The following is a 56,855-nucleotide window of genomic DNA, read 5'->3' as shown; positions in this document are numbered from 1 at the left end:
CTCCAGTGGGCCGAAGCAGTATTCGCACACGTGGATTGGCAGTTTTTCGTAATTCTTACCGCACTCTTTACAACGTAAACCTTTGACGTATCCCATAGAGAACTTTTGACTAGAAGTATTGATAAAAACTGAAATAGCGTTCGCCCGTATCGGGAAGAATGACCACCACGTTCTTGCCCGGTCCCAGATCTTCCGCCACCTGGTACGCCGCGCACAACGCCGCGCCGGAGGAGATGCCGGTCAGCAGGCCTTCTTCCTTGGCCAGCCGCTGAACATAGCGGAACGCATCGTCGTCCGAGATGGGGCGGATGTCGTCCAGAATGTCGAGGTTCAGCACCTTCGGCTTGAAGCCCGCGCCGATGCCCTGAATCTTGTGTGGACCCGCCGCTCTGCCGGAAAGCACCGCGCTCGTGGCCGGCTCGACGCCAATGACCTTGGTGTCGCCGTAATGCGCTTTCAGCGCTTCGCCTGCGCCGGTGATGGTGCCGCCGGTACCGATGCCCGCGATGAAGGCATCCACTTTATCCCCTTCCATGGCGGAGATGATCTCCGGTCCGGTCGTTTGCCGGTGGATCTCCGGGTTGGCCGGGTTGTTGAACTGTTGCGGCATGAAGTAATCCGGATGCTCCGCCACCAGTTCTTCCGCGCGCTCGATGGTGCCCTGCATGCCGAACTCGGCGCGGCTGAGTTCCAGCGTCGCGCCGAAGCTTTCCAGCAACAGCCGCCGCTCGGTGCTCATGTTCTCGGACATGACCAGCATGACGTTGTAGCCTTTGAACGCGCCGACCAGAGACAGGCCGATGCCGGTGTTGCCGCTGGTGGGTTCGACGATCGTCGCGCCGGGCTGGATGAGCCCTTTCTTTTCGGCGTCTTCGATCATCGCCAGCGCAATGCGGTCCTTCACACTGCCGCCGGGGTTGTTCGACTCCACCTTGGCCCAGATGGCCGCGCCGTTGGCGGGCACCACGCGGTTGAGCTTAACGAGGGGCGTGCCGCCTATCAAATCCAGCGTATTTTCTGACCTGATCTTGAATTTTTCCAGCATGCTGGGGGATGGTCACCTAAAAAATAAGAAAATAAGCAAAAGGGAAATTATAGGCTATCCGGCCGCGAAGTCAACCACTCGAAAGCGTCCTTAAACCGTCTCCTTACAATAACTTTTGGGTGATGAAACCTGCACGATTATAACACGCCGCCCGCCCCCTTCCACCAAGTATCCATAAAATTGTGAGAATATTATGCGGGCCGGGTGATCCGCCCCCCAAAGCTGTGCTAAAATTCCCTGAACGGGCGTCGATGCCCAACCTCCACCCTTTTGATTTATAAGAGGCTATGAGCGCGCAGAGTCTTTTGACCGAAATCAAGAAACACCTGCCTCTTAGGGCCTACGGCAACGGTCCTGTCCTGGAGCTGATGCGGGCGATGGGCCTGCACGCCACCAAGAAGACGCCGCTCGTCCTCTCCGGCGTGTACCGCGACAGCGAGTCGGGCGAGATTGTCTGCGAGGTGTCGGTGGAGGGAAGCGAAAAATTCAGCGCCGCCCTCGCCAACCTGAAGCTCGACATCACCCACCCCCTCTACCGCAAGGTGAAGAACTACCGCGACGAAGTCGCCAACGCTCTCGCCGAACAGGACACCCCCAACGTCAACAGCCAGTCCTTCTCCATGCGCAACCTGTACGGCAAAAAATAGCCGGGCGTGGCCCGGTCCAAACGGGCTAATGCGTTGCAGGGCGGACGATGATCGGCGGACGCAAGGCGACGGGCACCCCCTTTGTGAAGGGGGCTGGGGGGCTTCTTCCTTAGCCTGCTCCTGAGCGCTAGCGAAGGTTTTGATACGTCTTTTCTTTTTACTCGCCTACCGCGACCGCGATACCCTTCAAGAAGCCATCACCCAGTTCGAAAAACTGTTAAAGCAAAAGCCGTCTGCCGAGGAGGCGAAGGAGGGTTTAAAGTTGGCGGAAAACTTGTTGGATACGGAAAAATAAAATATTATATATTTTCAATATATCTAATTTTTTGGGTTTGATGTGAGCGAAGAATCTAAAAATTTAACCTTCTCTAGTGATAGGCCATTAAGCGACCCAGAACAAGATAAGTTGGGTTATAAGCACTTTGCTAAATACGTGGCAAAAAGTATTTGCCATATGGTCCCACTAGAAGGAGTGGTTTATGGGATCAACGGAGAATGGGGGGCTGGTAAATCCACTCTCGCTAATTTCATAATCAGTTATCTTCAAGATAAAGAGTTCTTAAAAGAAGAAGGAGTCGTTTTAAACGCTCCCATCATAATGGAGTTTAACCCTTGGTTGTTTTATGGGAAGGGAGTATTGGCAAGTCAATTTTTGAAAGAACTACAATGGGTATTAGTTAATGAAGGAATATTAAAAGGATACAAAGTTTTTGGGTATGATTACTTAATAAAAATACAAGATTTGCTTAGCAAAACAAAAATTTCATTCTGGACTCAGCTTTTATGGTTGTTGCCCTGCTTTAAACATAAGAACATTAAAGACCTTAAGGGTGAAATAGGGGATATTTTAAAAAAGAAGAACAGGAAGGTTTTAGTTGTTATTGATGATATAGATAGATTGGCTATAGATGAAATAATTGAGCTTTTTAAATTAATTAAAATTATTGCAGATTTTCCGAATATTATTTACTTGCTTTGTTTTGAAAAAAAGGTGGTTGTTAATGCACTAAAAGAATTCCAAAAGCTACCTGGAGATTCCTATTTAGAAAAAATAGTTCAGAATCCATTGGATTTGCCGAATCCGGATGAAACTCAATTAAAAGAAATTATTTCTAAAAGATTCGGTGAAGTATTGGGTTCCAAGAGTGAAGAGTTTTGGGGTGATTCGCGTACGGCGGATATGTATTATGAAGTGATCGTTCCATTATTTAATACGCCTAGGCATATAAATCGCTTTATAAATTCTCTTCATATTACGTATCCCGCCATAAAAGATCAGGTTAACCTCGTTGATTTTATTTGTATTGAATTAATGAGAGTTTTCATTCCTGATGCTTATGAGATTGTAAGAAATAATAAGTCCTATTTTGTTGCTCGATCCGGATTTGACTCGGTTTCGTCTGATAAGAAAAAAGAAAAGATAGAGCCTTTTCATAAAGAATGGTTCGATAGGTTTGGGCAAGCGAAATCCCACAAAATATGCGGGGTAACTAAAAAAGCATTAATGCTACTTTTTCCTTTATTAGAACAAATATGGGGTGGATTTACTTTAGGCTCAGATTCAGAAAGAGAATGGGCCAATGATCGACGTATGTGTAGCGAGGAATATTTTGAAATTTATTTTAGGCTTTCGTTGTCTGTGGGCGATTTTTCGGTTGAAGAGATTTCTTCGATTGTTGATTTAGCAGATGACCCGAAGGTTTTGGCTAATAAGTTAAATGAGCTTGGTCGGGAAAAACTTCCCGCTGGAGGGTCTCGTTTGGGAAGACTTTTGGATGTCTTAGAGCATTGGACTGATGAAAGAATTGAAGTCAGTAAAATTCATGGGATTATTAAGGCATTTTATTTATTGGGAGATAAGGCCGACCTCGATGAAGACAAGCAAGGAATATTTGGTCTTGGTAATTTTCCCAATATTTCAAGGAAAATTCATCAGCTTTTTAGACGAATTAATTTGGATCAAAAGTATCAAATAATAGCTGATTGTTTTGGTGAGGCACCGATTTCAAGTTTTATGTTAAATCAATTTCAAGGTTATGCCATTCAACATGGACGTTGGAAATATACTGATAGAAAGTCGCCAACCCCTCCTTTTAGAGAAGAGGACTTTGATGAACTTGAAAGAAAAATAAAAAAGAAAATCCTCGATGCAAAAAATAGCAATCGTTTGGTGGACCTGGGTAATCTTCATTTGGCTTTATTGGTTTGGGAGAATTTGGAGGGTTGTGAAGAAGAATGTTATGAGTGGGCAAGGCAAATGACTGCGGAAGAGGATGGTTTGGTTAAGTTGTTAGAGGGATTTTTATCCAGTGTTATAAGGGATGGAGAAAAGTTTTACCAACTTAAACCAGATTCCTTAAAACCATTTTTAGAACCAAGTGAAATTTATCCAAGAGCGAAACAAATTTTAGAAAATAATGGTGGTTTAGCCGAGATGCAAAAAATTGCGCTTGAGACATTTATCAGGGATTATGAAGCTCAAGCTGAAGAAAGTTCTGAGTGATTATTTGTATTGAGTGATAGCATTTCCCTGACAACGGCTCCTCAGAATGACGGCGCAACCGTTGAGGGGTCATTCCGAGCGTAGCGAGGAATCTATGTTTTCATTTTCCCCATTCCAGATTTCTCGACGCGGGGCGCGTCTCGGAATGATCCATTAAGGAAAAAGCCCCCCAGCCAAATCCTGCTCAAGAAGGCGAAAAAGAAAGTCATTTGAAAGTTTCTTCGTCGCCTGTGGCTTCTCAGAAAAGCACAGAAGGAAAAACCCCCCCTAGCCCCCCTTACAAAGGGGGAATAAAGGCTCCCTCTCTTATCTGTTATCTGTGTGAATCGGTGTTCATCTGTGGTTCAGAGGAAGAACCCCCCTAGCCCCCCTTACAAGGGGGAACGGGGCAGTGGCTCGCGGGTTTTTGGCTGGCCGAGCGCCTAGCTCTTCTCGGAGTTGATGAACTTTTTGAGGAAGGGGAACATGGCGCCGCGTTTTTCGATCATTTCCTCACGCGACTTCTTCACGACGTGTTCGTCGATCAAGGCGACGCCGCGTTCGGCGGCGAACTTCTCGATGCCCTGCACCACCATGCCGCGCGCGAACGAGGGGATGCGCTCCAGCCTCTGCTTCGCCTCCGGCGTCCACTTCTGACGGTACTCGACTTCCAGGCCCAGCGTGTCTTCGACTTTGAGCTCGATGGCTTTGCCGCCGTGCTGACCCGGTTCGTAATCGCAGGACGGGTCTTCCGCCATGTAGTTGCCGGTCTCGGCGAACGCCCGCGCCCGGCAGCCGGAACACATCGCCGAAAACTCGCACGAACCGCATTTGCCGTCGAGGCCCTTGCGGTCGCGGAGCTGGTTCATCAGCGGTGCGTTGTACCACAGGTTCTGGAAGGTGTCGGTTTTCAGGTTGCCCACGGATTCGGCGATGAACGGGCAGGGGGTGAGGTCGCCTTCCGGGCTGATGCGGCTGTAATGCGTGCCCGCCGGGCACCCGCCCGCATACGTGCGCTGATAGACGGAATCCGGATCGTTCTCGTACACCACGCGCTTGTACTGCGGCGCGCATTTGGAGTTGATCATCAGGCGGCCCTTGTACTTCATCTGTTCCTGGTACAGGATCTTGAGCGCTTCCTCGTAGGCGGCGTTGCTGATGTCGGTGTTGCCCTGGCCGCGTCCGGTGCAGACAAGGAAGTAGAGGTTGAAGGCCACCGCGCCGATCTTCTCGGCGTAGGCGATGACGTCCGGGATCTCCTTGTAGTTCATGTCGGAGACCGACATCTGGATGAGGAAATCGACGCCGACGTCGTTCAGGATGTCGAATGCCTCCATCGACTTTTCCCATGCTTTCGACACGCCGCGGAACTGGTCATGCTTGACCGCGTCCATGGAATCGATGCTGATGCCGACGCCGTGTGCTCCGGATTCTTTGATCTTCTTCGCGTTCTCGCGGGTGATGATGGTGCCGTTGGTGCCGAGCACGACCATGAACTTGCGGTCGGCGGCGTAACGGGTGATGTCATAGATGTCGGGACGCAACAGCGGTTCGCCGCCGGTGAGGATCAGGAACGCGTTGGGGTTGACCTCGGCGATCTGGTCGATCACGTTGAAGCACTGCTGGGTGGTCAATTCGTCCACGCGGAAACCGCCACGGAAGTCGGCGTCCAGGTAACAGTGTTCGCAATTGAGGTTGCACCGTTTGGTGATGTTCCAGGATATGGAGTAAGCCCGGTAGGGGCTGTTGTTCGGCGTTGGTGAAAAATCGATCTGAGAGGATTCCATGATATAGTCGCGAAACGTGTGGTAAAAGGCTGTTTAACCGGGCCGTTGCGGCGGATTGGCCGGGAGCGGACCGGGGGCAAACTGAAATGTTAACACATTATTCCTGAAATGGAAGGGATACGCAAACCCCATGCGTCATTTCCGCCAAATTCTTTTAATACTGGTCGTTAGCGTGCTTCCCCTGTTCGGTCTGGCCTGTGGAAAAACGTCCCCGGCGGGCGGCGCGGGGTCGGTGGGCGGTGCTGTGAAGAACGACCTCGCGGCGATGGGGTCGCGCTGGATGGCGAGCGCCTATTTCGACCGGGCGATGGATTACTCCGGCTCGCGTTTCCGCGTGGTGTCGATGACGCGGTTGATCGAGCGGTTTGGCGACGCGGGCACCGATGCGGTTCTGCTCGATTGTTTCGATGACTACCAGGGGCTGCTTCCGGTGGCCGACATCCGCGAGCACGACCTGCACCTGGCGCTGGAGTTGGACATCGATCCAAAATACTCACGGCCCGGCTGGCTGGCGCCGATGCTGGTGATTGTGCCCGACGGACAGGACGCGCCGAAGCAGGAGCGGTTCATGACGGCGAACATCCGTGCCCTCCGGTTTGTGAAGCTCAGCGACTACTACGCGCCGATCGCCAGGAAACTCCCGCAGGATGAAAACGTGCAGGCGGGGTTTTCGTTTTTCACCGACAACTGCCTGTTCTGCCACGGGCTGGAAGGGGTGGGCGGCAACAAGGGCGCACGCCTGCTCGACGCATTCGACTATCAGAAAAAATCCGACCGCGCCCGGTTCGAGGCCGCGTTCAAGGCGTTTCATTCTCCGGACAATCCGGACAAGCAGAACATGGAGCAGTTCGTCAGCGGCGGCGCGCTGGAAAAGGTCTCGGCGTTCCTCGCCGCGTTGCAGTGAGACGCCCTGCGCCGTGAGACGGCCTGCGCCGTGAGACGGTCGTGCCGTTGTTTTGCCTTTTTACCGGGCTTGTACTAGAATGAGCGCACAGTTTGGCCGTGCCATGGCCGTTTATAATAATGAAGCGCAACAATAGCCGACCCCCCGCGTTGGTATCTTGTTCCCCGGAGTTTTTATCGTGAGCTTTCCCGTCACTATCGTCATTCTGCTTTTTACCTCCGTCGTCGAGGTGTTTTCGCTGACCTGGCTCGCCGGGATGATCAGCACCATCAATACCATCTCCTGGATCATGTTCACGCTTTTGCTGGGCGTGGTGATCGGCCGCGGTTACGGCGAAGAGTGGTGGGACAAGATGCAGTGGAACCTGAAGTCGCGCGAGATGCCCGCCGAGGAAGTGATCAACGGCGCGGTGATGCGTTTCGGCAGTTATCTTCTTTTGATGCCCGGCGCGGTGACGGATTTCTTCGGCCTGCTCATCATCATTCCCCAGACCCGCTTCATCGCCCGCGCTGTGGCGATGCGCCTGTTCAAGAGCAAACTGGCGAAAGGTGAGAAGTGGTTTTTCTTTAAGGGAGCCGAAGCCGGGTAGGCCGGTTTCGTTTGCCCCTCATGTTCGCCCCGCCCCGCAACCTTCGCGATGAACTCCTGGACCTCGACCAGGCTCCGTTCGAGGAAGTCAAAGACAGTTTGAACGATGTGCGTCGGGTGAACCGCTATCTCAGCGGTTACAAGGTGCTCCTGCACCACATGCGGCCGTTTCTCGAATCGCAACCCGAAGGCGTGCCGTTGACCGTGCTCGACGTGGCGACGGGGTCGGCGGATCAACCCATCGAGCTCGTCCGCATGGCGCGGCGCATGAAGCGTCCCATCCGTGTGGTGGCGTTGGATGTCAACGCCAAGATGTTGCGTTACGCACGGGAAGAGACGCGGCGCTATCCCGAAATCCGTTTTGTGCAGGGCGACGCGAAGCACATGCCGTTCGCTGACGGTGCGTTCGATGTGGTCATCAACAACCTGGCGCTTCATCATTTCAGCGAGGAGAACGCGGTGATCCTGCTCGGGCAGTTCACGCGTCTGGCCAGGAAGGGTGTGGTGGTCAACGATCTGCACCGGAGCTACGTGGCGTGGGTGTCAATCTACATCCTCACGCGCCTGCTCACCAATAACCGGCTGACGCGCTACGACGCTCCAGTGTCGGTGATGAATGCGTTCACGCCGGAGGAGATCGCCGGCCTCGCACGCAAGGCGGGGTGGCGCGATTTCAAAGTGTACCGGCATTTTCCGTATCGCATCGCGCTGGTGGAGACCAAGCGTGCATGATGGGTCGCGGAATTGAATATAAGGAAACAGGATGTCGAAAACGTATGATGTGATCGTGATCGGAGCGGGACCCGCCGGCGCCGCCACGGCCCTGCTGTTGCAGGCCAGGGGGTATGAGGTGTGCGTGGTCGAGCGCGCGCGTTTTCCCCGGGACAAGGTGTGCGGCGAGTTCATCAGTCCCGCCGCCGATCCCATCCTCGAAAAACTCGGTGTGTTGTCAGCGATCGAAGCGACAAACCCGCTCCGACTGCGCGGCGTTGCCATCTCCGCATACGAAGGCGAGGAGCTTGCCATCGACTACCCGCCGCATGCAGGCCGCGCCATGACGAGCCTGTCTCTTTCACGGTTGTCATTCGATCACATTTTGTTTTCAAAAATGCAGGAACGCGGCATCACGGTTTTGCAGGAGCATCAGGTGGACGACCTGGTGTTCGACGCGGGGATGGTCACGGGCATCACCGGGCGTGATCCCGGCAACCAGCCGTTCACCTTGCATGCGCGTGTGGTGGTGGATGCGGGCGGCAGGAACGCCGTATCGATCCGCCGCATGGGATTGCGGCGCAGACCCAAACTGCGCCGCGGCAAGGTAGCCTTGGCGGCACACTGGAAAAACGCGGAGCTTCCCGCCGACTACTGTTACATGCACATCAGCCGTCCCGGCTACACCGGCATGGCGCCGGTCGGTGACGGCACGGTGAACGTGGTGCTGGTGGTCGATGCTGATCGCGTGAAGGGCGAGGACATTGATGATTTTTACCGCCGCGTGGTGCTGGGCAATGCACGGCGGCGTGAGATGTTGAAAGACGCCGAGCCTGCCGAGCGCGTGCGCACGGTCGATTCGCTGGCGTTCGAGGTCGATCCGCTTCCCTGCGGCGGGCTGGTGCTGGTGGGCGATGCGATGGGCTTCATCGATCCGTTCACCGGCGAAGGCATTTACCTGGGATTGCGCAGTGCGGAACTGGCGGCCGCGACGCTGGACGTGGCGTTACAGAAAGGGGATGTATCGCGCTGGATGCTGGAACGGTATGCCCTGCGGAGAAAGCAGGAGTTCCACAAAAAATTTGTGCTGAGCCGGATTTTGCAGAGACTGATTTACCGCCCCGGCCCGTGCCGAAGCGTGGTGCGCCTGCTCGCCGAATACCCGTCGCTGGCGGCGACGCTGGTCGGCGTGATCGGCGACTACCTGCCCGCCGGGCGGGTGGTGTCGATGTCCTTCCTGTTAAGAGTGGTGATGGCCTGGGTACGAACGCCTGCGGCCACGCGGTCCCTCAAACCTTCTCCTTCATCGGCGCTCGACAACCGTCCCCTCCCGGAGGAGGGGTGACCGTCGTTTTTCTTTAACTGGCTTCAGGTTCGAGCGATTCCAGCATGCGTTCCAGTTGGTCCTTGCAGTTCAGTTTTTGTTTCTGAAAATTTTTCCTCTCCAGTTCCTCTTCCGGTGTCAGGTAAGCACGTTTGTTGAGTTCCTCGACCTGGTGTTTCAGGCGGGTGTGTTCATCAAACAGGCGTTTGAATTCCGGGATTTCGCTTTTGGCTTTTTCGAGGGTTTGCGGATCGATGTCCATGAGTGGATCTCCTTCCTCATTTATATGGTGGATCAACCTTTGAAGTTGAGTTCGGCCTCGGATTTGCGGATGTAATGAATTTTGAGTGTATTGAGGTCGTAGGAGTGCTCGCGTTCGAATCGCGGAGCCGCCCACAGGGCCGCACCGCTCGCGACACTCCGGATCTGTGCCGTTTCGTCCGTAAGAAAAAGGTCGCCGAGTTTTTCGCGGAATACCTCCCGATAAGCGGTGACGCCGGAGCCGACGAACAGGGTGGGTCGCTCGATGAGACCGCACAGCGCTTCCGGGGCCAGAACCCGGTCCTCCATGTCTCGCGTCCATTGGTTTCTCCCGCGGGAAAAGCGGGCGGCGTACACTTCCTTTTTGCGGGCATCCAGCACCGGGCAGAGGGCGTGCGGGTCCGTATCCGTATCCACGGCGGCCGCCCAGGCATCGAAGGTGCCAACGCCGATGAACGGTTTTTCCGTGGCCAGCACGAATCCCTTGATGAGGCTGATGCCGACACGCAGGCCGGTGAACGAACCCGGTCCCGTGGTCACCGCAAAACCGTCCACCTCATCAAGACGGACTTTCGTTTCGGTCAATATGCGATTCACCAGTTCCAGAAGACGATTGGAAAACGCGGGCTGGCCCTGCGACGTCAGTTCTTGGAGGATGGCTTGGTCTTGAAGGAGGGCAACACTGCATTGCGGGGTCGATGAGTCGATGGCCAGAATTCTCATCGCGCTCCCTCGTCAATGGGGTTGTGTTGAATCCTTTTCATGGCTCTGTCCGCCCATAAAAGGTATTCCGTATCATCCTCAACTTAGGCCATTCTCAGGTAAAAGTCAACGCTCCTGGAAACGGCCCGAAACCGCATAAAACAGGGGGTTTGCGCCTTGAGGGGCGGACAAGTGATTGATTCCATACCGGAAAAAATATGGCCTCAGAAAGGCCGCCCAGGGCGGCGATCCCTCCCTCTTTTCCATTTCCGAACTGCTGAAACCCGCGCAGGCATAGGTTCGGTATCAGGAATTATCACCTTAATTATTGATTTTATTAGGTTTATTTTCTTGACAAAAAATAGGCTTACGGTTAATTTACAGGGCAGACTGGGAATTTAGTTATAAACGTCTGATTTTATTATTTTTACATGATTAGTTTTGAGTGCAGTGAGGGGATGGGGAACCACCATTTCATTCAAGGGGGAGGACAGTCATGTTCTACCAAGTCAAGATTCTGGACGCCCAGGGTAAAGTCAAGAAGGTGATATCTTCCAACAAACTGAGCCACAATCACTGGAAACAGAACGACCAGGCGCAGGACCACAAACTGACCGTGGAATTCGACGAACTGGAAGAGGAATCGCTCAACACGCAGACCGTGGGGGGTAAGGTGTCGCTGTTCAAGCTGGACGAATCGGTGGATTGAAAAGCAAGAGTTGAATGGCACTCTCCGTTTGCCGCCGTTATAATACCCTCGTTTCACGCCATTGATGCTTCGTTGCTAATGTAACCGGACGACACGGAGCCGGAGTTTCCGGGCTGGCAAGGCCAGAGTTGACAGGGCCGCCTGGATAGAAATTTGAGATGCCATGTATGTGACCACCGAAAGCGGGTTGGCCGACCTGATCGCACAGCTTCAGGATTGTGACCAGCTTGCCATCGACACGGAATTTGTCCGCGAAAAAACCTATTTCCACCGCCTGGGCCTGGTGCAGTTGGCGTGCAACGGAATTTGCGCCGCCATCGATCCCATCGCCATTCCCAGCCTCGATCCGCTGATCGACCTGCTGAAGCGAAAAGACATTCTGAAAGTATTTCACGCGGGCAAGCAGGACTTGGAAATTTTGTACCGGCTGGCGGGGGAGGTCATCGAACCCGTGTTCGACACGCAGGTGGCGGCGGCGATGATCGGCTGGGGCGCGCAGATTTCGTTTGCCAAGCTCGTCAAACGCGCTACCGGCAAACGCCTGCACAAAAACGAAACTTACAGCGACTGGTGCCGCCGTCCCTTAAGCGAGAACCAGATCGAGTATGCCCTCGACGATGTGCGTTTTCTTGTTCCTGTTTACGAGAAGATCGTCGCCCAGCTCAAAAAACTGAACCGGCTCGAATGGGTGCAGGAGGAGTTGAAGCCGCTCACCGATCCCGAACAGTTCGCCCTGCCCGATCCCCACACCCAGTTCATGCGCGTCAAAAACATGCGCACGCTCAAACCGAAACAGATGGCGGTCCTGCGCGAGGTCGCGGCATGGCGGGAGAAGGAAGCGCGCCGGCGCAACTGCCTCGCCAAATTCATCATCCGCGACGAAACGCTCCTGCAGATGGCCCGGCAGTGTCCGGAGACCGCTCAGCAACTGCACGACCTGCGCGGCATGAACGGCAAGGAAATCCAGAACCACGGCGATACGTTGTTGAAACTGATCCAGAAGGGCCGCTCGGTTCCCGAAGACCAGTATCCCGAATTGCCGGAAGGCACGAGTTATGCCACCACCCGCGGCGTCGAGGAACTGCTTGCGGCGTACGTGCAGATCCGTTCCGAGGAGTTGCGCATCGAGCCGCACATCCTGGCCGACCGCAAACAGATCCATTCCTTCGTGCGCTATCATGAACAGGAAGAAAACCTCGACGAGCACCCGTTGTTCCAGGGCTGGCGCAAGCACCTCATCGGCCGCGACCTGCATATGATTCTGGAAGGCGAGCAGGGGCTCATCATCAACAAGAAAGGCCGTGTGAGCCTCATCAATCCATCACCCAACCCCAATCCGTCCTGACCGCTTTCATCTCAACGGCCCCACCGCGGAACTCAACCCAACGTATTCAGCCACATCTTAAACGCATCGGTCTGGCGCAGGGACGCGAGGTCGGGGTCCTGCCGGATGGCGTCGAATTGTTTGTAACCGAGTTGCACGGATTGCTTTAATGCGGTGAGGGCTTCGTCCGTCTGGTTTTGCAGAGCGTGGTAGCAGGCGAGATTGTAATACAGGTGCGGGCTGTCCGGTTCCATCTCCTTCAACGTGTTGAGCGTCTCCAGCGCGGCGTCGAACTGCTGTCCCTTGAGGTACGCACTGCTCAGGTTGATGTACACCGGGTGCAGGTGTTTGTCGTGGCGGAGCGCCATTTTGTAGTTGCGCACCGCTTCCTGCCAGTCGCCGCGGCTCAAGAAACCGTTGCCCTCGTTGTAATGATGGATGGCCATGCGGGTCTCGTCGCTGGCCTGATTTTTCGAACCTTCGGAAAAACCGCTGGGTTGGGCACCGCCCGGGGTTTTGGTGGCGGAGCCTTCGCGCGCGGTGTTTTCGGTGGGGGAGGGGTCGTTGAACGGAGCCTGATCGCTCCACAGGGCGAGCCCCATGAACACCACCACCAGCACGGGCAGGTAGCGCTGGACGATGTGAGGTGGAATCTTCATACCCTTAGAATACCTGAGTCGCCGGGGGAATTGCATCCCCAAGAACGCTCGGTTTAACCCCTTCCCCGCGGGGGTTGCAATCGGCCACGATTGGTTTAAAATCCGAAAAGCTATCCGCTCCCAAGGCGGCCTTCGCCGCCGTGCTTCATCCCCGCCAACCGGGACCCTGTACCATGACCATCCAGATACTGCCAGACAGCCTCGCCAACCAGATCGCCGCCGGTGAGGTGGTCGAACGACCTGCCTCCGTCGTCAAGGAACTGGTGGAGAATGCCATCGACGCCGGGGCGACGCGCATCGCCGTCGAGATCGAAGGCGCGGGCAAGGAGTCGATCATCGTCCGCGACAACGGATGCGGCATGGACCCGCATGATGCGAAACTGGCTTTGGCGCGGCACGCCACGAGCAAGATCTCCCAGCCGGGCGACCTGGTGTCGATCCGCACCCTGGGGTTTCGTGGCGAGGCGCTCCCCAGCATTGCGTCGGTGGCCAAAGTGCGCCTCACCACCTGCCACGCCGAAGGGCAGGCGGGCACGGAAGTGACCGTGGAAGGCGGGCAAAGCGCCGTCGTCAAAGAAACCGCGTGTCCCAAGGGCACCACGGTGGAGGTGCGGCAGTTGTTCTACAACACCCCCGCGCGGCATAAATTCCTGCGGCGCGACAACACCGAGGCGGGGTACATCACGCAGGTGGTTCAGCAACAGGCACTGGCGCACCCGGGTATTCAGTTTTCGCTGTCGCACAACGGACGCACGGTGGTCAACACCCTGCCGACAGACCAGGTGCTGTACCGCATCGCCGAGTTGTTCGGACCGGAACTCACCCGCGAACTGTTGCGCGTGGAAAAGGAGGAAGGGCGTTACCGGATTGAGGGCTACGTCTCGAGCCCCATCCTCACCCGGTCGAAACGCGACGATCAGTTCAGCTTCATCAACCACCGCCACATCCGCGACAAAGTCCTGCTGTCGGCGACGCAGAAGGGATACAGCCACCTTCTGCCGCGCGGCCAGCACCCGGTGCTGTTTCTGTATTTTTCGATGGACCCGGACCTGCTCGACGTCAACGTGCATCCGGCGAAGGCCGAGGTGCGGTTCGCGTACCAGAGCGAGGTGTACCGGTTCGTGATGGAGGCCATCCAGGAAGCACTCGCCGGAAACGAGAAGTCCGGCCTGCCGGAGCAGACAACGTTTGCGCCTTCCAGATCGGCAGAAGGGACCGCCGTTCCTCATGTGGCCAACGGGGCGGGGTCGGAAACTTACACCAGCGTGCCGCGGCCGCATCTGGAGCGGCCGCCCGCAGGACCGCCGCTGCGTTACCAGCAGACACATTCGTTTCAGGACATGGGACAGGCACTGCAATCGTTTTATGGGAAGGGTGCAGGCACCGCGTCCGTGCATCCCGGCAGTCTGCCGCCGGGGATCGATTTGTTCCGCACCAGGCCGCGCGCGGTGTCGGACATGATTTACTCCGAGTTCGAGCCTTTGGGTCAGCTCAACAATTCGTTCATCATCATGCAGGGACGACGCGGCGTTTTGGTGGTGGACCAGCACATCGCGCACGAACGCGTGCTGTACGAACGGTTCAAGAAGGCGGCGCTGGAACGCAAGGTGGAGATCCAGAACCTGCTGTTCCCGCTGGCCATCGAGTTCGCTCCCGCGGAGGCGCAGGCGCTGGAGCCGGAACTGCCGGAGCTGGCCAAGCTGGGGCTGGAGATGGAACCGTTCGGCACCAACGGGTTTTTACTGCGGTCGGTGCCCGCCATCCTCAAGGCGCACGATCACGAAGCCGTGGTGCGGGAGATCGCCGCGGCGCTGGCCCGCGACGAAGCCCAGCACAGCCTGCAGGACAAGTACGACGACATCATCATCATGATGTCATGCCGGAACGCGATCAAGGTCAACCACCCCATGGAACTGGACCAGATCAAAAAACTCCTGCATGATCTGGAGATGACCGAGATGCCTTACACATGCCCGCACGGTCGTCCCATCGCACTCCTCTTTGACATCGAAGACATCCTCAAACAGTTCCACCGCAAATAAAAAAGGCGTCTCCCCTTTTCAGGAGACGCCCCGTAATCCTCCCGGATGAGCCCGGCGGTCACTTGACCGTGATCTTCTTGATGGACTTGACCATCTTTTTGAGTTTCTGCGTGTTTTTGGCTTTCAGCACTTTTCTGGGAGTCTGCGCGCCATTGCCTGCACGTTTGCGGCTGAGCGCCCAGTCCTGGATTTCCTTCAGGCATTTTTCCTTCGAGCGCGGCGTCAGCTTGCGGTAATGGCCGAGGAGTCTTTTCTCATTCGATGAGGCGGTGATATAGAAGTCTTCCTTGATGCCCTTGAACATCAGCCGCCCTTCGTTGAGCGATCCACCGACCACTTCGATGTTGTCGGCCTTGACCGGCGGCAGTTCGCTGTCTGGCCGGGTCAACTCCTGCATGCTGACGCGGGTGGTCAGCAGGCGGTCGAGGGAGATGTCCGCCAGCCGGGCAAGTTTGATGAGCACCGCCACCGGGGCGTCGCGTTCCCCCGATTCATAACGCACATAGGTTCGAAAACCGATGTCCATGATCTGCGCGAAAGCCATTTGCGTGCATTTCAGGCTTTTCCGGATCGTTCGCATGTTCTCAGATAAAACCGTCATAGTACCTCTTTGGAAAAAATTCCCGGATCAATAAACGGTTCCCAGCAATACGTTGATCCTGTTTTCAGTATAAGAAAAGGAAGGGGGGATTTTCAAAAAAACATTCCCGATCTGGCCTTAAAAATGGGGAGCAAACCCGTCCAAAAGCGGGCGCGGGAACGTGCGGGGAGTTGCGGGGAATTGCGGTGAGGGGCGGCTCAGGCCAGTTCGATGCCGTTTTTACGCAGAAATTTATAGGCTTCGTCGATCCAGCGGCGTTCTTTTTCCAGCTTGTAGTCCGGCAGGTCCTTCGAGGAGCCAATGATGCTTTTCATGTAATCGATGGCTTCCTGCTTCTTGCCGCGCTTGTCGAGCAGTTTGGCGTAGTGGTAGTACGCCTTGAAGAAGTGGTAGGAATTGATCACGGCCTCGTAGGTTTCGAGCGCCTTGTCTTCCTGCCCGGAGAGGCGGTAGCACTCGGCCAGCCCGAAAATGGCATTGCCATAGTCGTATTTTTTGTCGATCTCCACCAACTCTTCGAGCACCTCGGCGGCCTCGGAGAAGCGGCCCTGACCGTAGTAGCACTTGGCCAGTCCGTAGCGCGCCTCGTTCATTTCCGGATCGCGCTTGACCGCTTCCTGAAACGGCTCGATAGCCAGGTCGTATTTTTTCTGTTCAAGGTAAATCTGGCCGAGCTTCTCGTAGTGATAGGCCTTGTCGTACTTGCCGATCAACTCCTTGAGTTGCAGGGTCTCTTCCGTGTCCAACTCCTTGCGCGGTGCGCTGGGCTGGAAGAAGGACGACCGGCCCGCGCTCTGCTGTCCGCCGCCATTGCCGGACGACGGTGCGGACACGCGGTTTTTGACAGCAAAGAAGTAGGCGATGGCGCCCACCGGCATCAGCACGATCATCACAATGATCCAGACGAAGTGCTCCTTGCGGTTGATGCAGTCGATGCACATGTATGTGGTGAAGATCAGCGAGGCGATCCAGAACAATTCCGTCATGAAAAAGCTTTTTCAGAAAATGCCAAGGCCCCCTGTCTTTCAACGACCTGATTGGATTCGTTCAGCAGGAGGACTTTGGGTTTGTAATCATTACTTTTATTTGCGCTCATCATACCATAAGCGGCAATTATAATGCGATCATTTCTCTCCACCATCCGGGCGGCGGCGCCATTGACGGAAATACGGCCCGAATTGCGCGGTCCGGGGATGACGTAGGTCAAAAATCGGTTGCCGTTGTTGATATTGTAAATATGCACCTGCTCGTAGGCCAGGATGTCCACCTCATCCATCAAGTTCTCGTCGATCTCAATGCTTCCTTCGTACTCGATGTCGCGGTCGGTGACCGTCGCCCGGTGAAGCTTCGCGGTCAGCATGGTTCTTTGCATGGCACTCTCTCAATCAAACAGTTATCGATCAATCTGGCTTTCCCGACAAACACCGCCAGGGCCACCAGGGCCTTGTCATGAATGACTTCCAACTCCTCAAACGTGTCCGCATCGCAGACCGATACGTAATCGATGCGCGCATCGGGGTGCGGCGCGAACACGAATTCAATTTCCCGGCGCAGAAGCGTGGCGTCGGTTTCACACGCCGCAATGCGCTCCCTCGCCATCTCCAGCGCGCGGCTCAATGACAGCGCGGTTTCGCGCTGTTCCGCGTTCAGGTACTGGTTGCGCGAACTCTTGGCCAGTCCGTCGGCATCGCGCACGATGGGACAGCCCACGATCTTCACGTCCAGGTTCAGGTCCTCCACCATTCTGCGGATGACGTGCAACTGCTGGCGGTCCTTTTCGCCGAAATAAGCCATGTGCGGCTGGACGATATGAAACAGTTTCAACACCACCGTGGTCACCCCCTGGAAGAATCCGGGGCGGCTTTTGCCGCACAAGTGGCCGGTGAGGCCCTCAACCGTCACCACCGTCTGGAACTCTCCCGGATACATCATGTCCCGCGTGGGCAGAAACACCGCATCCACGCCCAGAGGCTCCAGCAGGCTGCGGTCGGCCTCCCAGTTGGCCGGGTAGGTGTCGAGATCCTCGCCGGGACCGAATTGCTTCGGGTTGACGAAGATGCTGACCACCGTCTGGTCCGACTCGGCGAGCGACCGTTTCACCAGGCTGAGATGCCCTTCGTGGAGCGCTCCCATGGTGGGGACCAGACCCACGACCCGGCCCGCGCTCCGGGCCTTTTGGGACCATGCTTTCATGTCCGCGATGGTGCGAAGGATTTCCATGACGCTGTCGTCCGGGGATCAGGAGGAACCCTGATTGCCCGCCTCCCTGAGAGGTTTGCGTTTCAGGTTGTAGGTGTGCTCGGCGGTGGGGAAGGTTCCGGTCTGCACCTCGTCCACATAACTGCGGAGCGCGCTCTGCACCGCCTCGCCCAACTCGGCGAAGCGTTTGACGAATTTGGGCGTGAAGTCCTGGTTGAGGCCCAACAGGTCGTTGAGCACCAGAATCTGCCCGTCGCAGTCACGGCCCGCACCGATGCCGATGGTGGGGATGTCGATCTCGCTGGTGATCTCCGCCGCCAGCTCTGCCGGGATGGCTTCCAGCACGATGGCGAATACCCCGGCCTTCTGCAACGCCAGCGCGTCCTTTTTGATCTGGCGGGAGTCGTAATAATTCTTGCCCTGCACGCGGTAACCGCCGAACTGGTGGATCGACTGTGGCGTGAGGCCGATGTGGCCCATCACCGAAATGCCCGCATCCACCACGGCGCGGACGCGGTCGGCGAATTTCACCCCGCCTTCCAGTTTCACCGCCTCGGCGCCGCCTTCCTGGATGAAGCGGCCCGCGTTGCGGATCGTCTCTTCATCCGAGACGTGGTACGACATGAACGGCATGTCGCCGACGACCAGCGCGCGGCCGACGCCCCGGCGCACGGCGCGGGTGTGGTGGATCATCTCGTCCATCGTCACCGGAAGCGTGGTGTCGTAACCGAGCGACACCATGCCGACGGAGTCGCCCACCAGCACGAGGTCGATGTCCACGCCGTCCAGCAGGCGCGCCATGGAGTAATCGTAAGCGGTGACGGCGGTGATTTTGCGTCCGGTCTTTTTGCGTTCCATCAAAACCGGCAGGGTCATGCGTTGGGTGTTCATGGAAATCCACTTTGAAAAAGCCGGGATTCCGGGGACCGTGCAGGTCCCAAAGACAGGGAAGGGGGGCGTACCCGTCACACCGCCCCAAACGAAAAAGCCCCAGGTCTTTGAATGACCGTGGGGACGATGAGGGCGCTGAGGGTTTAAAAGGTTGCAACGCTTACTGGTTTGAAGCCCCTCTGATAAGGGGTCTCCGACCGCGTCTGGCCTCTTGTTACTCGGTGTCGCTCCGTCCCGGTCTTGTCAGGATCCAAGCGGATTGTAATATTCTCGTCCTATTTTATGATTATTGATTTTGTGAATCAACTCTTTCAGGTCAATTTTTTTGTCCACGATGTCGATCTTGTTGGTGTTCACCACCAGCAGGGGCGTTTCGGTGTAATAAAAGAAAAAGTTATTGAACGCCCGGTTGACAGAATCGAGGTATTCGTAGTCGATCAACTGCTCGTAGTCCCTGCCGCGCTTTTCCACGCGGGTGAACAGGACATCGGTGTCTGCCTGCAGGAAAATGACCAGATCCGGCTTCGGAATTTTGATGCGCACGAGGTTGTAAATCTGCTGGTAGAGCGTGTACTCGTGGTCCTTGAGGTTGAGTTGGGCGAAGATGTGGTCGCGCTGGAACAGGTAGTCGGTGACCGCGATACTGCTGAACAGGTCGCGCTGGGCGAGTTCCCGGTACTGGTTGAAGCGGCTCAGTAAAAAAAAAACCTGGGTCTGGAAGGCGTTGGCTTCGCGGTCCTGATAGAATTTGCCGATGAAGGGGTTGTCCTCGTCCACCTCAAGCACCAGTTTGGCGTCGTACTCCTGCGCCAGCCGCCTGGCGAGCGTGGTTTTGCCAGCGCCGATGCCGCCTTCGATTGCGATGAACCTGGGTTCGTTCATGAGAATGGGATTCGAGAGCTGGTTCCGGCGAAGCGGTGCGGGGGGTGCCCGCCGGGCTTAGGAACCGTAACTGAGCACTTCCTTGATGGTCAACTTGAGTTCCCGCAAATCGGCCGACTTCACCACATATGCCTCCGACGCCCACACCTGGAAATCCTGCTTGTATGTTCCGTACGCCGAGCACAGGATGATGGGAATGTTTTTGTTCTGCTCTTTGAGCAGGCGCAGGAAGTCGATGCCGTTCATGCCGGGCATCTTGATGTCCAGCGTGATGAGATCGGGCTCCTGTCCCTCGATCACCTTCAGCGCTTCCTCGGCGCTCCGGGCGCACTCCACCTCGTAGCCTTCATCCTGCAGTTCTTCCTTGTAAAGGAGGCGGATGTTGTCTTCGTCGTCCACGACGAGAATTTTCTTTTTGGACATGAATTGCGCTGGTTGCGGAATGCGGGGAGCCCAGTCTGGCCCGCCTTTCCGGGTTCTGGATCATTCAGGTTTTATTATAATTACCGATTTTTTGCAACGGTAAATACACATACACGGTAACCCCCTTGTTGATGTTGTTGTTGACGTGCAGGGTGCCGCCGTGTTCCTCGATGATGCGCCGGGAAATGGACAACCCCAACCCGGTGCCGGTCTCTTTGGTGGTGAAAAAGGGATTGAAGATATTCTCGAACAAATCCGGAGGAATGCCGCCGCCGGTGTCTTCGATGCATAGCGTCAGGGACTCCTTACCGCTTTCCGTCTGGCCCGCGCGGTGGCCACGGTAGGTGGATACCGTCAGGAGCCCGTCGTGCGGCATGGACTCGATGGCGTTGAACAGCAGGTTCATGATGACCTGCTTGATCTTTTTCTTGTCCAGGTAGAGTTCCACATCCGGTTCCATGAAGCTCTTTTTGAGGTCGATGTTGCGTTCCTCGATGCCAACCTCAAAAAAGTCGATCACCTCGCACACCAGTTCGTTGAAGCGGCACAGCTCGACTTCCAACTCCTCCGCCTTCGAGTACAGCAGGATATCCTGCAACAGGCGCTCCAGCCGTTCGGTCTCGTTGACGATGATGCTTGCATAACGGTACAGGCCGCGCAGATCGGAAAGGGGAGGCGGCGCGCCATTCTCTCTTTCCTTTAAGTCACCGATACGGTCGCGGAGCCGCCTTGCGAACCCGCCAACTGAGACCAGCGGATTTTTGATTTCGTGCGCGACCTCCGCCGACAATTCGCCCAGCGCCGCCAGTTTTTCGGATTGGATCAACTGTTCCTTGGTGCTCAGCAATTCGCGGTTGGATTCCAACAGCTTGTTGACCAGCCGCGAGTTTTCGATGACCCAGCCGAGGTGTGTGGCCAGCCGCCCGACCAGTTGCAGGTTGGACTCGGTGATGGGTGCGTTGTTGTACAGGTTGTCCACCAGAAGGACACCGAGGACTTCCCGGTGCGGCATCAGGGGTACCGTGGCGAAGCTGGGCGCACCCAGCGCATCGGCAAAATCCCTTGGCACCAGTTCGTCGTTCATCGCGTCGCTTACGATGTGGGGCTTTTTATTGAGCGCCGTTTCTGCAACGACGTTTCCAGGTGAAAGCGGAATTTTGAGCGAACGCGCGTACTGGTTGAAGCGGGTGTCGCGGAATTGCTCCCAGAGCGGGTTTTCCAGCAGGCGCGTGAGGGAAAACTCGCCGTCCCCGGACAGCTCGTGCCAGATGCGTCCGGCTTCTTCCGCCGAGTCGGGTCCCAGTCCCATGTATCCCAGCAGGTGGCCCGATTTTTCGTCGAGCAGAAACAGGATGGCGCGGTTGAATCCTCCGGCTCCACCGAAGGTGATGCCCGTCATCAGAATCCAGATACGGTGATCGAGCTTCGGTGTTTCCTGCACGGCGGTATTGATGGTATAGAGCAGGGTCTGTTCGCGGAGCAGGGCCTGACTTTTCTGGTATTCGAGCGCGTTGCGGATGCACCCGGTGATCTGTGCGGAGATGGTTTCCAGAATGGAAATCTCCGTCGCCGTAAACTGTCTGCGGTCGAGAGTGTGCACGTTGATGACGCCGATGCACTGATCGTGGTCGATCAGCGGTACCGACAGCATCGACGGGAATTTTTCTTCTTCGATTTCGGGGAAGTACACGAAGCGAGGGTCCTGCATGGCCTCGCTCAAGGCCAGCGCCGTCTTGTTCTGCGCCACCCAGCCGGTCACTCCGCGGCCGGGTTCCAGATAAATGCGCGTGGCGGCGGAGGGGGGCAGGCCGCTGGTGGCTTTCAACTTCAACCGCAGATCGCCAAAGTACGACTGCTCCATGAGGTAAATGGAACAGGCGTCGATACGCATCTTGTTCTTGATGACCTCGATGGTCTGCGCGAGGATTTCGTCGAGGTTGAGCGGCGAGGTGGAAATGTGGGCGATCTCGCGGAGAACTTCCAATCCTATGATGCTGTCATCCACCATATGTGTGTCCCCAAGATCGTGGTTGTCAGGGTTCTCGGAGTGCTTTCCGGTAGAGCCGGATGTATTCCGTGGCGGCGCGTTCCCAGCTCAGGTTCTGTGACATGCCATTTCGAATCAGGCGGCGCCATGGCGTCCGGTTGGCAAACAGCCCGGACGCTGTGCGGAGGGATTGCAGGAGATATTTTAATTCAAAGCGGCGGAAATTGAAACCGGTACCGCGGCCGGTGTCGGGATTGAAATTCTTCACCGTGTCCGCCAATCCCCCCACCGACCGGGCCACGGGCACGGTGCCGTAACGGAGGGCGTACATCTGCGTCAGCCCGCAGGGTTCGTACACCGACGGCATGAGCAGGATGTCGCTCCCGGCGATGATGCGGTGGGCCAGCCCTTCGTCGAACGCCAGTTTGCAGGCGAAACGTCCGGCGTACCGCTTTTCCTGTTTGGCGAAGAACGCCTCGTACGCCGGATCGCCCACGCCGAGAAGCACCAGCCCGATGTTTTCTTTCATGATTTGAGCGAACCCGTCCCGCACGAGGTCGATGCCCTTCTGCCACGAGAGGCGCGTCACCATGGACACCACCGGCTTTTTCTGCGGCACGGTGAGGTTCATTTCCTCCAGCAGGGTTTTTCGGCAGACGGCCTTGCCATTCAGGTGGTCGCGGTCGAACGGCGCGGCGATCCACGGGTCGCTCGCCGGGTCCCACTCCTCGTAATCGACGCCGTTGAGCACGCCATACAGGTTGTCCTTGCGGGTCTGGAGCACGCCTTCCATGTGGAAGCCGTTTTCGGCCAGCAGGATTTCCTGCCTGTAGCGTTTGCTGACCGTGGTCAACAGGTCCGAATAGACCAGCCCCGCTTTCAGAAAACTGAAGCGGCCGTGGAACTCGAGCCCCTGCGTGTGGAAGGCTTGGGCGGGCAGGTGGGCGAGGGCGAGGGTGGAAACATCGAAGTTTCCCTGGTAACCGAGGTTGTGGATGGTGAACAGGGTGCGCGTGTTTTTGAAAAACGGGTCGTGCTGGTAAACGAGTTTCAGATAGGCGGGCACCAGCCCCGCCTGCCAGTCATGGCAATGAATGATGTCGGGTTGGAACCCAATCGCCTTGCACCACTCCAACGCGGCGCGGCAGAAAAAAACGAAGCGCGATGCGTTGTCCGGGTAATCGGTTCCTCCCTCACCGTACAATCCCTTGCGTCCGAAATAAAAGTCGTTGCCGATGAGGTAAAGCGGCACCTTGTTTTGCAGGTGGGTCAGATGAATGGCGGCCTGCGGGTTGGAGATGCCGACGGGAATGGATAGGGTGCGCCCGGTATTTTGAATCGTGGCTTTGCCATGAGTGGAAACGGAGGCGTAATGCGGAAGCACGCAACGCACGTCGTGTCCCAGCCGGTGGTGCGCCAGGGGCAGAGCGCCGCAGACATCGCCCAATCCCCCGGTTTTGGCGAAGGGGTGGGCTTCGGCGGCGACGGACAGGATTTTTAGCGGACGGGCCATGTCACGGGTGAACGGTGCAGGACCTCAGGATTTCTGCGGCCTCCTCCGGACTCACAGGATTGATATGGAACCCGGTGCCGGCCTCGAACCCGGCCAGCTTGGTCAGCTTCGGCATGATTTCGATGTGCCAGTGGTAATACGTGCTGTGTTTGCCGTTGACGGTGGAGTTGTGCAGGACGAAATTGTAAGGCGGCTGGTTGCAGACCATACGCAGTTTCAACAGCACATCCTTCAATATGTTCGCCGCCCCGGCCAGCGCCTCGGCCGAATCGTGCTCGAAATGCGCCTGGTGGTATTTGGGGAGAATCCAGGTTTCGAAGGGAAAACGCGGCGCGTACGGACAGATGGCGATGAAGTCGCGGTTCTCCATCACCACCCGGCGGCCGTCGCCCCGCTCCTGCGCGATGATGTCGCAGTAAATGCAACGCTCCTTGTATTCGTAATGCCGCTTCGCTCCATCCAGTTCCTCCAGCACCAGCTCGGGCACGATAGGAAGCGCCACCAGCTGGCTGTGCGTGTGCTCGAGCGTCGCGCCCGCCGCCTCGCCGTGGTTTTTGAACACGAGGATGTAGCGGAACCGGTTGTCGCGTTTCAAGTCGATGATGCGTTGCTGGAATGCCCACAGCGTGTCCTGCACGGCGCGCTCCGGCAACTCTTCCAGCGCCTGCTCGTGACACGGGCCCTCGATGATGACCTCGTGCGCGCCGATGCCGTTCATCTTGTCGTACAGGCCTTCGCCGACGCGGTCGATACCGCCCTCGATGGTGAGGGCCGGGTACTTGTTGGGCACCACGCGCAGAGACCAGCCGGATGCGTTGGGCACCGACCCGTTCGGCCTGAGGGCGAGGATCTCGGGCGGCGTCTTGCCCTCGTTTCCGAGGCAGAAAGGACAAAATCCCGCCTGCGCGTTCACGGTGGGGCTGGCAAAATCCGCAGGACGCTTGCCGCGCTCCTGGGCGATGATGACCCATCGATCGACGATGGGGTCCTTTCTCAATTCGGGCATTTTCGGTTCCGTTCTTTCCGGGCAATCCAGCAATGGTAATGGTCTGAATACTAAGCAAAGGCCTGTGAAAAGTCAATTTAAGCGGCGAGCACCCCGGAGTGCGGTTGGGTTTCCCTAAAATAATTGAATGACAATGGGTTGCAAACTATAATCGATGCATATCCGATCACTCAGGAAAGCAGGGCAGGGCGTGGACATGAGTTCTCCCATGACAGGCAAAAAAATCGTGCTGGGCGTCTCCGGCGGCATCGCCGCCTACAAGGCGGTGGAACTGTTGCGCCTGCTCGTCAAGGCCGGGGCCGAGGTGTACGTGGTGATGACGGAGAATGCCAAGCAGTTCATCACCCCGCTCACCTTCGAAGCGTTGTCCGGCCACCCGGTGTATCACAGGATTTTCGACTCGGAGCGTTCGGCGTCGATGGAGCACATCCGCGCCGCGGAAGACGCCGAATTGATGGTCGTCGCCCCGTCCACCGCCAACACCATCGGCAAGATGGCCAACGGCCTGGCGGACGACCCGCTTTCCACTTTATATGCGGCATTCGCCGGGACGGTGATCGTCGCCCCCGCCATGAACGATCAGATGTGGGCGAATGAGGCGGTGCAGGACAACCTGCGCAAACTGAAAATGCGCGGCGTTGGGGTGGTGGAACCGGAATCGGGCGAGCTGGCCTGCGGGGTCATCGGGCAGGGACGGCTGGCCGAGCCACAGATCATCTTTGAGGCAGTGCAGAAACGGCTGGTGCAGAAGCAGGACTGGGCGGGACGCCGCGTGCTGGTCACTGCCGGGCCCACGCGCGAGCCCATCGACCCGGTGCGCTTCATCACCAACCACTCCTCCGGCAAGATGGGCTACGCCATCGCCGAAGAAGCGCGCAAGCGGGGTGCTGTGGTGACGCTCATCAGCGGCCCGACGTCGCTGGACGCGCCCGCCGGGGTGGAGGTGATTCCCTGCCAGCGTGCCTCCGAGATGCGCGACCTCGTGCTGGAACACTTTACGAATTGCGATGTGCTGGTGATGACGGCGGCGGTGGGGGACTTCGCGCCCGCCGACATTCAAAAGGAAAAGATCAAAAAGTCCGGCGGCCAGCCACTGGTGCTCAACCTGCAACCGACGCCGGATATCCTGAAGGAAGTGGCCGCCCGGAAAACGCACCAGACGGTGGTGGGCTTCGCCGCCGAAAGTGAAAACGTGGTGCAGAGCGCGCTCGGCAAACTCCAGCGCAAACAACTCGACCTCATCGTCGCCAACGACATCAGCGCACCGGGCATCGGGTTTCAATCCGACTTCAACCAGGTGCAATTGATCCGCGGGGCGAACAGCATCGAGACCCTGCCGCGTCTCCCCAAGCGCGAGATCGCGGGCATCCTGCTCGACCGCATCCGCGACCTCCCCAAATAAATCCGCACGGTTCCCGCCGCGACGTTCTCTGGCCCTACTTGTCTGTTGTGCCTTCCTCCGTTTTGGATGCGCCGTTGCTCTCTACGTCCTTCGCGCAACGAAAGCCCACGGTGTCCTGCCGGAGTGTCGGCACGGTGGCGTTTCTGTAACTGAGGCGCACGTCCTCGCCGTTGTTGTGCCAGTGCCCTCCGCGAATCACCTTGTACATGCCGCGGTCGGGGCCCTGCGGGTCCTTCTTCGGTGAGAATAAATAGTATTCCGCATAGTGCCAGTCCTGCACCCATTCGGCAACGTTGCCGGCGAGATCGTGTACGCCGTAAACGGATTTGCCTGCGTCATACGAACCCACCGGCGTGGTTTTTCCAACATGGTTGTCGAAGTTCAGTTTTTCGGGAGTCGGTTCGGAGTCACCCCACGGATACTTGATGGTGCGCGTGCCCTTGGAGGCCTTTTCCCACTCCGCTTCGGTGGGCAGGCGTTTGCCCCGCCAATGACAATAGGCCTGTGCCTCTTTCCACGTGACGCCGACCACCGGTTGTTGCGGCTGGTTGAATTCATGGTCGTTCCAGAAACGCGGCGTCTTTTCGCGTTCCGTGGCTTTCATGAACTCGTAATACTGTTCGTTGGTCACTTCATGGATGTCGATGAAGTAGGTGCTGAGATAGACATTGTGCGCCGGGTCTTCCGGTCCCAGCATATGGCGATCACTCTGGAAAAGGGCGGTGGGGTCGAGCTCTCTCAGGGAACGCATGCTTCCCATGACGAACTCTCCTTCCGGAATCAGCACCATGCCTTCCGGCGGAGAGGGAGCTTTGGTTTCGGCGTAAACGGGGATGGCGGCGAGTGCCAGGATCCCAAGCAGGAATGGAATGCATTTTTTCAATACGGGGGTTTTGATGAATTTCATAAGTCCGGGGTATTCGATTAGAGTTTGCGGGGTGACACGCCGATGCACGCAGCCGGCCCGTCCATCATGATTGACACGTATATTTAAAGGGTATAGAATCGCCTCACATCATTATAAACAAAGTTGCTTCCGGTGCCGAGAGGCTTTTCGGGCGGCAGGCGGAATGCGGGGAACCGGTGTGGACAAGCCCAAGAAAGAACCCATTGCACTGCACAACCGCCAGGATTACCGGTTGTGCCTCAATTGCGGATTCCCCAACCGCCAATCCGACACCGTCTGCATGTATTGCAGTGCCAGCCTGGTCGAAGACACCGGTTTTTTCTCCTGGTTGAAGCAGAGCTATTACATTCTGCGCTGGCGCTACCAACTCCGCCAGAAACGGGAAAACCTGAAACGCGGCGGGCGCGGCATGGGCTGGGCCAGGGGCCTCGGTTATTTCAGCCTCGGCATTTTCCTGAGCTTCACCGGCGTCTATTTCTTTTCCCACTCCATCACGGAAAACTCCTTTTCCAATGGGCTCATCGCCCTGCTGCTTCTGGGATACGGCGTGTTCACCCTGCGCGGCCTTTTTCGCAATAAACGATAACTCCCGGGCCCTTTACGGAATTTCCGCCACGATGCGGAGCGGCGCGCCGCTTCCGTCGCCGATCTTCATCGGAAGCGCGATCACGCGGAATCCGCGCGCGGGCAGGGTGCCCAGCCGCGCCAGGTTTTCGAATCCCGCTACGTTGGCCGCGCCGAACACGCGGTGGGCTTTGAACTCATGCGACTGGCCAAAATCCAGGCTCGCGGTGTCGAGTCCCACCGCCGCCACGTTCCTTTCTTTGGTCAAAAACCGCGCGGCACCCTCGCTGTAACCGGGAAAGTGCAGGTTTGCCGTGTCGCCAGGCTGGTCGGTGCCGAGATACCGTTTTTTATCCGGCCAGAAGCGTTCCCATCCGGTGCGCACGAGGACGATGGACCCGGCCTCGATGCGTCCGTGTTCCGCCTCCCACTGCATCAAATCTTCGCTTGAGATCAGGTAATCCGCATTGCCGTTGACGCGTGCGCTCAGGTCCACCATCACGCCGGGGGCGATCAGCCGGTCGAGCGGGATGGCGTCCACTGTCCAGCGTCCCTTGGCGAAGTGCACCGGTGCATCCATGTGGGTGCCGCCGTGTTCCGCCGCTTCAAAATTGTTGGCCTCGTACCAGTAGCTTTCGTTCACCAGCCCCTTGTGCACTTCGGACAGGGCGAAGGGCTTGCTGGTGGGCCAGTAGATCGTGGTCTCGTCGAACGGATGCGTCAGGTCCACCAGCCGCGGCTCCGGCGCGGTAAACACTACACGATCGGAGCAGGCGGCGAGCAGAAGCAACACCGCTAAAGTAAGGCTTCGCAGTATATCAAGCCGTAACCGGTTCATGGTTGGGTCTCTAAATTTTTAGCATTTTCGCATTGAGGGCGCAGATCACCGTGCTGGCCGACATGAATATGGCGCCGACTGCCGGGCTGAGCACGATCCCAAAAGGATAAAGTACGCCCGCCGCAGCGGGGATGGCAACAATGTTGTACCCGGTTGCCCAGATCAGATTCTGGATCATCTTGTTATAAGTAGTTTTGGCCAGTCCAATGATGGACGCTACATCGTTCGGGTTGCTTTTAACCAGAATGATATCGGCGGTTTCGATCGCCACATCCGTTCCGGCACCGACGGCGATGCCGACATCGGCCTGAGCAAGGGCGGGAGCGTCGTTCACCCCATCTCCAGTCATGGCAGTGATCAGGCCCCGGTTTTGAATTCCCTTGATAGTTGACGCTTTCTGGTCCGGCAGAACCTCGGCGATGACTTCATCCAAACCAATTTCACGCGCCACGTATTCGGCGACTTCCTTTTTGTCGCCGGTCAACATAATACAACGGATTCCCATTTTTTTAAGTTGTGCGACCGCCTCTTTCGATTCCGGACGGATGATGTCCGCCAAGGCTATGGCGCCCTTCAGACGGTCGTCGATCAACACGAACACCACCGTTTTGCCTTGGTTGCCCAGCTCCTGAATACGGGCATCGTGCTCTTTGATATTTATTTTCTTTTCCCGCAAATAACCGGGGCTGACGACCTTGATGCTTTTGCCTTGCACCGTGCCTTGTGCCCCCTTGCCGGGGATGGCTTTGAAATCGTCCACATCCCGTTTTTCTTTGGAATCTTTCACAACGCCCTTGGCGATGGCATGCTCCGAATGCTGTTCGATAGATGCGGCATAGGAAACGAGTTCGTTTTCTTTTATATCGTTGTCGAACACCAGCACGTCGGTGATTCCAAACTCGCCTTGGGTCAGCGTTCCGGTTTTATCGAAAACGATGGCCTGGGTGTTGCGGGCTTCCTCGAACGCGGTGCGGTTACGGATCAACAACCCGTTGCGGGCGGCAATGGCGGTGGATACCGCCACCACCAGCGGCACGGCCAGTCCCAACGCATGCGGACAGGTGATCACCATGACCGTGACCGTCCGTTCCATGGCGAATGCAAAATCCTTTTCGGTCAAACCAAGCCAGACGAACAGGGTCACTGCACCCAAGCCCAGTGCGATGACCGTGAGCCAGAAGGCCGCCCGGTTGGCGAGATTCTGGGTTTTGGATTTGCTGGCCTGGGCGTCCTGCACCAGTTTGATGACCCCCGACAAAAAACTTTCTTCCTCAGTATGTTTGACCTCAATGGTAAGAGAACCCTCGCCGTTGATGGAGCCGCCGATTACGGTGTCGCCTTCGGTCTTTTCAATGGGCTTGGATTCACCGGTCAGCATGGATTCATTGACGGAAGTCTGGCCCTTGACGATTACAGCGTCCGCAGGCACCTTTTCACCCGGCTTGATCAGCAGGCGATCACGGCTTTTCAGTTCGGACACCGGCACGTCTTCGACCTCGCCGTCTTCTTTCAAACGATGAGCCGTATCCGGCATGAGCGCGGCGAGTTGGTCCAGCGCTTTGCCCGCTCCCATGACGGACTTCATTTCGATCCAGTGGCCGAGCAACATGATGTCGATCAGAGTCACCAACTCCCAGAAAAACATTTTGCCCGGAAGCCCGAACACTACCGCCGACGAATAAGCATACGCGGACGTCACGGCAACCCCGATCAGCGTCATCATTCCGGGGGCTTTATCGGTCACTTCATCCCACAGGCCTTTCAGGAAAGGCCAGCCGCCGTAAAAATAGACTACCGAAGACAGGCCAAACAACAGCAGAAAGTGACCGGGGAAATGCAGTTTCTCGTGCAGCCCGAAAACCTCCTGAATCATGGGTGAAAAAAGGACTATGGGGATAGAAATAATCAAAGAAATCCAGAACCGCTTTTTAAAATCCTCCACCATGGCAGTATGGTCTCCGTGCCCCGCATGCTCCCCGCCATGATCTGCATGCCTGTGTGGGTGGCTGGCGTGTCCCGAACCGTGTTCATGGGCATGATGTTCATGAGGGCCATGTTGTCCATGGTTGTGGTGAGATGTGTGACCCGTATCATTTGGCGTCATATGGTTTTCCTTTTCTTAGAGTTAGAAGGTGTGGGAAACCATTAAACGGGTTTTTAACTTTATGATCGACTTCATGACCCATAAGTATTCGTTTGATTTCATGCTTCCAAATAATTTTTATGACATATAGGCCAAACCCGAATCGTACTAGGATATACCATTAGCCATCATTATATATGTTTGGTTTGAGCTATTTCCAAATGATAAAATAGGGAAAACACTATACTTATAGGATTGCTCCGGATGCCGGAAACGAAAACCCGCGAAACCAAAAGTCTGTCGCTCCCCATTCAGGGAATGAGTTGTGCCAGTTGCGCCGCGCGCATCGAGAAAAAGGTGGGAGAGGTGCCGGGTGTGAACAAGGTCAGCGTCAATTTCGGCGCGGAACAGGCGGCGGTGGAGTACGATCCGGAGACGGCCACGCCAGACGCCATCGTCGACATCATCAAGAATATGGGCTATGACGTGCCCGCCGTGCAGAAGACGTTTCCGGTCGAGGGCATGTCCTGCGCCTCGTGTGTCGGGCGGGTGGAAAAGAAACTGCGCGGACTCGACGGCGTCGTCGATGTGAACGTCAACCTTGCCAGCGAACGCGCCACGGTGAGTTACATGGAAGCGCGCGTGGGTCTGCCGGATTTTCGCAAGGCGCTGGCGGACATCGGGTACTCCGTGCCCGACGTGGAATTGGTGGAAGAGGCCGCAACGCAGGAAGCGGAAGATGCGCGTCATCAACGCGAGTACCGCACGTTGCAGTTCAAGTTTGCTTCGAGCCTGGGGCTTGCCGTTGCCATCATGACGCTCGGCATGACCGGGTGGATTGAAGACACCACGACCGCACACTGGCTGTTGCTGGTGCTGGCGACGCCGGTGCAGTTCTGGGGCGGCTGGCAATTTTATAAGGGTACGTGGGCAGGACTCAAACACGGTTACGCCGACATGAACACGCTGATCGCTGTCGGCACCACGGTGGCCTATGCCTACAGCGTCGCGGTGACGGTCCTGCCGCAACTGGCCGCGTCCTTCGGCACGGAACTCGCGGTGTATTACGACACCTCGGCGATGATCATCGCTCTCGTTTTGATGGGCCGCATGCTGGAGGCGCGAGCGAAAGGGCGCACCTCGGAAGCCATCCGCAAGCTCATGGGCATGCAGGCGAAGACCGCGCGCGTTGAACGTGATGGTATAGAGCAGGACCTGCCCATCGACCAGGTGGAGGTGGGAGACATCGTTTCCGTGCGGCCCGGCGAGCGCGTGCCGGTGGACGGAACGATTATTGAAGGCCAGACGGCGATCGACGAGTCGATGATCTCCGGCGAAAGTGTGCCTGTCGAAAAGAAGGAAGGCGACGAGGTCATCGGCGCCAGCATCAACAAGACCGGTTACTTCAAAATGAAAGCCACGCGGCTGGGCAAGGACTCGGTGCTGGCGCACATCATCCGCATGGTGCAGGAGGCGCAAGGGTCGAAAGCGCCGGTGCAGAGGCTGGTGGACCAGGTCGCGGGCGTTTTCGTGCCGGTGGTCATTGTGATCGCGCTCGTGGCATTCGGCTTCTGGTGGCTGGTGGGTCCGTCGGTGGCCACTCTGCCCACCGAGCCCGTACTGTTCGCCATGATGATTTTCATCTCGGTGATGATCATCGCCTGCCCGTGCGCGCTGGGACTGGCCACGCCGACGGCCATCATGGTCGGCACCGGCAAGGGTGCGGAGATGGGTGTGCTCATCAAGGGTGGCGAGACATTGGAGCAGGCGCAAAAACTGAACACCATCGTGTTCGATAAAACCGGCACCCTCACCGAAGGCAAGCCGGTGGTGCGCGACGTGTGGGTGGCGGACGGCGTGGATCCCGATGAGAAGACGCTGTTGATGTATGCGGCTTCCCTGGAAAAAGGTTCGGAGCATCCGCTGGGCGTGGCCATCGTCGAATACGCGAAGGGAAAAAACGTTGCGCTCAAACCCGCCCAGGAGTTCAAGGCCCTGCCGGGTTTTGGGGTGCAGGCGAAAGTGGATGGGCACGACGTTGCGCTCGGCAACCTGCGCATGATGCAGGACGCGGGGCTCGATGTCGAACCGGTGCGCGAAAAGGTGGAGACGTTCGGCGGAGAAGGCAAGACCGCCATGCTGGTGAAGGTGGACGGCCGCATCGCGGGCATCGTCACCGCCGCCGACCGCGTTCGCCCGGAATCGAAATCCGCCATCCAGAGTTTGAAACAGCGCGGGCTGGAGATCGTGATGATCACCGGCGACAACAAAAAGACCGCCGAAGCGGTGGGGAAAGAGCTTGGCATCGACCGCGTTCTGGCGGAGGTGTTGCCTGCCGACAAGGCGAGCCAGGTGAAGCGGCTTCAGGACGAAGGCCGGTTCGTGGCGATGGTGGGCGACGGCATCAACGACGCGCCGGCGCTGGCGCAGGCGAACATCGGCATCGCCATGGGATCGGGAACCGACGTGGCCATCGAGACCGCCGACATCACGCTCATGACGCACGACCTGAACGCGGTGGTGGACGCCATCGAGCTCAGCCGCCGGACCATGAGCAAGATCCGGCAGAACCTGTTCTGGGCGTTTTTCTACAACGTGCTCGGCATCCCTATCGCCGCAGGCGTGCTGTATCCGTTCAACGGCGTGTTGCTGCAACCGATGTTCGCCGCGGCGGCGATGTCGTTCAGCTCCGTCTCCGTGGTCAGCAATTCTCTGCTCTTGAAACGGTTCACCTCAAGCCGCACTGCCTGATCAAAACGCGTTCATGGCGAACTGCGGCAGTTTGTTGAAGCCGGAGCTGAAGTGCGCGGCTCCGGTTCCATCGATCACCATCGCCTCCACGCCGTCCATCGACTCGATCCACTCGATCCCCTTGTCTTTTCCCATGATGAACACCGCCGTGGACAACGCGTCGGCGTCCATCACCGTCGGCGCCATCACGGTGACGGAGATGGGTCCTTCCGCAGGCAGGCCCGTGGCGGGGTCGAGGATGTGGTGGTACCGTTTCTCGCCTTTCATGAAATAGCGCTGGTAATCGCCGGAGGTCGCCACCGCCTGGTTGGACAGTGCGAACGACGCCAGCACGCCCTGCGGTTTGCGCGGGTGTTGCAGGCCGATCACCCACGGCTGGTTGGGCCCACGCTGGCCGAAGGCATAGAGGTCGCCGCCGGCGTTGACGATGCCGTTCGGCACCAGTCCTTTCAGAATGGTGATGGCACGATCCACCGCGTATCCTTTGGCGATGCCGCCCAGATTGATCGCCATGCCTTCACGCGCCAGCCGCACCGTGTTGCCCTGGATGCGGATATCGCGGAAGTTGACGAGATGCGTTGCGGTTTTGAGTTGTTCCGGCGAGGGCACCGTCTCGCCGCCGTTGTCGAAATCCCACGCTTCGACCAGCGGGTGGATGGTGATGTCGAAGATGCCTTTGGTTTTCTCCCCCCATTGGATGCCCGCCTGGATGATCTCCAACACCTCTGCCGACACGGGAATGGCTTCCTTGCCCGCCGCTTCGTTGATGCGTGAGATTTCCGAGTCGGCGATGTAGGTGCTCATCAGTTTCTCGATGCGGCTCATCTCGTCGAACGCCTGGTTGGCGGCGGTCTGCACCACATTGGCATCGGCATTGACGACGGTGATCTCCACCAGTGTGCCCATGATGAACTGCGTGCGGCGCATGGGTTCCGCGGACTGCGACTGGGAACAGGCGGAAGCAAGCAGGGCGATGAACAACAAACCGTATATGAGAAACGGGCGAACAGGGATCATGATCATTTCAGCTTTCCATGTTTTGAATTAATTTTTCGCGGTTGTACACCGCCTCCACATCGGCACGGTTGAGCATGCCGAGAATCTGGTTGGGATCGCTCACGCCGACCACGGGTATCTGATCGACGTCGAGTCCGGTGAATTTTTCGATGGCTTCGTTCAGATTGTTGTGCGGCACCAGCGTCACCGGGTCCGGTGTGGCAAGATCTTTGGCGGTGAGTGTGTCCTTGTCCACGGTGCCGTCGTGGTTGAGCACGGCTTCCCGGATATCGCTGAACGCGAGGATGCCGGTCAGTTTGCCTTCTGCGTTCAGCATCGGGTAATGCAGGTCGCGCACCTGCGCCACGCGCTCGACCACTTCCTTGAACGGCGTGTCTTCCTGAAAGATCACCGCCTCCTTGCTCATGACGTCGCGCACGTAGATGGTGCGCAGAACCGACACCAGCCGGCCCTGATTGAGGTCGATGCCCTTGTTGAGCAGAGCCTGCACGTACAGCGAGTGTTTGCTGAAGCGGCGCGATGTGTAGGCGGCGACGATGCAACACACCATGCTGGGCAGGATGATGGTGTAGTCGTTGGTCATCTCGAACAGGATGAGTATGGCGGTGAGGGGGCCCTGCACCACGGCGCTGGCAGTCGCGCCCATGCCCACCAGCGCGTAGGTCTCGCTGGTGGCGGTCCATTCCGGAAGCAGGCCGTGCACCGCGAAGCCGAACGTCGCGCCCGTCATGGCACCGACGAACAGGCTGGGCGAAAAGATGCCGCCAATGCCGCCCGAACCCAGCGTGGTGCCCGTCGCCAGGGTTTTCCCGAAGATGAGAATCAGGGTCAGGTACCAGATCAACTCCCCGTTCAGCGCCTGTTCGAGGATGTCGAACCCGTTGCCCCGCACCTGCGGCAAAGCGATGGCGAGGAGACCGACCAGCAGTCCGCCCAGCGCGGGTTTCAGGATGACCGGGATGTTTTTTTTATCGTCGAACAGTTTCTGAACTTTGAAATAGGTCGAGATGAACAATTGCGCCGCCAGTCCGCACAGCACGCCGAGAATGAGGTAAAAGAAAATCTCCCACGGCGTCACCACCTCGTGCACGGGAGTCTGGAAGGTGAGTTCGTTGCCGTGCAGGGCGCGTCCCGTCACCGTGCCCAGCACCGAGGCGATGACGATGGGACTGAACGAGTGGATGGCGTATTCGCCCAGAATGATTTCCATGGAGAAGATGACGCCCGCGAGCGGTGCATTGAAGGAAGCGGCAATGCCCGCCGCCGCGCCGCAACCGACGAACACACGCAGTCGATTTGTGGACATGCGGAACAGTTGTCCGACCAAAGAGCCGATGGCGGCGCAGATCTGAACCGTGGGCGCAACGCGTCCCGCCGAGCCACCGGAGCCGATGGTGATCGACGACGCGGTGGCGCACATCACGATAGTGCTCCTGGGCACCTTGCCGTCGCGGAGCGCCATCGCTTCGGTCACCTTATAGATGCCGTTCTCCTCCATCATCCTGGGCAACCACTTCCAGCCGCAACCTATGATCAATCCGCCCAGCATGGGCATGAGCGGCATGAGCCACGGCACCGCCGACTCCGGCACGCCGCCCAAGATGCCGGACGGCGAAAACACGTTTTCAAAAAAATCGATCATACCGCGGAACAGCGTGGATGCCGCGCCCGCGAGCACCCCGGTCAGCGCCGCGAGGATGAGAAGGTTGTACTCTTTCGCGAAAAACTGGCGTGTGCGTTCGGTGAATGCAATGGTTTCCGCTGCCATGCGTTCTGGAGGTTGCACCGTTTCCATCGCGCGGCCGCTTGTGGACCGCCGCGAAATCGGTTGATTTAAACGAGAGCGCCCATGAGGGCGCGTGGGACGGGGGAAGCCGATTGCCCGGCCTTGCACATTATGCTATGCTCAAAACCGTTTTGGGACTCCAAACCCGCCCGGTCATTCCTTCTGGTCAGCCTGCCGTGGCATTCCACTATAACGTATGTTGAACGAATTGAATAGGTTGAGGTGACTATGGTCAAGATTGCACCTTCCATTTTGTCTGCCGATTTCAGCCGGCTGGGAGAAGAAGTGAAGGCGGTCGAAAAAGCGGGCGCGGACTGGATTCATGTCGATGTCATGGACGGCGCATTTGTGCCGAACATCACCGTCGGTCCGCCCGTGGTGGAGAGCCTGCGCAAGGTCACCGACCTGCCGCTCGACTGCCACCTGATGATCGAGAACGCGGACAAGTACATCGCCGATTTTGTTTCCGCCGGCGCGGACATCATCTCCGTTCACGTGGAAGCGTGTCCGCATCTGCACCGCACCATTCAGACGATCAAGGAGCACGGCATCAAGGCGGGCGTCGTGCTCAATCCCGCAACGACGTTGTTTGCGCTCGATGAAATCATCGAAGACGTGGACATGGTCCTGCTTATGTCTGTGAATCCGGGTTTTGGCGGGCAGAAGTTCATCCAGCAGGTGCTGGGAAAAATCCAACTGCTTCGCAATACGCTGGATCAATCGGACGCGGACATCGACGTGCAGGTGGACGGCGGCGTGAACCCGGACAATGTGAACATCGTGAAGAAAGCCGGGGCGAACGTGATCGTCGCCGGTTCCGCCATCTTCAACGCCCCCGACTACAAGGAGGCGATCGACGCCCTGCGCAACAACTGAGTGCGTGGGGAATCGCTTCCTTTTCCTTTTTTTATCTTTTCAGAAATTTGAACAGACGTTCGATGAATCCGTCGGACTTCTGGTGCTTCCGCGCCTGTTGCACGAGGCTCCGCGTCTCGTCGAGACTGGGGTCGAGCCGCGTCGCTTCCTGAAACTCGTTTTCCGCTTCCTTATTTTTCAGGCGTGCTTCGTACACGAGCCCGAGGTTGAAGTGCGCGAGCGGGTAGGTGGGGTCGCGTTGCACCGCTTCCTTCAACGCTTCCTCCGCTTCCTGCAGGCGGTTGCGGGCGAACTGCGCGAGGCCGAGGTTGTTCCAGATCTGCGCGTCGTTGGGAGACAGATCCAGGGCGCGGCGGTAAACGGTCTCCGCTTCTTCAAACTTCCCGACGCGGTCCAGCACCAGTCCCAGGTTGTACAGCGCGTTGGTGTCTTCCGGTGCATGCAACAGCGCTTCACGCAGAAGACGTTCCGCTTCCTGATAGCGATCCTCATGCAGGTAAAGCAAGCCGAGATTGTTGCACACCGAGGCGTTGTCGGGTTGCAGATGCAGGGCTTTCAGGTAGGAGGCCTCGGCGCTACGGGGATCGTCCAGATCCTGGTAGGTGACGCCGAGGTAAAAATAATGCACCGGTTCGTGCGGATCGAGCTCGGCGGCCTTGAGGAACGCTTCCAGCGCCGCCCGTGGGTTTTCGGATTCGAGGTGCACCGAACCCAGCTTGCGCCATGCGAACTGGTTGTCCGGCTCCTGTTCGAGGACCGTGCGGAAATGCTGCTCCGCCCGCGGGTAATCGCCTTCATCTTCCAGAATGCAGGCCAGCCCGAAATGCGCCTTGGCGTGTTGCGGGTCGAGTTCCAGCGCCTGTTTCAGGTAAGAAGTCGCTTCGTCGCTTTGCCCGGTGTTGGAATACAGGTTGGCGATGTTGACCAGCGCCGAGATGTGCTTGGGGTTCAAACGCAATGCGTGCAGGTAATGCTGTTCCGCTTCCTGAGGGCGGTCCATATCTTCGTACACCAGGCCCAGGTTGAACAACGGCAGGGGATTGTCCGGCTCCAGCTCGAAGGCTTTACGGTAAATTTCGATGGCTTCGCCCCAGCGCTCCATGGACGAAAGGCTGTTCCCTAGGTTATTGTAAAAAGAAGCGTTATCCGGTTCCCGCTGGAGGCACGCACGCCATTCTTTCTCCGCCTGTTCGAACTGACCGCTTTGGAAATGGATGAGCGCCAGGCTGTGAAGTGCGTCCACGGAGGTGGGGTCGATGGAGAGCGCCTTGTTGATGGCGTCTTCGGCGTCGTGCAGGCGATCGGTGTCGATATACAGGTTGCCCAGGCTCACGTGGGCGGCATCGAATTTGGGATCGAGAAACAGGGACTCCTGGAACTCTTGTTCCGCTTCTTCGAAACGGCCGAGATGGTAATACAGGTTGCCGAGTTCGTGGTGCGTGAAGGCGGAGTCCGGATTGAGCCGCAGGGATTTCTGGTATTCCTTTTCCGCCAGTGCGTATTGCTGGTGGTCGAAATAAAGGTTGCCCAGATTGTAATGCGCCTGGTCGTATTCCGGGTCCAGTTGCATGGCGGTCTCGAATGCCTTTTTGGCGGCGCTGAAATCCTGCCGGCGGGCATGCAGAAGGCCGAGGTTGTTGTACGGCAGGGCGTAATCGGGATCGATCTCCAGCGCGGTGCGGTACTCCCGCTCCGCCTCGTCCCAGCGTTCCTGGTCATGGTACAGACTGCCAAGATTGTTGAGCGTGCGGGAGTTCTCCGTGTCCAGTTTGAGGCTGGCGCGGTAATATTTCTCGGCTTCAGGGTAACGTTGCTGGCGGTGGCGCACGATGCCGAGACCCAACAGGGCTTCGGCGCATTCCGCGTCGTAACCGAGAGCCTGGTTGTAATGTGCCTCCGCGTCCTCGTAGCGGTTGAGCTCGACGTAATAGTCGCCGAGATCGCAATGCGGGTCCGGGTCGCCGGGGTTCTGCCGGATGATCTGCTTTAAAGTTTCTTCTTCCTGAAATTTCATGCGAATAAGGTACCAAACGGCAGTTTGTGATTAGGGTTTGCAGTGACCCCTAGTTTTCTACTTGAATTGTATCCAAATTTTCAACTTTTTATGAATACCGGGGGGTAAAAAAGTTCAACGCCGCCGGAAAGGGGCGGGGATGGGGATTGAATAACCACCGGGGTAAAAGGGGTCATGAGCCGGAAAATCTATTGTAGGCCTTTCGGAACAATTCCTTACGGGGGGTCATGGTTTGTCCTTGTCAGTGTCAATAAAAACAATGTAAACTGTGCTAACTCAACAGGTTCAACCCTTGCCCAAGTGGCAGGACGGGTGTACCGGTGTAGAACCGTTTAATCTCCACGGGAGGAATCGAATCATGATGGGAATCGGGTTTCCGGAACTGATGATCATTCTGGTCATCATTATGATTATTTTTGGCGCGGGGAAACTGCCCGAGATCGGAAGCGCCTTCGGCCGTAGTATCAAAAACTTCAAAACGTCGATGAAGGAAGCCGAAGAATTGGATTCGGCGGAGCAGGCTCAGCAGGAAGGCGCCGCGCAACAGCCCGCGGGAGAACTTCAGCAGGAAAATCTGAGCGATGAAGAAAAAGAACGTCTGGCGCGTGAAAAGGCACAGGCGGAAGGGGAGGCCAAAGACAAGGCCATGAAGGAGAAGGCGGAAGCGTTCACCGCATCCCTGCCCCGCAAAGGCAGTTACGATTTCACGAAGGATCAGGAAGAAACCGAGAAAAAAGCCTGATCCGAAAGCAGTGCTGAAGTGTAAATCTGCCCAATTCATAAATCGGGCCTGAGCCCGACTGCACATTCCCGTGGAAAACAAAAGAGCCTTGGTCTCAATAAGACCAGGGCTCTTTTAAATTGTCCTCCGTCCACACCGACCAGCCGTCGATGTCCTTGTAGATCCCTTTGGTGTACAGGTTGAAGGGGTCGAAAAAACGAATCCCTTTCTCCCGGTCCATCTCAAAATTGACCTGCTGGCTTTGCAGTGGGTTGCCTTTGCATTCGAGGAACTTGTTGCCGTCCACTTTGGAGAGGGTGAAAATCTGCTCCATGATTTCCGGATCGAACTCGCCGGAATCGACCACCGTCCGGACCTTTTCCATCACCGTCTCGACTTCTTCCGGAGACAAATGGTGCATTTTCATCGCAAATTCCTTTCGTTCAATGCTTGGACTTGAGCGTTTTTAACGAGGCCCCAATTATATAACAAATTCCGCCGTCTGACGAGAGGGACCCCCCGCAGTAAGCGCAGTGAACGAGGGTCAGGGCTTGGCGAGGGAGATGATCGGGTCGGGAAAGATGCCGAGTTCCAGCGTTCCCAGCACGCCGATGCCGATGACCAGCATGGTGATGGGCGTCAAGGACAGCTTGAACTCCTGAACCGGCTCCTTCATGTACATGTACACGATCACCTTCAGGTAGTAATAAAAGGAGATGGCGCTGTTGAGCACCGCGAGGACAACCAGAATAACGAAGCCCTCTTTCAAGGCCGCCTGGAAGATGTAGAACTTGGCGACGAATCCGGCCAGAGGCGGCAGTCCTCCCAGCGACAGGAGGAAAATGGACATGGACATGGCCAGTACGGGGTGCTTGAACCCGAGGCCGGAGTAGTTCTGGATATCGAGGTTTTCGTTGCCGTCGCGTCCCAGCAGGATCACCACGCCGAACGCGCCGAAGATCATGAACGCGTAAGCCAGCATGTAGAACAGCAGGCTGGCGCTGCCCAACGAGTTCTTGGCGATGATGGCGATCAGAATGTATCCAACATGGGACACGCTGGAGAAAGCGAGAAGCCGCTTGATGTTGGTCTGCATGATGGCGCCCAGGTTGCCGACGAACATGGTGATGACGGCGACGATGGACAGGATCATGTTCCACGACGGGGCCAGTTCCGGAATGCCCTCGGCGAACACGCGGAAGAAAGCGGCAAAGGCGGCGGCTTTCGGTCCCACTGCCATGAACGCGGTGACCGGCGTCGGTGCGCCTTCATACACGTCAGGTGCCCACATGTGGAACGGAACGGACGCGACTTTGAAGCCGAAGCCGATGACAAGCAGGACGATGCCCATCAGCATCATCGGTTGCGAGAACACTTCGCCGCTGTTGAGCAACTCCGCGATTGTGACCAGCTTGGTACTGCCGGTGGTGCCGTAAAGCAGGGCCATGCCGTACAGCAGAAAACCCGTGGCGAACGCGCCCAGCAGGAAGTATTTGAGTGACGCTTCGTTGGAATGCGGATCATAACGGCGAATCCCCGCCAGCACATAAAGGCAGATGGAGACGATCTCGATGCCGAGAAAGATCATGATGAGGTCCGTCGAAGACGCCAGCACGATCATACCCACGGTGCAGAACAGAATCAGTCCGTAATACTCGCCCATGTTGATGCGTTCGCGGCGGTTGTATTCGATCGACAACAGGATGGCGAGCGCGGAGCTGAGACAGAAGATGCAGGTGAAGAAAACGGAAAGGTTGTCCACCACGTAAGCGCCGCCGAAGGAGTACACCGGCAGATCCCGCTTGGCGAAGGCACTGATGGCGGCCATGAGAAGGCCCGTGAGGCTGATGAACACGAGGCCGGACTTGTTCTTGCCGGCGAACAGATCGAACAACAGGACCATCATGGAAAACACGCTCAGCACCAGCACAGGCGCGAGGCTGGTCAGGTCTATTTCAGGGGTTGGTATCATTTCCACGTGGTTGCGTCCTCAATTCAATTCAGATTTCCGTTTTGCTCGAATTTCAACTGCATCAGGTGCTGATCCAGTTTCGCGGCATGCTGGCCCTGCGCGTGGGGCATGTATTGTTTCGGGTCCACCTGGTGGACCAGTTTCTCGATCGACGCGTCGAACGTTTTGGTGAACGGGGTGGGGTAGAACCCAATCCAGAACACCAGGACGAGAAGCGGCGCCATGTAGCCCCATTCCCGCGGGGTCATGTCAGTCAGTTTTTCGTTTTCCGGGTTTTCGACTTTCAGGAACATCACCCGCTGGAACATCCACAGCATGTAGCAGGCGGCGAAGATAACGCCGGAGGTGGCCAGGCCCGCGTAGAAGCCGTTCACCTGAAAGATGCCCAGCAGGACCAGAAACTCGCCGACGAACCCGTTGGTTCCCGGCAGGCCGATGGATGAGAGTGTGACGATCATGAAGCACACGGTGAACATGGGGATCACCTTGGCTAGTCCACCGAAATCTTTAATCAGCCGTGTGTGCCGCCGGTCATAAATCATGCCCACCATCAAAAAGAGGGCGCTGGTACTGACCCCGTGGTTGAGGTTCTGCAGAAGAGCGCCCTGCAGGCCGTAGTGGTTGAAGGCGAAAATGCCCAGCATGACGAAGCCGAGATGGCTGACACTGGAATACGCGACCAGCTTTTTAAGGTCCTCCTGCACCATCGCCACCAGCGCACCGTAAATGATGCCGATGATGGAGAGGCCCGCGATGAACGGCAGGAACTCATTGCTCGCCACCGGGAACATCGGCAGGTTGAACCGCAGGAATCCATAGGTCCCCATTTTCAGGAGCACGCCTGCAAGGATGACACTGCCTGCCGTCGGCGCTTCCACGTGCGCGTCCGGGAGCCAGGTGTGGAATGGAAACATGGGCACCTTGATGGCGAACGCCAGGAAGAACGCGAGGAACAGCCATTTCTGCTGGTCCAGCGTCAGGTTCAGGTGCTCCGTCATCAGCAGGATGTCGGTGGTGAATACACCGACGGTTTCGTGAAAATGGAAGTACATCCAGATGATGGCGACCAGCATGAGCAGGGAGCCGACAGCGGTGTATATGAAGAACTTCACCGCCGCGTAAATGCGGCGCGGTCCGCCCCAGACACCAATGATGATGTACATGGGGATGAGCTGGAATTCCCAGAAGACATAGAACAGGAAGAAGTCCAAGGCGATGAACACGCCCAGCATGCCAGTCGAAAGAGCCAGCATGGCCATCATGTATTCTTTGGTGTATTTCTTCACCTCCCACGATGCGAGGATGGAGATGAAGGTCAAAAACGTGGTCATGATGTACAGCAACAGGGAGATCCCGTCGATGCCGACGTGATAGCTGATACCCCATTGCGGGATCCACGGAACGATGTACTCGAACTGCATGTCCGCCGTATTCATGTTGAAATCGAAATACAACGGCAAAGACAGAATGAAATCCACGCCTGCGACAATGAGCGCGAACCATTTGACGCCTGCCGTATTTTCGCGCGGCATCAACGCCATCACGAAACAGGCGAGCAACGGTAAGAATGTTACGAATGTAAGGTACATCGTTTCGCTTCTAGATAAGGATCAACAGTAAAATGAATCCGACCACCATGAACATGGCGTAATTACGCACGAATCCGGACTGGAATTCACGGGCCTGCTTGCTGAACCAGCCGATGGTCTGCGCCACGCCGTTGACGGCTCCGTCAACGCCCTTGGCGTCGCCTTCTTTCCACAGGAAGAAGGAGCCTTTCACCGTGGGTTGGACGAAAATCGCATCGTACAGTTCGTCTATCATGTATTTGTTTTTCACCAGATCGTAACCCCACTGACCCTTGGTGTATTCGTCCGGCAGTTCCGGGCGTTTGATATAGAACAGGTACGCCATGAAAATACCGGCCAGAGCCACGCCCATGGAGAAAACCATCAGGAAAATCTCCAGCCACACGTTGTGTGCGCTGTGCGTCTTGTCGTGCAGGACTTCCGCAAAGGTCACATGGTGACCGTGCTCCGCCAGCATGACTTCCGAATTGTGCAGGGCGGTGGCGAAATCGAACGACAGCACCGGTTCCAGGAAATTGTGCAGAGCGTGCCAGCCGTGAATGAGCGGAATGCCCAGAAGGCCGCCAAAAAATGCCAGTCCTGCCAGCACGATCAACGGCAGGGTCATGACCTTGGGCGATTCGTGCGGATGCACGTGCGGATCGACGCGCGACGGGCCGTGGAACGTCAAAAATACCAGCCGGAACATGTAGAAGGCGGTGATGAATGCACCGGCCACGCCCATGCCCCAATAGATCACGTTGCCATCCATCAAGGCGTGATACAGAATCTCGTCCTTACTGAAAAACCCGGAGAATGGGAAAATGCCCGCGATGGCGATGGTGGACACGAGAAAGGTGACGTAGGTGATCGGAAAATGGTCTTTCAGGCCGCCCATCTTGCGGATGTCCTGCTCGTGATGCATGCCGTGGATGACACTGCCGGAACCGAGGAACAGGCAGGCCTTGAAGAACGCGTGCGTCACGAGATGAAAGATCGCCGCGGTGTAGGCGCCGACGCCGCAGGCCAGGAACATGTAGCCGATCTGGCTGACGGTGGAGTAGGCGAGTACGCGTTTGATGTCGTACTGGGTGCAACCGATGGTGGCGGCGAAGAGCGCCGTGCCGCCGCCCACGAGCGCGATGACCATCATCGTGATCGGCGCCATGTTGAACAACGCGTTGCAACGAACCACCATGTACACGCCGGCGGTGACCATCGTCGCCGCGTGGATGAGCGCGCTGACCGGGGTCGGGCCTTCCATCGCGTCCGGCAACCAGGTGTAGAGCGGAATCTGCGCCGACTTACCCGTGGCGCCGATGAACAGGAACATCGTGATCAGCGTGACCGCTTCGCTGTTGTAAACCATCGTCGAAGGCACCGCGTTGAATACCGAGGTGAAATCGATGGTGCCGAATTCGTGAAAGATGTAGAAGATGCCCAGCAGGAACGCAAAGTCGCCGACGCGGTTGACCACGAAGGCCTTCACACTGGCGTCGCAGGCCGATTTCTTTTCGAAGTAGTAACCGATGAGGAAGTAGGAACAGACACCCACGCCTTCCCACCCGATGAACATCATCAGGAAGTTGTTGCCCATGACGAGGATCAGCATGGAGAACAGGAAGAGGTTCAGGTAGGAGAAGTAGCGGTAGTAGCTGTACTCCTCATACATGTACCCGATGGAGAAGATGTGGATGATGGTGCCGACGCCGGTGACCACCAGCATCATGACCATGGACAGGGGATCGATCTGAAAACCGAACTCGACGGTGAAGTCGCCCGCCGCCATCCACGTCCACAGGATCTGTTCGGGATACGCCTGGCCTTCAGGATGGAAGAACAGCGCCACCCACAGGATCACGGTGACGAAGAAGGACATCGCGGGAAACCCGCAGGCAATCCAGCTGACTTTGTCTTTTCCCAGTTTGAGGCCGAAGATTCCGTTGATGATCGAACCGATCAACGGGAACAGGGGAATCAGCCAGGCGAGTTTGAAAAGCACGATACGCTCCCTACCACTTCATCAGGTTGAATTCATCCAGATTGACGGTCGGCTTGTTGCGGAACAAGGCGATGACGATGGCCAGCCCCACGGAAACTTCCGCCGCCGCGACGCACATCACCATGAAGCTGAAAATCTGACCGTCATGGTGGTTGAGGTACCGGTCGAAGGCGATCAGGGAGATGTTTACTGCATTGAGCATGATTTCAATGCACATGAACACGACGATGGCGTTACGCCGGATCAACACGCCCAAAACCCCGATGGTAAACAGGGTGGCGCTCAGTATCAGGTAATGTGAAAGAGGTACCATAATCGATCAATCCAGTTTGGATTTGGCCAGCACCACCGCGCCGACCATCGCCGCGAGGAGCAGGATGGAAGCCACCTCGAACGGCAGAACGTAATCGGTGAACAGTTTGGTTCCGACTTCCTCCGCGGTGCCGAAGGTGTTCGGCACTTCCGCGGGGTTGTTGAATTCGGTTCCCAACGTGAGTTCAATGAATTTGTACAGAACGCCCAACACCAGCAAGCCGGTGAGGATGGACAGGAACAGGTTGCGGTCCCGGGTCTTCCAGGTCAGGTCCTGTTTCAGGTTCAACAGCATGATGACGAACATGAACAGAACCATGATCGCACCGGCGTAAATAATGACTTGCAGGATGGCGAGAAAATGCGCCTGCAAGAGGACGAAGATCGCCGCCAAGCCCAGCATCATGCCGATGAGGGACACCGCCGATCCGATGGGACTGTTGTTGAACACCACTCCCAGAGCCAGGAGGAGGCACAATCCACCCAGTGGATAGAAAATCAGTAATTCCATTTTCCGTACATTTTCCGGCAGAAGTCGATGCGGTTCTGCAATTCGGACACCGGCATCAACAACTGTTGCATGTTGTATTTCATTTTCTTGCGGTCGAGCATCGAGATGTCACAATCGTTGCTCATGAAGATGGCTTCTTCCGGGCACGCTTCTTCACAGAATCCACAGAAGATGCAGACCGCGTAGTCAATGGTGAACTCCACCGGGAACCGCTCGACCTCGTTCTGCTTGCCGCTGTTGGCACCGGGTTGGATATCGATGCAGTAAGCGGGGCAGGCGATTTCGCACAAGCCGCAGGCCACACAGTTGGGGCGCCCTTCTTCATTCAGCGCCAGCACCGGTCGTCCGCGGTACGCGATCGGGTATTCCCGCGTTTCCTCGGGATAGTAAATCGTGAAAATCTCCCGTTCTTTTTTCTTTCCCAAAAAGAAGGGAATGAACCCAAACAGGTTCCTGAAGAAATGACGCGAGGTAATGATCATGCCCCGGATGATTTCGGGGATATATAAACGTTCCCACCACGTCATCTTTACGTTGCGCTCGACGTAGTAAGCCATAACTTCTCCTTATTGAAGGGCCAGAATGACGATGCCCGTGACAACGACGTTCGCCAGAGACAGGGGCAGGAGGATCTTCCATCCCAGCTTCATGATCTGGTCATAGCGGAACCGCGGAAGCGTCCACCGGATGACCATTTGGACAAACAGGAAGAAAATGACCTTGGCGAAGAACACGCCGACATGGATGAACATGACGACGAGGTTCGACCCGGTCTCTCCCAGAAAGTCGAAGATTTCCAGCAGAGTGGCGGTGCTCAGAAACGGGATGTGCCACGCGCCGAAAAACAGGATGGTCACGATCGCGGCGATCGTCACCATCTCGATGAATTCGGCCATGAAAAACATGCCGAACTTGAGTCCGCTGTATTCGGTAAAGTACCCGGCCACCAGCTCGGATTCCGCTTCCGGGTTGTCGAACGGGATGCGCTTGTTCTCCGCGATCGATGCGGCGAAAAACATGAAGAAGCCGACCGGCTGGAGGAAAATGCCCCAGTGCAGGAAGTTTTCCTGGGCGTTGCCGATTTCCGTCAACTGCATGGTGCCGTACACCATGAGCACGCCGATGATGGTCAGACCCATCGTGACTTCGTACGACACCATCTGCGAGGCGGTGCGCATGGAACCGAGCAGGGAGTAGTTGTTGTTGGAGCTCCACCCGGCGACCACGTAACCGTAAGTGGCGATGGATGCGATGGCGAACACGAACAGGAGACCGACATCGAGATCCGAGATGACCAGCTTGACTTCCTTGCCGAACAGGATGTACTCGCCGCCGAACGGCACCACCGCAAAGGTCAAAATAGCGGGGATCAGCGCGATGATGGGGCTGAGTGTATGCAGAAACTTGTTCGCGCCCTGCGGGATGAAGTCTTCCTTCGTGAACATCTTCAGCCCGTCGGCCATGATGTGGAACAGGCCAAGCGCAGTGAAACCCATGATGTCTGCGCGGTTTGCGCCAATGCGGTCCTGCATGATGGCGCTCTGCTTGCGCTCCACCCACGTCAGAATCGGGGCAAAAAAGCCGACCGTGACTCCCAGCACAAAAAAGATTTTGGCAAGGGTGATGGCCAGATCAATCAGTATATCGTCCATTTCTCCTCAGTTCAGCGGACCGATCAACGGCTGTCGTTTGTTGATGGGGTAATCTTTACGGAGCGGATGTCCTTTAAACCCTTCGTACAGCAGGATCCGCTTGAGGTTCGGGTGGCCTTTGAACTTGATGCCGTACATGTCCCACACTTCGCGTTCATACCAGTTCGCGGACTGGTACAGCGGCACCACGGAATCGAGAATGCACTCTTCTTCGTCCACCGGCGCTTTGACGCGGAAGCGGTGATTGTGTTTGAGCGAAAAGAAGTGGTACACGACCTCGAAACGCACCTTCTTTTTGTCCAGGTAATCGACCGCCGTCAGGTCCATCAGGAAATTCATGTCCAGCGAAGGTTCGTCCCGCAGGTACTGAGCCACTTCATAAACGCAGTCCTTGTCCACCACGACCGTCTGATCGCCGCGGAAACTGTGCGAGTCCTTCACCTTGTCGCCAAATCGGGCTTTGATTTTGTCTATGATTTCAGTGCTCATATCAGGTATCGGTCACGCGGCGTGCGTCACTCCCAGTCCAGACCTCCCCGGATCCAGACGTAGGCCAGTCCGACTCCGAGAATAATAAGGAACAGAATCATTTCCACCAACCCGAACAGGCCGAGCTTCTTATAAAGAATGGCCCACGGGAACAGGAAAACGGCCTCAATGTCGAACAGGATGAACAGCACCGCGACGAGGTAAAACTTGACGGAAAACCGTTGGTAGGGCGAGACAATCTGGCTTTCCCCGCACTCAAACGGTTCCATTTTTTCCGCGAACTCGCGTTTGGGTCCGAGGAGGGAGGTGGCCACCACCATGCCTACGGCAATGGCTGTGGCAAAAAGCAAAAGGATAGCTGCGCCTGTATAGCTGTCAAGCATGTATCACTACCTTCGTAAGTCCGACTTTTAAAGGGTTTCGGGAGACGCGCCCCTGCGGGGCAGGGCCTCAACGGGTCCCCAAAAAAAAGGGATTTTAACCTGTAATTTCTTAAAAAACCACAGGTTTCTCAACATTTTTAAAAGTGTCGGATGGATCGCGCCATTTTGGAAAATGGTGACGGGTGATACTACCGGAGGCCCCTTGGGTTGTCAATGAAAAAGCGGGGTTTCCGGGCGGTGGGAACGTCCGCAAACCGGGGTGTCCAGGCGGCCCGGCAAAAAGGGGAATGTTTAGAACACTTTGAGGGGAAAAGATTGTGGCGGTCCTTTGGATAACGGCCGATTTCATACACCGCTTTTATCAATTTACCGATACAATGACATCGGCGGGTCGTAATAGGTTGGATCTTTGTGCAACGTTGGGGAGGACGGGGCCATGAGACTGAAAACTGGAGAGGGACAAGTAAGGAAAAGCAGAGCGCAGAGGAAGGGGACGCTTGTGGGAAGCCTTCTGCTTGCGGGCTGGATGGCGCTGGGGGTGGCGGCTCCGGCGGCGGCGCAGCCGGGGAGGGACTGCCCGGAGTACTTTTTCAACGCCACCGACGGCAATGATTTCTTTGCGGGACTCACCGACCGTCATTTCACCCAGGGCCTGCGGATTTCGTTCGTCGAGCGGGGAACGGGTACGGATGATCCGGGCTGGGCGGAACGGGTCCGACAGGACTGCGCCTCGTCGCACCTTCCCGGGCGTGCGGGCATGGGGGTCCTCCGCTTTCTCACCAACTCCACCCGCAGGGCGGGGCAGGCCACACTCGGCCGCTGGTTCGATTTCAATACCGACACGGTGAGCGTCATCCTGGGTCATAACATCTACACGCCGGAGGATCTGTCGAAAACCGGCCTCATCAGCCGCGACCAGCCTTATGCAGGATGGCTTTACGTCGGCTTCGGCTTCTTTAATGAAAATAAGGACCGCGAGGTGCTGGGGGAGAAGGTCGACATACTGGACTCGGTGGAGATCGACCTGGGGGTGGTCGGTCCTGCTTCCGGCGGCGAGCGGGTACAGCGTGAATGGCATGAGTTGATCGACGACGAGGACCCAAAAGGCTGGGACAACCAGCTCCATAATGAATTTGCGCTTTTGATCTCCTACGACCGCAAGTACCGCCATCGGCTGGTGGAGGAAAACGGCATCCGGCCGGCGGTGGACTGGATTCCCGGCGGCGGGTTTGCGCTGGGCAACGTGTTCACGTACGTATCGGCAGGCGGCATCATGCGGGTGGGATACAACCTGCCGGCCGACTACGGTCCGCCGCGCATCCGCCCGGGCACGCAGGGCTCGGACTTTTTCGACACCGGCGGGCATCATAGGAAAAAGTTGATGGCCTACCTGTACACCGGCGTGGAAGGCCGGGCGATCGCACAGAACATTTTTCTTGATGGCAATACGTTCCGCACCAGCCACGCGGTGAACAAGCGGTATCTTGTCGGAGACTGGCAGTTCGGCGGCGCGCTCGCCTACGACTGCGTCCGCCTGGCTTATACCATTGTGTACCGCTCGCAGGAATTCAAGGGCGAGTTCGAACCCGACATCTTCGGCTCGGTGACGCTGTCGGTGCGATTTTAGGACAAAGCCGGGGTAGGTTCCCTTCAGTTCCCGGATTTGTCTGTGCTCAATTGCCTGAGATACTCATCCACCAGGGCATCGACGATGGGGGCGGATTCGGTCGCGCAGGAACAGACCTTGGACAGCACAATTTTCTCGGCGCATTCGCGAAGAGCCTCTTTGGAATGGGTCGCCTTGCACGCATCCATGTCCGTCTTGGCTAATTCCACAAGTTCGTCCCAGGGGATGGCCTGTGAGTATTCGTCATAAAAATCGGGTGCCTTCTTGTTTTCTGCCATGGTTTTCTCCTTCTTCTCTTGCGTGTGCAGCTTTATTTTCCCCGGGGAATCTCGACTTTGACAATGAATGATCTGGTTTCGACCTCGTGCATTATAGCAGGATCAAGATGGAACCCTTCCTTTGGATTTTATATTAACGGCGTTGTTCCTGAACATAACTTGATAGTTCTGCAATGAGCCGTCGGATTAGCGGACCGGGGGTTTCCATAGGGTCGGGGTATAAGCCAAAATATAAAAAGCAAAACAAAATGCCCAAAGTGTGGCGGAACCCATAATCCAATTGACGGTATGGTCAGCCATCATTATCAGGCCGAATACCCGCATGAGGGCCGAACCTTGCAACAGGATGAAACTCAATATTGCCAGTTTCGTTGCACGCACGCTCCGCCCGGTATGGGCCAGTGGCACGCGGGACATCATGCCGAGCGTCATGGAACCGATCGCACCGGCTGTAAAGGCATGCAGGGAGATTGGGAAGGGAAGAGAACCCAGTGCCGAAACACCGGTTAAAACCAATCCTACAATCACCCAACCGTAACCAATATGTAGGATCAAAGCCATCGGGTCTCCCAAAATCCTGAGCGTATGGTAGTGCCGCATACGAAGTGCATGGATGACCGCGGATAAAAAAGAAGCGATGGCAAGAAACATCCCCTCCTTGCCCGTAAAGGCCAGAGCCAGAATGATCAAAACCAGCGATAAAACCGCCAGGATATCCAGCTTTTCCTGCGGTACCTGTTTGGCTTTTTCCCCGCGCTGATGTAGCGCCGCCACGGTGAAGGAAGGGATCACGCGTCCGCCAATCAGGGATATCATGGCGATGATAATCATCACGGATATGTAAAGGGACGTGCTTTTTTTCGTGACCAGGAAAGTCATGTCGCACGCCAGCAGGATACTGAGCAAAATCAGAAACACGAAATTGCGTTTGTTCCAGCTCTTGAGAAGCGGAAACGACAAGGTGAGGGCCAGTGCCAGGATAAAAGAACCTTCAATCAGGATGATGGCGATCTCCGGCAGGCCCAGATCAAAATTGATAACCACCCGTCCGGCCAGCCAGAGAGCGCACAACCCCGCAAGGTGCATCGGCCCTGCCGGGTTCCGGCCGGTCCAGTTGGCCACTGCGGTCAGCAAAAATCCCGCGACTATGGCGATGGTGAAACCGAAGATCATTTCATGCGCATGCCACTGTACGGGACCCAACATGAATGCCGGCGGTGGACGGTGTCCTGCAAAAAATCCGCCCCAAATGAGCAAACTGATCACGCTATACAGCCCGCCCAAAAGGAAGAAAGGACGGAATCCGTTTCGCAGAAAGGGATGAGTCAATACACTGTGCGATGATTCCTGCATGACGATTCTTTTTTAATAGGTTATTTGTTATTCAGGATTGGTGTCCAGCCGAAACGGTCGGAAATGGCCTGCCGGTAGGGGGTGTTGATTTGTGACGGCGCCTTGCGGATATACTCTTCCGCGTTTTGATGGACGTCTTCTTTTATGAGTTCCTCAAGATAAGTATACACGTTTTCCAGTGTGGGCAGTTGCCCGCGGCGGGTTTTGAATCCACAAGGCAGTTCCGCCCACACCACGCCGCTTAAATTTTTCGATTCCATCCAACCTTTTAAAATATCCAGCAGGGCAGGGGGCAGGGCGGACTCGGTGTGTCCGGCGGCGGTCATGACACCGATGTGCTCGATGCCACAGCCTTCGCGAGCGGCCAGTTGTTGGCGCGCGCCCATCACGTGGGCGGGGAACGGACCGTCGCTTTGCTGAGTCAAGGTATCTCTGGAAACCATTCCGGATGGGTTCGTGTTTCCTCCGGACGCAGTCCAGTCGATGTCGCCGTGATTGAACGGCGTCCAGTACGTGGCGCTGAAGGCGTGGCCGGGGACGATGACCAGGGTGATGCGCCGGCGGTCGGATTCGCGGGCGAATTCGACGGGTAGGGCGGGTCCGTCACCGAACCAGCGATCACCGTGCTTGAGGTGATTTGACAGGTCGCGCGGACTCCAGATCAGCGAGCCATATCCGATACAGGCCAGGGTCATGGTGTGATTTTAAGGCAGATGGAAGAAAAGAGAAAAAGAATTAGAACCATCGATGCACACAGATGAACACGGAGAAAACAGGGATTCTTCGTCGCCTCCCTGGTAGGGAGTGGCAAAAGACCGATGCTGGTTGAGCGGATCAAAACCAGAGGGCACGTTTCAGACGCGAACCGCTCTTGCCGGGCGTGGTCCGGCTCCTCTACTGGCCGTAAATTTCGAGGCCGGAGCCATAGGGATTGTTCGGGCTGTCCTGCCTGTATGGGCTTCCGGCTCCGTAAGGATTGTTGATGCTGTCAGGGGAGTAAGGGCTTCCGTATCGCCCGAAGGGGTTGTTGACCGAATCGGGGTCATAGGGATTTGCACTCAGGTTCCCGCGGAAATTCCCCTCGCTGTCGTACAGTTTCGGCGGGTTGGTGGCGTAGGGATTGGTTGCGGAGTTGGGACTGTACGGGTTGCCGTAGGTGCCGAACGGGTTGTTGATGGAATCCGGATTGTAAGGATTGCCCGCGCCGAACTGGTTCGATGTGGAATTGGGCGCGTAGGGGTTGGCGCTCAGGTTGCCCAGGTACTGGCCGCTTTGCGCGAAGGACACTACCGGCACGGCCACAAGGAGAATTGCGAGGAAAAGAGATGGTTTCATCGTCCCCCCCCCTTGAATAAAGTTTTGGTATGACAAATATAGGATTGTCCTGGGGAATTGTCAATCACACCTCAGGAAAGAGGGTGGGGGAGGTGAGCCCTCTCCGTGTTTGCTCAAGGGGGATATTTAAAAGTTTTCGCGAGTGTTGGCTTGGTTTCCTCCGGGCCGAGCCCGGCCAAAAAAAAAACCGCTTTGGATTCATTCCAAAGCGGTTTTTAAATAAATAACCCGGCGTTGACCTACTCTCCCACACGGTCCCCCGTGCAGTACCATCGGCGCTGAAGGGCTTAACTTCCGTGTTCGGAATGGGAACGGGTGTATCCCCTTCGCTATCAAGACCGGGAAAACAGTCTTTTTAGAATTTATACAATTGATATCGCAGACAAAGTAGCTGAAAAAAGGTCAAGCCTCACGACTGATTAGTACCGGTTAGCTAAACACATTACTGTGCGTACACATCCGGCCTATCAACCTTGTAGTCTTCAAGGAGTCTACAGTCCCCGAAGGGAAGAGAGATCTTGTTTTGGGGTTGGCTTCCCGCTTAGATGCTTTCAGCGGTTATCCTGTCCAGACATAGCTACCTGGCAATGCATCTGGCGACACAACCAGCACACTAGAGGTCTGTCCACTCCGGTCCTCTCGTACTAGGAGCAGCTCCCCTCAAATCTCTAACACCCACAACGGATAGGGACCGAACTGTCTCACGACGTTCTAAACCCAGCTCGCGTACCGCTTTAATTGGCGAACAGACAAACCCTTGGGACCTGCTTCAGCCCCAGGATGCGGTGAGCCGACATCGAGGTGCCAAACCGCCCCGTCGATATGGACTCTTGGGGGCGATAAGCCTGTTATCCCCGGCGTACCTTTTATCCGTTGAGCGATGGCCCTTCCACACGGGACCACCGGATCACTAAGACCTGCTTTCGCACCTGCTCGACCTGTCGGTCTCGCAGTCAAGCCCTCTTATGCCTTTACACTCGACGGCTGGTTTCCAATCAGCCTGAGAGGACCTTCGCGCGCCTCCGTTACAATTTAGGAGGCGACCGCCCCAGTCAAACTACCCGCCTGACATTGTCCCTGATCCGGATTCACGGACCGAGGTTAGAATATCAATGTAATAAGGGTGGTATTTCAAGGGTGACTCCCCCGAAGCTAGCGCTCCGGATTCAACGTCTCCCACCTATCCTACACATACTAGATCAATACTCAATATCAGGTTGTAGTAAAGGTGCACGGGGTCTTTCCGTCCTGTTGCGGGAAACCGGCATCTTCACCGGTATGTCAATTTCACTGAGTCCCTGGTTGAGACAGTGCAGCCATTGTTACGCCATTCGTGCAGGTCGGAACTTACCCGACAAGGAATTTCGCTACCTTAGGACCGTTATAGTTACGGCCGCCGTTTACCGGGGCTTCAATTTGGAGCTTCGTCCGAAGACTAACCCCTCCTTTTAACCTTCCGGCACCGGGCAGGCGTCAGACCCTATACATCGTCTTGCGACTTCGCAGAGTCCTGTGTTTTTAGTAAACAGTCACAGCTGCCTGGTCACTGCAACCCCTCTCGGCTCCAGAAGCAAGTTCCTTCACCTAATAGGGGCACTCCTTATCCCGAAGTTACGGAGCTAATTTGCTAAGTTCCTTAACCAGAGTTTTCTCAAGCGCCTTAGGATTCTCTCCTCATCCACCTGCGTTGGTTTAGAGTACGGTCCCGTATAACCTGAAGCTTAGAGGTTTTTCTCGGTAGCCTGGGATCATCTAGTTCGTTTTCTCCGTAGAGAAGACTCCCCATAACGTCTCGGAGTTAAAGAGGTCCGGATTTGCCAAAACCTCCCTCCTACATGCTTGGACCGGGACTTCCATCACCCGGATAGATTACCCTTCTACGTTACCCCATCGCAGTTATACGAGGTACGGGAATATTAACCCGTTTCCCATCAGCTACGCTTTTCAGCCTCGCCTTAGGGGCCGACTTACCCTGAGAGGATTACCCTTCCTCAGGAAACCTTGGATTTTCGGCGAACAGGTTTCTCACCTGTTTTATCGTTACTCATGCCGCCATACTCGCTTCCATACAGTCCACCCGTCCTTACGGTCGAGCTTCAACCCGGTATGGAACGCTCCTCTACCACTGAATGGCACCGAGGTGTCATTCAGTCCACAGCTTCGGTGATAAACTTAAGCCCCGATACATTTTCGGCGCAGGGACACTTGATAAGTGAGCTGTTACGCTTTCTTTAAAGGATTGCTGCTTCTAAGCCAACCTCCTTATTGTCTAAGTATTCCTACAACCTTTCCCACTTAGTCTATCTTAGGGACCTTAGCTGGTGGTCTGGGCTCTTTCCCTTTCGACCACGGATCTTAGCACCCGTAGTCTGACTCCTGCGATACGGCCTGCGGTATTCGAAGATTGGTTGGGTTTGGTAACCTGGTGAGGCCCCTAGCCCATCCAGCGCCCTACCTCCGCAGACTATTACGCAAGGCTAGTCCTAAAACTATTTCGAGGAGAACCAGCTATTGCCGAGTTTGATTGGCCTTTCACCCCTATCCACAGCTCATCCAAAGGCTTTTCAACGCCCACTGGTTCGGACCTTCACGAAGTGTTACCTCCGCTTCATCCTGGCCATGGATAGATCACCCGGCTTCGGGTCTACTCCATTCAACTGATCGCCCTGTTCAGACTCGCTTTCGCTACGGCTCCACCTATCGGCTTAACCTTGCTGAATAAAGTAACTCGGCGGCTCATTATGCAAAAGGTACGCGGTCACACCTGCATCCGGCAAGCCGGATGTATAGTGCTCCCACTGATTGTAGGCACATGGTTTCATATTCTATTTCACTCCCCTCACCGGGGTGCTTTTCACCTTTCCCTCACGGTACTGGTTCACTATCGGTCGCCAATTGGTATTTAGCCTTGGGGGGTGGTCCCCCCGGATTCCTACAGGATTTCTCGTGTCCCGTAGTACTCGGGTGCCTGATCGAGAATGAAGATGACTTTTCGTTCACAGGGCTTTCACCTTCTATGGCCAGGCTTTCCAGCCTGTTGAACTAAGACACCTTTTTTTTACATTCCGACAGGTCCGTATCCCTGTCAAATCAGGTCCCACGACCCCGGACGCACAACGCACACGGGCTTGACATACGTCCGGTTTAGGCTATTCCCGTTTCGCTCGCCGCTACTAAGGGAATCGCGGTTGCTTTCTACTCCTCGGGGTACTGAGATGTTTCAATTCCCCCGGTTGCCTTCACTGCCCTATGTATTCAGACAGTGATGACACGGTATGACCCGTGTCGGGTTGCCCCATTCGGGAATCTCCGGATCAACGCCTGTTAGCGGCTCCCCGAAGCTTATCGCAGCTTGCTACGCCCTTCATCGACCATTGGCGCCAAGGAATCCACCATGCGCCCTTACGCGCTTGACCAAAATCCTCAGCTACTTGTCTTGCGATATTCAATTGTTAAAGAGCAGTGCCCCTCATCAGGGAAGGGCAATTCCGAAAATTCGGTACGGTTCCAACGAAGATGATGATTTCGTTTTAGGTATGGAGGTGAACGGGATCGAACCGATGACCTCCTGCGTGCAAGGCAGGCGCTCTCCCAGCTGAGCTACACCCCCATATACGGTGCCAGACTGGCCCACCCGGGCCGGCCATCGATCATCTCAAATGGTGGGCCTAGGTAGATTTGAACTACCGACCTCACGCTTATCAGGCGTGCGCTCTGACCAACTGAG

Annotated in this window: 51 protein-coding genes, 2 tRNA genes and 2 rRNA genes (2 of these 55 cut by a window edge); 15 read left to right on the top strand and 40 right to left on the bottom strand. The window is 56.5% G+C overall.

The genetic code is table 11. The annotated features are described in order from the left end of the window. Together thrC and cysK are read right to left on the bottom strand one after the other, a co-directional pair. A protein-coding gene (gene thrC, locus J2S31_RS09760; protein WP_237098893.1) for a threonine synthase crosses the window boundary here: on the bottom strand, nt 1-96 show its start. The gene continues 1,143 nt to the left of window position 1, outside the view; 96 of the gene's 1,239 nt are visible here — the first part of the coding sequence; it begins with the start codon at nt 94-96; the stop codon falls past the left edge of the window. A gap of 13 nt (nt 97-109) precedes the next feature. Further along, nucleotides 110-1,045, bottom strand: a complete 936-nt coding sequence (gene cysK, locus J2S31_RS09755) for a cysteine synthase A (protein ID WP_237098892.1) — start codon at nt 1,043-1,045, stop codon at nt 110-112. A gap of 287 nt (nt 1,046-1,332) precedes the next feature. On the opposite strand from cysK, the gene J2S31_RS09750 reads away from it, so the two are divergent. Together J2S31_RS09750 and J2S31_RS09745 are read left to right on the top strand one after the other, a co-directional pair. Beyond that, entirely contained in the window at nt 1,333-1,692 is a 360-nt protein-coding gene (locus J2S31_RS09750) for a hypothetical protein (RefSeq protein ID WP_237098891.1), read from the top strand. 337 nt (nt 1,693-2,029) lie between these two features. Then, complete coding sequence (locus J2S31_RS09745) at nt 2,030-4,195, top strand: P-loop NTPase fold protein (RefSeq protein WP_237098890.1); 2,166 nt, start codon at nt 2,030-2,032, stop codon at nt 4,193-4,195. Nucleotides 4,196-4,617: 422 nt separating this feature from the next. On the opposite strand, the gene J2S31_RS09740 is transcribed toward J2S31_RS09745, so the two are convergent. Further along, nucleotides 4,618-5,961, bottom strand: a complete 1,344-nt coding sequence (locus J2S31_RS09740) for a radical SAM/SPASM domain-containing protein (protein ID WP_237098889.1) — start codon at nt 5,959-5,961, stop codon at nt 4,618-4,620. A 130-nt stretch (nt 5,962-6,091) separates the two neighbouring features. Between J2S31_RS09740 and J2S31_RS09735 the strand changes: the two genes are divergently transcribed. The 4 genes from J2S31_RS09735 (at nt 6,092) to J2S31_RS09720 (ending at nt 9,509) form a co-directional block, all read left to right on the top strand. After that, complete coding sequence (locus J2S31_RS09735) at nt 6,092-6,865, top strand: hypothetical protein (RefSeq protein WP_237098888.1); 774 nt, start codon at nt 6,092-6,094, stop codon at nt 6,863-6,865. Nucleotides 6,866-7,043: 178 nt separating this feature from the next. Beyond that, the gene (locus J2S31_RS09730) at nt 7,044-7,454 is read left to right on the top strand and encodes an FxsA family protein (protein WP_237098887.1); all 411 of its coding nucleotides are present in this window, start codon (nt 7,044-7,046) and stop codon (nt 7,452-7,454) included. 20 nt (nt 7,455-7,474) lie between these two features. Beyond that, nucleotides 7,475-8,185, top strand: coding sequence for a methyltransferase domain-containing protein (locus tag J2S31_RS09725; protein WP_237098886.1), 711 nt, complete (start codon nt 7,475-7,477; stop codon nt 8,183-8,185). 31 nt (nt 8,186-8,216) lie between these two features. Further along, nucleotides 8,217-9,509 (top strand): NAD(P)/FAD-dependent oxidoreductase, encoded by a 1,293-nt coding sequence (locus J2S31_RS09720; protein WP_237098885.1) that lies wholly within the window; start codon nt 8,217-8,219, stop codon nt 9,507-9,509. Between the two features lie 13 nt (nt 9,510-9,522). Here the strand turns inward: J2S31_RS09720 and J2S31_RS09715 are convergent, their stop codons facing one another. Together J2S31_RS09715 and tsaB are read right to left on the bottom strand one after the other, a co-directional pair. Continuing rightward, nucleotides 9,523-9,750, bottom strand: a complete 228-nt coding sequence (locus J2S31_RS09715) for a YdcH family protein (RefSeq protein WP_237098884.1) — start codon at nt 9,748-9,750, stop codon at nt 9,523-9,525. A 32-nt stretch (nt 9,751-9,782) separates the two neighbouring features. Further along, on the bottom strand, nt 9,783-10,472 hold the full coding sequence (gene tsaB, locus J2S31_RS09710) for a tRNA (adenosine(37)-N6)-threonylcarbamoyltransferase complex dimerization subunit type 1 TsaB (protein ID WP_237098883.1): 690 nt from the start codon (nt 10,470-10,472) through the stop codon (nt 9,783-9,785). Between the two features lie 475 nt (nt 10,473-10,947). Here tsaB and J2S31_RS09705 point away from each other — a divergent pair, with 475 nt between their 5' ends. Beyond that, nucleotides 10,948-11,160 carry a hypothetical protein gene (locus tag J2S31_RS09705; RefSeq protein ID WP_237098882.1) on the top strand — a complete coding sequence of 71 codons (213 nt, stop codon included), beginning with the start codon at nt 10,948-10,950 and terminating at the stop codon, nt 11,158-11,160. A 163-nt stretch (nt 11,161-11,323) separates the two neighbouring features. Continuing rightward, the gene (gene rnd, locus J2S31_RS09700) at nt 11,324-12,505 is read left to right on the top strand and encodes a ribonuclease D (protein ID WP_237098881.1); all 1,182 of its coding nucleotides are present in this window, start codon (nt 11,324-11,326) and stop codon (nt 12,503-12,505) included. A gap of 32 nt (nt 12,506-12,537) precedes the next feature. On the opposite strand, the gene J2S31_RS09695 is transcribed toward rnd, so the two are convergent. Next, nucleotides 12,538-13,143 (bottom strand): TPR end-of-group domain-containing protein, encoded by a 606-nt coding sequence (locus J2S31_RS09695; RefSeq protein ID WP_237098880.1) that lies wholly within the window; start codon nt 13,141-13,143, stop codon nt 12,538-12,540. Between the two features lie 173 nt (nt 13,144-13,316). Between J2S31_RS09695 and mutL the strand changes: the two genes are divergently transcribed. Next, complete coding sequence (gene mutL / locus J2S31_RS09690; protein WP_237098879.1) at nt 13,317-15,185, top strand: DNA mismatch repair endonuclease MutL; 1,869 nt, start codon at nt 13,317-13,319, stop codon at nt 15,183-15,185. Between the two features lie 58 nt (nt 15,186-15,243). Here the strand turns inward: mutL and J2S31_RS09685 are convergent, their stop codons facing one another. The 10 genes from J2S31_RS09685 to galT form a co-directional block, all read right to left on the bottom strand. Next, nucleotides 15,244-15,765, bottom strand: a complete 522-nt coding sequence (locus J2S31_RS09685; protein WP_237098878.1) for a helix-turn-helix domain-containing protein — start codon at nt 15,763-15,765, stop codon at nt 15,244-15,246. Nucleotides 15,766-15,983: 218 nt separating this feature from the next. Beyond that, nucleotides 15,984-16,772 (bottom strand): tetratricopeptide repeat protein, encoded by a 789-nt coding sequence (locus J2S31_RS09680; RefSeq protein WP_237098877.1) that lies wholly within the window; start codon nt 16,770-16,772, stop codon nt 15,984-15,986. Further along, the gene (panD, locus tag J2S31_RS09675; protein WP_237098876.1) at nt 16,769-17,158 is read right to left on the bottom strand and encodes an aspartate 1-decarboxylase; all 390 of its coding nucleotides are present in this window, start codon (nt 17,156-17,158) and stop codon (nt 16,769-16,771) included. Before panD ends, J2S31_RS09680 begins: the two co-directional genes overlap by 4 nt. After that, a complete protein-coding gene (gene panC, locus J2S31_RS09670; protein ID WP_237098875.1) occupies nt 17,140-18,006 on the bottom strand; it encodes a pantoate--beta-alanine ligase in 867 nt (288 codons plus the stop codon). The genes panD and panC overlap by 19 nt, the downstream gene beginning before the upstream one ends. Before the next feature lie 18 nt (nt 18,007-18,024). Continuing rightward, complete coding sequence (gene panB, locus J2S31_RS09665) at nt 18,025-18,876, bottom strand: 3-methyl-2-oxobutanoate hydroxymethyltransferase (RefSeq protein WP_237098874.1); 852 nt, start codon at nt 18,874-18,876, stop codon at nt 18,025-18,027. Between the two features lie 243 nt (nt 18,877-19,119). Next, nucleotides 19,120-19,758: a deoxynucleoside kinase gene (locus J2S31_RS09660; protein ID WP_237098873.1), complete on the bottom strand. Its 639-nt coding sequence runs from the start codon at nt 19,756-19,758 to the stop codon at nt 19,120-19,122. A gap of 57 nt (nt 19,759-19,815) precedes the next feature. Next, nucleotides 19,816-20,181, bottom strand: coding sequence for a response regulator (locus tag J2S31_RS09655; RefSeq protein ID WP_237098872.1), 366 nt, complete (start codon nt 20,179-20,181; stop codon nt 19,816-19,818). A gap of 64 nt (nt 20,182-20,245) precedes the next feature. Next, nucleotides 20,246-22,189 (bottom strand): GAF domain-containing sensor histidine kinase, encoded by a 1,944-nt coding sequence (locus tag J2S31_RS09650; RefSeq protein ID WP_237098871.1) that lies wholly within the window; start codon nt 22,187-22,189, stop codon nt 20,246-20,248. Between the two features lie 25 nt (nt 22,190-22,214). Beyond that, complete coding sequence (gene glgA, locus J2S31_RS09645; protein ID WP_237098870.1) at nt 22,215-23,681, bottom strand: glycogen synthase GlgA; 1,467 nt, start codon at nt 23,679-23,681, stop codon at nt 22,215-22,217. 1 nt (nt 23,682) lies between these two features. Then, the gene (gene galT, locus J2S31_RS09640) at nt 23,683-24,687 is read right to left on the bottom strand and encodes a galactose-1-phosphate uridylyltransferase (protein WP_237098869.1); all 1,005 of its coding nucleotides are present in this window, start codon (nt 24,685-24,687) and stop codon (nt 23,683-23,685) included. Between the two features lie 208 nt (nt 24,688-24,895). Here galT and coaBC point away from each other — a divergent pair, with 208 nt between their 5' ends. Further along, on the top strand, nt 24,896-26,089 hold the full coding sequence (coaBC, locus tag J2S31_RS09635) for a bifunctional phosphopantothenoylcysteine decarboxylase/phosphopantothenate--cysteine ligase CoaBC (RefSeq protein ID WP_237098868.1): 1,194 nt from the start codon (nt 24,896-24,898) through the stop codon (nt 26,087-26,089). A gap of 34 nt (nt 26,090-26,123) precedes the next feature. Here the strand turns inward: coaBC and J2S31_RS09630 are convergent, their stop codons facing one another. Continuing rightward, entirely contained in the window at nt 26,124-26,996 is an 873-nt protein-coding gene (locus J2S31_RS09630; protein WP_237098867.1) for a formylglycine-generating enzyme family protein, read from the bottom strand. 163 nt (nt 26,997-27,159) lie between these two features. On the opposite strand from J2S31_RS09630, the gene J2S31_RS09625 reads away from it, so the two are divergent. Next, nucleotides 27,160-27,582: a hypothetical protein gene (locus J2S31_RS09625; RefSeq protein ID WP_237098866.1), complete on the top strand. Its 423-nt coding sequence runs from the start codon at nt 27,160-27,162 to the stop codon at nt 27,580-27,582. 12 nt (nt 27,583-27,594) lie between these two features. Here the strand turns inward: J2S31_RS09625 and J2S31_RS09620 are convergent, their stop codons facing one another. Then, nucleotides 27,595-28,398 (bottom strand): cyclase family protein, encoded by an 804-nt coding sequence (locus tag J2S31_RS09620; RefSeq protein ID WP_237098865.1) that lies wholly within the window; start codon nt 28,396-28,398, stop codon nt 27,595-27,597. Between the two features lie 10 nt (nt 28,399-28,408). Next, the gene (locus J2S31_RS09615) at nt 28,409-30,502 is read right to left on the bottom strand and encodes a copper-translocating P-type ATPase (protein ID WP_237098864.1); all 2,094 of its coding nucleotides are present in this window, start codon (nt 30,500-30,502) and stop codon (nt 28,409-28,411) included. Between the two features lie 243 nt (nt 30,503-30,745). Between J2S31_RS09615 and J2S31_RS09610 the strand changes: the two genes are divergently transcribed. Further along, a complete protein-coding gene (locus tag J2S31_RS09610; protein WP_237098863.1) occupies nt 30,746-33,232 on the top strand; it encodes a heavy metal translocating P-type ATPase in 2,487 nt (828 codons plus the stop codon). Here the strand turns inward: J2S31_RS09610 and J2S31_RS09605 are convergent, their stop codons facing one another. Next, nucleotides 33,233-34,249 carry an FAD:protein FMN transferase gene (locus J2S31_RS09605; RefSeq protein WP_237098862.1) on the bottom strand — a complete coding sequence of 339 codons (1,017 nt, stop codon included), beginning with the start codon at nt 34,247-34,249 and terminating at the stop codon, nt 33,233-33,235. It lies immediately after the preceding gene. A 7-nt stretch (nt 34,250-34,256) separates the two neighbouring features. After that, nucleotides 34,257-36,017 carry a chloride channel protein gene (locus J2S31_RS09600; protein ID WP_237098861.1) on the bottom strand — a complete coding sequence of 587 codons (1,761 nt, stop codon included), beginning with the start codon at nt 36,015-36,017 and terminating at the stop codon, nt 34,257-34,259. A 246-nt stretch (nt 36,018-36,263) separates the two neighbouring features. Between J2S31_RS09600 and rpe the strand changes: the two genes are divergently transcribed. After that, complete coding sequence (gene rpe, locus J2S31_RS09595; RefSeq protein WP_237098860.1) at nt 36,264-36,911, top strand: ribulose-phosphate 3-epimerase; 648 nt, start codon at nt 36,264-36,266, stop codon at nt 36,909-36,911. Between the two features lie 31 nt (nt 36,912-36,942). Here rpe and J2S31_RS09590 read toward each other — a convergent pair whose 3' ends face one another. Beyond that, nucleotides 36,943-38,925, bottom strand: a complete 1,983-nt coding sequence (locus J2S31_RS09590) for a tetratricopeptide repeat protein (protein WP_237098859.1) — start codon at nt 38,923-38,925, stop codon at nt 36,943-36,945. Nucleotides 38,926-39,283: 358 nt separating this feature from the next. Between J2S31_RS09590 and tatA the strand changes: the two genes are divergently transcribed. Further along, a complete protein-coding gene (gene tatA / locus J2S31_RS14620) occupies nt 39,284-39,667 on the top strand; it encodes a twin-arginine translocase TatA/TatE family subunit (RefSeq protein WP_272908724.1) in 384 nt (127 codons plus the stop codon). A 94-nt stretch (nt 39,668-39,761) separates the two neighbouring features. On the opposite strand, the gene J2S31_RS09580 is transcribed toward tatA, so the two are convergent. From J2S31_RS09580 to J2S31_RS09535, 10 genes are all read right to left on the bottom strand, one after another. After that, nucleotides 39,762-40,073, bottom strand: coding sequence for a hypothetical protein (locus tag J2S31_RS09580; RefSeq protein ID WP_237098858.1), 312 nt, complete (start codon nt 40,071-40,073; stop codon nt 39,762-39,764). Nucleotides 40,074-40,190: 117 nt separating this feature from the next. Continuing rightward, entirely contained in the window at nt 40,191-41,624 is a 1,434-nt protein-coding gene (locus J2S31_RS09575; protein ID WP_371831632.1) for an NADH-quinone oxidoreductase subunit N, read from the bottom strand. Between the two features lie 17 nt (nt 41,625-41,641). Continuing rightward, entirely contained in the window at nt 41,642-43,207 is a 1,566-nt protein-coding gene (locus tag J2S31_RS09570) for an NADH-quinone oxidoreductase subunit M (protein WP_272908723.1), read from the bottom strand. A 10-nt stretch (nt 43,208-43,217) separates the two neighbouring features. Further along, on the bottom strand, nt 43,218-45,188 hold the full coding sequence (gene nuoL, locus J2S31_RS09565) for an NADH-quinone oxidoreductase subunit L (protein WP_237098856.1): 1,971 nt from the start codon (nt 45,186-45,188) through the stop codon (nt 43,218-43,220). A 10-nt stretch (nt 45,189-45,198) separates the two neighbouring features. After that, a complete protein-coding gene (nuoK, locus tag J2S31_RS09560; RefSeq protein ID WP_005009499.1) occupies nt 45,199-45,501 on the bottom strand; it encodes an NADH-quinone oxidoreductase subunit NuoK in 303 nt (100 codons plus the stop codon). A 6-nt stretch (nt 45,502-45,507) separates the two neighbouring features. Next, on the bottom strand, nt 45,508-46,011 hold the full coding sequence (locus J2S31_RS09555; protein WP_237098855.1) for an NADH-quinone oxidoreductase subunit J family protein: 504 nt from the start codon (nt 46,009-46,011) through the stop codon (nt 45,508-45,510). Beyond that, nucleotides 45,999-46,568 carry a NuoI/complex I 23 kDa subunit family protein gene (locus J2S31_RS09550; protein WP_237098854.1) on the bottom strand — a complete coding sequence of 190 codons (570 nt, stop codon included), beginning with the start codon at nt 46,566-46,568 and terminating at the stop codon, nt 45,999-46,001. Before J2S31_RS09550 ends, J2S31_RS09555 begins: the two co-directional genes overlap by 13 nt. 9 nt (nt 46,569-46,577) lie before the next feature. After that, nucleotides 46,578-47,663, bottom strand: a complete 1,086-nt coding sequence (gene nuoH / locus J2S31_RS09545) for an NADH-quinone oxidoreductase subunit NuoH (protein ID WP_237098853.1) — start codon at nt 47,661-47,663, stop codon at nt 46,578-46,580. A gap of 6 nt (nt 47,664-47,669) precedes the next feature. Continuing rightward, on the bottom strand, nt 47,670-48,152 hold the full coding sequence (locus J2S31_RS09540) for an NADH-quinone oxidoreductase subunit C (RefSeq protein ID WP_237098852.1): 483 nt from the start codon (nt 48,150-48,152) through the stop codon (nt 47,670-47,672). A 26-nt stretch (nt 48,153-48,178) separates the two neighbouring features. Further along, nucleotides 48,179-48,535: an NADH-quinone oxidoreductase subunit A gene (locus tag J2S31_RS09535; RefSeq protein WP_237098851.1), complete on the bottom strand. Its 357-nt coding sequence runs from the start codon at nt 48,533-48,535 to the stop codon at nt 48,179-48,181. A 436-nt stretch (nt 48,536-48,971) separates the two neighbouring features. Between J2S31_RS09535 and J2S31_RS09530 the strand changes: the two genes are divergently transcribed. Then, on the top strand, nt 48,972-50,162 hold the full coding sequence (locus J2S31_RS09530) for a lipid A deacylase LpxR family protein (protein ID WP_237098850.1): 1,191 nt from the start codon (nt 48,972-48,974) through the stop codon (nt 50,160-50,162). Nucleotides 50,163-50,185: 23 nt separating this feature from the next. Here the strand turns inward: J2S31_RS09530 and J2S31_RS09525 are convergent, their stop codons facing one another. The 8 genes from J2S31_RS09525 to J2S31_RS09490 form a co-directional block, all read right to left on the bottom strand. Continuing rightward, entirely contained in the window at nt 50,186-50,440 is a 255-nt protein-coding gene (locus J2S31_RS09525) for a hypothetical protein (RefSeq protein WP_237098849.1), read from the bottom strand. A 186-nt stretch (nt 50,441-50,626) separates the two neighbouring features. Further along, nucleotides 50,627-51,793, bottom strand: coding sequence for an NnrS family protein (locus J2S31_RS09520; protein ID WP_237098848.1), 1,167 nt, complete (start codon nt 51,791-51,793; stop codon nt 50,627-50,629). Between the two features lie 20 nt (nt 51,794-51,813). Beyond that, nucleotides 51,814-52,488, bottom strand: a complete 675-nt coding sequence (locus J2S31_RS09515) for a hypothetical protein (RefSeq protein WP_237098847.1) — start codon at nt 52,486-52,488, stop codon at nt 51,814-51,816. 199 nt (nt 52,489-52,687) lie between these two features. Next, entirely contained in the window at nt 52,688-53,128 is a 441-nt protein-coding gene (locus J2S31_RS09510; protein WP_237098846.1) for a hypothetical protein, read from the bottom strand. Between the two features lie 226 nt (nt 53,129-53,354). Continuing rightward, nucleotides 53,355-53,471: ribosomal RNA gene (gene rrf / locus J2S31_RS09505) — 5S ribosomal RNA — on the bottom strand. A gap of 55 nt (nt 53,472-53,526) precedes the next feature. Then, nucleotides 53,527-56,544 (bottom strand): 23S ribosomal RNA (locus tag J2S31_RS09500). 121 nt (nt 56,545-56,665) lie between these two features. Then, nucleotides 56,666-56,738: transfer RNA gene (locus J2S31_RS09495), tRNA-Ala, on the bottom strand. Nucleotides 56,739-56,788: 50 nt separating this feature from the next. After that, a tRNA-Ile gene (locus tag J2S31_RS09490) sits at nt 56,789-56,855 on the bottom strand; it runs 10 nt beyond the window's last position.

Source organism: Nitrospina gracilis Nb-211 (assembly GCF_021845525.1).
GTDB lineage: Bacteria > Nitrospinota > Nitrospinia > Nitrospinales > Nitrospinaceae > Nitrospina > Nitrospina gracilis_A.
This window is presented reverse-complemented; position numbering and strand designations above follow the sequence as displayed.

What these genes read in the sequence shown, in the direction of transcription:
- rnd (WP_237098881.1), top strand. Translation starts at nt 11,324, where the DNA reads ATGTATGTGACCACCGAAAGCGGGTTGGCCGACCTGATCGCACAGCTT.
- J2S31_RS09530 (WP_237098850.1), top strand. Translation starts at nt 48,972, where the DNA reads ATGAGACTGAAAACTGGAGAGGGACAAGTAAGGAAAAGCAGAGCGCAG.
- glgA (WP_237098870.1), bottom strand. Translation starts at nt 23,681, where the DNA reads ATGGCCCGTCCGCTAAAAATCCTGTCCGTCGCCGCCGAAGCCCACCCC.
- J2S31_RS09735 (WP_237098888.1), top strand. Translation starts at nt 6,092, where the DNA reads ATGCGTCATTTCCGCCAAATTCTTTTAATACTGGTCGTTAGCGTGCTT.
- nuoH (WP_237098853.1), bottom strand. Translation starts at nt 47,663, where the DNA reads ATGGACGATATACTGATTGATCTGGCCATCACCCTTGCCAAAATCTTT.
- panD (WP_237098876.1), bottom strand. Translation starts at nt 17,158, where the DNA reads ATGCAAAGAACCATGCTGACCGCGAAGCTTCACCGGGCGACGGTCACC.
- J2S31_RS09610 (WP_237098863.1), top strand. Translation starts at nt 30,746, where the DNA reads ATGCCGGAAACGAAAACCCGCGAAACCAAAAGTCTGTCGCTCCCCATT.
- J2S31_RS09605 (WP_237098862.1), bottom strand. Translation starts at nt 34,249, where the DNA reads ATGATCCCTGTTCGCCCGTTTCTCATATACGGTTTGTTGTTCATCGCC.
- J2S31_RS09540 (WP_237098852.1), bottom strand. Translation starts at nt 48,152, where the DNA reads ATGAGCACTGAAATCATAGACAAAATCAAAGCCCGATTTGGCGACAAG.
- J2S31_RS09685 (WP_237098878.1), bottom strand. Translation starts at nt 15,765, where the DNA reads ATGCGAACGATCCGGAAAAGCCTGAAATGCACGCAAATGGCTTTCGCG.
- J2S31_RS09620 (WP_237098865.1), bottom strand. Translation starts at nt 28,398, where the DNA reads ATGAACCGGTTACGGCTTGATATACTGCGAAGCCTTACTTTAGCGGTG.
- tatA (WP_272908724.1), top strand. Translation starts at nt 39,284, where the DNA reads ATGATGGGAATCGGGTTTCCGGAACTGATGATCATTCTGGTCATCATT.
- J2S31_RS09740 (WP_237098889.1), bottom strand. Translation starts at nt 5,961, where the DNA reads ATGGAATCCTCTCAGATCGATTTTTCACCAACGCCGAACAACAGCCCC.
- J2S31_RS09750 (WP_237098891.1), top strand. Translation starts at nt 1,333, where the DNA reads ATGAGCGCGCAGAGTCTTTTGACCGAAATCAAGAAACACCTGCCTCTT.
- coaBC (WP_237098868.1), top strand. Translation starts at nt 24,896, where the DNA reads ATGACAGGCAAAAAAATCGTGCTGGGCGTCTCCGGCGGCATCGCCGCC.
- galT (WP_237098869.1), bottom strand. Translation starts at nt 24,687, where the DNA reads ATGCCCGAATTGAGAAAGGACCCCATCGTCGATCGATGGGTCATCATC.
- J2S31_RS09510 (WP_237098846.1), bottom strand. Translation starts at nt 53,128, where the DNA reads ATGAAACCATCTCTTTTCCTCGCAATTCTCCTTGTGGCCGTGCCGGTA.
- J2S31_RS09655 (WP_237098872.1), bottom strand. Translation starts at nt 20,181, where the DNA reads ATGTCCAAAAAGAAAATTCTCGTCGTGGACGACGAAGACAACATCCGC.
- J2S31_RS09715 (WP_237098884.1), bottom strand. Translation starts at nt 9,750, where the DNA reads ATGGACATCGATCCGCAAACCCTCGAAAAAGCCAAAAGCGAAATCCCG.
- J2S31_RS09550 (WP_237098854.1), bottom strand. Translation starts at nt 46,568, where the DNA reads ATGGCTTACTACGTCGAGCGCAACGTAAAGATGACGTGGTGGGAACGT.
- J2S31_RS09680 (WP_237098877.1), bottom strand. Translation starts at nt 16,772, where the DNA reads ATGACGGAATTGTTCTGGATCGCCTCGCTGATCTTCACCACATACATG.
- J2S31_RS09515 (WP_237098847.1), bottom strand. Translation starts at nt 52,488, where the DNA reads ATGACCCTGGCCTGTATCGGATATGGCTCGCTGATCTGGAGTCCGCGC.
- J2S31_RS09525 (WP_237098849.1), bottom strand. Translation starts at nt 50,440, where the DNA reads ATGGCAGAAAACAAGAAGGCACCCGATTTTTATGACGAATACTCACAG.
- nuoK (WP_005009499.1), bottom strand. Translation starts at nt 45,501, where the DNA reads ATGGTACCTCTTTCACATTACCTGATACTGAGCGCCACCCTGTTTACC.
- tsaB (WP_237098883.1), bottom strand. Translation starts at nt 10,472, where the DNA reads ATGAGAATTCTGGCCATCGACTCATCGACCCCGCAATGCAGTGTTGCC.
- J2S31_RS09660 (WP_237098873.1), bottom strand. Translation starts at nt 19,758, where the DNA reads ATGAACGAACCCAGGTTCATCGCAATCGAAGGCGGCATCGGCGCTGGC.
- rpe (WP_237098860.1), top strand. Translation starts at nt 36,264, where the DNA reads ATGGTCAAGATTGCACCTTCCATTTTGTCTGCCGATTTCAGCCGGCTG.
- J2S31_RS09625 (WP_237098866.1), top strand. Translation starts at nt 27,160, where the DNA reads ATGCGGGGAACCGGTGTGGACAAGCCCAAGAAAGAACCCATTGCACTG.
- J2S31_RS09650 (WP_237098871.1), bottom strand. Translation starts at nt 22,189, where the DNA reads ATGGTGGATGACAGCATCATAGGATTGGAAGTTCTCCGCGAGATCGCC.
- panC (WP_237098875.1), bottom strand. Translation starts at nt 18,006, where the DNA reads ATGGAAATCCTTCGCACCATCGCGGACATGAAAGCATGGTCCCAAAAG.
- J2S31_RS09720 (WP_237098885.1), top strand. Translation starts at nt 8,217, where the DNA reads ATGTCGAAAACGTATGATGTGATCGTGATCGGAGCGGGACCCGCCGGC.
- J2S31_RS09600 (WP_237098861.1), bottom strand. Translation starts at nt 36,017, where the DNA reads ATGGCAGCGGAAACCATTGCATTCACCGAACGCACACGCCAGTTTTTC.
- J2S31_RS09555 (WP_237098855.1), bottom strand. Translation starts at nt 46,011, where the DNA reads ATGGAATTACTGATTTTCTATCCACTGGGTGGATTGTGCCTCCTCCTG.
- J2S31_RS09520 (WP_237098848.1), bottom strand. Translation starts at nt 51,793, where the DNA reads ATGCAGGAATCATCGCACAGTGTATTGACTCATCCCTTTCTGCGAAAC.
- mutL (WP_237098879.1), top strand. Translation starts at nt 13,317, where the DNA reads ATGACCATCCAGATACTGCCAGACAGCCTCGCCAACCAGATCGCCGCC.
- J2S31_RS09695 (WP_237098880.1), bottom strand. Translation starts at nt 13,143, where the DNA reads ATGAAGATTCCACCTCACATCGTCCAGCGCTACCTGCCCGTGCTGGTG.
- J2S31_RS09580 (WP_237098858.1), bottom strand. Translation starts at nt 40,073, where the DNA reads ATGAAAATGCACCATTTGTCTCCGGAAGAAGTCGAGACGGTGATGGAA.
- J2S31_RS09535 (WP_237098851.1), bottom strand. Translation starts at nt 48,535, where the DNA reads ATGCTTGACAGCTATACAGGCGCAGCTATCCTTTTGCTTTTTGCCACA.
- J2S31_RS09570 (WP_272908723.1), bottom strand. Translation starts at nt 43,207, where the DNA reads ATGTACCTTACATTCGTAACATTCTTACCGTTGCTCGCCTGTTTCGTG.
- cysK (WP_237098892.1), bottom strand. Translation starts at nt 1,045, where the DNA reads ATGCTGGAAAAATTCAAGATCAGGTCAGAAAATACGCTGGATTTGATA.
- J2S31_RS09590 (WP_237098859.1), bottom strand. Translation starts at nt 38,925, where the DNA reads ATGAAATTTCAGGAAGAAGAAACTTTAAAGCAGATCATCCGGCAGAAC.
- J2S31_RS09725 (WP_237098886.1), top strand. Translation starts at nt 7,475, where the DNA reads ATGTTCGCCCCGCCCCGCAACCTTCGCGATGAACTCCTGGACCTCGAC.
- panB (WP_237098874.1), bottom strand. Translation starts at nt 18,876, where the DNA reads ATGAACACCCAACGCATGACCCTGCCGGTTTTGATGGAACGCAAAAAG.
- J2S31_RS09705 (WP_237098882.1), top strand. Translation starts at nt 10,948, where the DNA reads ATGTTCTACCAAGTCAAGATTCTGGACGCCCAGGGTAAAGTCAAGAAG.
- J2S31_RS09630 (WP_237098867.1), bottom strand. Translation starts at nt 26,996, where the DNA reads ATGAAATTCATCAAAACCCCCGTATTGAAAAAATGCATTCCATTCCTG.
- J2S31_RS09615 (WP_237098864.1), bottom strand. Translation starts at nt 30,502, where the DNA reads ATGACGCCAAATGATACGGGTCACACATCTCACCACAACCATGGACAA.